The following is a 57671-nucleotide window of genomic DNA, read 5'->3' on the forward strand; positions in this document are numbered from 1 at the left end:
GCGCTATACGGTGCAACAAGTGGAACTGCATTTATAAATGGACGTGCTGGAGAGCGCTTTGCAGTTCGAAATAGTGGAGTAGATGTTGTCGTAGAAGGCATTGGGGATCATGGCTGTGAATATATGACAGGTGGTCGTGCTGTCATATTAGGGGATGTTGGGAAAAATTTCGGCGCAGGAATGTCTGGCGGCATTGCGTATGTACTTGTTGATGACTTGGATGGATTAAAACAAAAATGTAACACAGAAATGATTGGATTTGAACGAATTGAATTATCAGAAGAAAAACATGCGATTCGCCAATTAATTATGAATCATTATTATTACACGAAAAGCACGAAAGCTATGAACATACTAGATAAATGGGAGGAAAATGTTCAAAGATTTGTAAAGGTCGTGCCAAATGATTATAAGAAAATGCTCGAAAAAATCGCTGACTTTAAAAGGGATGGTTTAACGGATGATGCAGCTGCAATGCAAGCATTTTTAGCAACTTCCGTGAACCCAGAAATAAAGCCACTCGCGCTTGTGAAAAAATAAGGGAGGGGGAATAGTAAATGGGTAAACCTACTGGATTTATGGATTATAAACGAGAAAAAGGAAAGGAAGAAGCCCCTCTCAGACGTATTAAAAACTGGGGAGAGTATGCCTCGAAGTTAACAGATGAAGCACTTAAAACACAAGGTGCAAGATGTATGGATTGTGGGACTCCTTTTTGCCATATGGGGATTGAAATACAAGGTGCGACTGCCGGTTGTCCTATTAATAACTTAATCCCTGAGTGGAATGATTTAGTGTATAAAGGAAAGTGGCAGGAAGCACTAGAAAGATTATCGATGACAAATAATTTTCCAGAATTTACTGGTCGTGTTTGTCCAGCTCCTTGCGAAGGATCTTGTACACTTGCCATTTCAGATCCAGCAGTATCGATTAAAAATATTGAGCGTACTATTATCGATAAAGGATTTGAAAATGGCTGGATAGTACCTAGAATTCCAGTAGAGCGCACAGGGAAAAAAATTGCTATAGTCGGCTCTGGACCTGCTGGACTTGCAAGCGCAGATGAGTTAAATCAAGCGGGTCATTCTGTAACTGTATTTGAACGTGCGGACCGTGTTGGTGGACTACTCATGTATGGCATTCCAAATATGAAACTAGAAAAAGATGTAGTTGAACGTCGAATTCAGTTACTCCAGCAAGAAGGAATCGATTTTGTGTTAAATACGGAAATTGGTAAAGATATTTCAGCAGATCAATTAAAAGATGAATTCGATGCGATTATTTTATGTATCGGCGCACAGAAACAACGTGAACTTCGCATGGAAGGTAGCGATTCAAATGGGGTTCATCTTGCAATGGATTACTTAACTTTTACTACCAAAAGTTTGCTGGATTCTAATTTTGCTGACGGGCAATTTATCAATACAAAAGGGAAAGATGTCATCATAATTGGTGGAGGAGATACGGGGGCAGACTGTGTGGCAACTGCAATTCGTCAAAACTGTAAATCAGTTGTCCAGTTCGGAAAACATCCACAGCTACCAAATACAAGAGCGGAAGACAATTTGTGGCCAACCGATTCGAATATTTACAAATTGGAATATGCTTATGAGGAAGCGGAAGCTAAATATGGCAAAGATCCTCGTGAATACTTAATCCAAACAACGAGAATGGTCGCAGATGAGAAAGGGAATTTAAAAGAGCTCCATACAATTCATATGGAAAAAATACTAGGGGAAGATGGGGTTCATTTCTTTAAAGCAATACCTGGTACAGAAAAAATTTGGCCTGTACAATTTGTGTTTGTTGCAATTGGATTTGAAGGAGCAGAGCTTTCATTACCAAATCAATTGGGCGTGAACATTGTAAACAAAAAAATTGCCGCAACAACAAAAGATTATGCAACAAATGTAGATGGCGTATTTACTGCAGGAGATGCGAGAAAAGGTCAAAGTCTTATCGTTTGGGCCATTAAAGAAGGGCAAGATGTAGCGAAAAAAGTCAATGAGTATGTAAGTAAGCAGTCAGTCATTTGCTAATACGGCAGCGTTGGAGGAAGCTGAACAGATGTATGCAGGCATCACTCTGGAACCGGCTAGATCGCTTTTCGAGAAGCTGGATATCAAAGTGTTCCTATAGGGAGTTAACTTCAAGAGGGATTCTAGAAGTGAGATTTCGTTCATCTTATTGCAACACAAAAGGAATAGTTACATCAGTTGTCGACAAAAACGAAATTGATGTGTACTGCGTTTATTGTCCACAAACCGATGAAATGCTATTACTTTGAGCCTAAACGATTTGATAAGTCATTTAGCTTGAGAGTAGATGCACCGAAGAATAATCAGTTACACAACGTAAAATTTGCAAAAGATTATCGTGAGGTTCCTGGCGTCTAGCTAAGCCGTCGGTCGGGGGCTCGAATCCCTCCTTGGACAAAAAATATATGAATGATATCAAACTAGTTTTTTTAGTAAGTAGAGTAAAAGAACAGTCATCATCAGAATGCGACACTTACTGATGCTGGTAAAGACTACTTAAAACAGAAAATGAGTGCCAAAAGAAAGTTAGGTTAGTCAAAGTAAAATAGGGGACGTTTCTTTTAAAAGTCGAATTACCCAAAACGGGGTAGTCGGCTTTTTTGATATCACAAATAGTAAGGAGAATTCACTATGATCTTTTCCTTTTCAAGATTAAGTCTCTACACAATGCGAAGATGCGGCAAGGTTCATCAATTCCTTTTAATGTTCAATAAATATGCAACTAAAGTAGGTCAATTTCTTAACGATAAGTTTCTAGATAAACCAAGAAAGCGCGTGATTTTAGTGATTTGTTGACTTGGATTGTATTTTGAAACTATGCAATTGGATCGTCAGATATACCTTTTTTAGGGTTTTTTTTTAGAAATACGCATTACGAAAAAATCAGTTGCTAATTTAAAAACTCTCTTGTATGATAAATAAACAAGTAAATCGTAAACATTACTGTTTGGGATTAGTGAAGTAGAAATAGTGCCGGCTAAAGTTGTTACAGAGCATAATAATTTTAACTGTCTTGGTCGTTGATGAGATAAGGATAGATATAAACCTAATTTGAGAGGAGAGATTTTTATTAACTCAAGTAAGAAGATTCCAGTATATGTACTAAGCGGTTTTCTAGGGAGTGGTAAAACCACCGTGTTATTAAATATGCTAGAACATTGTAAGAAAAAGGGGCTACAGCCGGGAATTATTTTAAATGAAATAGGCCAAACAAACGTAGAAGGTCATTTATTTGAAAATCAAAAGGTATTTGAACTGTTAGACGGTTGTATTTGTTGTACGATCCAAGAAGACTTAAAAGAAACAATGAACGAGTTGATAACGGAAATGGAACACAGTCCACTCGATGTTTTATTTATTGAAGGAACCGGAGTAGCCAATCCGATGGAAATACAAGAAGTTCTTCTGAGTCATCCATATACTGATCAATTTGACTTAATGTCTATTATTACAGTTTTGGATGCTAGTAATTATTTGGAGTATCAAAGCATATTTTCAAGCTCAACTGAAGTCCGGAATTTAATACATGAACAAATGATTTGTGGAAGTCTACTGGTGTTAAATAAGACGGATTTAGTTCCTTTAAATCAACTTGAAAGTATTAAACAAAAAATCACAAAGAAATCGAAACAAGAAAAAACTATTATGGAAAGTGTCTACGGTAAAATTGATGCTGAATTGCTTTTTGAAAAGCGTATCCACTCTGTTACGATTGGAAAATCGCCTTTGGATGTTGAACATCACCATCACTCGACATTGCAAGCGCTTAAGTTGGAGGATTGCCCTGTAGTTCGAAAGAAAGAATTCGAAAAATGGCTCAAACACCTTCCAGCCAATGTACTACGAGGAAAAGGGTTCGTTGAAATCGAAAGCTCACACCAACTTTACAGTTTCCAATATGCTTCAAGGAAGGTAGCATTTACTCCAGTCCCCGCCGCTTTAAATAGAAAACCAGTTATTATTTTAATTGGCTTGGGGCTTGACACAGAGCAGATAAACGATCATTGGAAGCAACTCGTAAAGCAATGAAAATCGTATTTTTTTGCGTAGCACTTTACAGAAATTAAGGATATTAGAGAGATAGGAGTACGATTCATGACAAGCAAACGAAGTTTAGGGGTGAGCTTACTTTTCATAGGAGTGCTCCTCTATTTCTTTTTATCAATAGGATTCACAGAAATACAAGCGGCAATTCCAAAAAGCATGTTGCATGTAAATACCATTTTTCTGAGCATCGTATTAGAAGCATTACCCTTTGTGTTTCTTGGGGTGTTTACATCAGCTCTAATCCAAACGTTTGTGTCTGAAGAGGCTGTACAACGGTTTATTCCTAAAAATCCTATTATAGCAATCGTGCCAGCTGTACTAGTAAGTGCAATTTTTCCCGTTTGTGAATGTGCAATTATTCCAGTGGTGCGAAGATTGATGAAAAAGGGAATGCCGTTGCATATAGGTATTATTTTTATTGTTGGGGCACCTGTATTAAATCCCATCGTCTTTGCATCTACCTATTATGCCTTCCAATCTACCCCAGCAATTGCGTATGCCCGGATGGGATTGGCGTTCGTATTGGCCATTGTAATTGGTAGTCTCATATATGCTTTCTATCGGAATCGTAATCAATTAAAGTGGACAACAGAGGAACTGTTGGATAGACCTATACAGTCGGGTGGCAGGGAAGTCCCTAAAATAAAAGCTGTATTTTATCATGCAAGTGATGAGTTTTTCGATATGGGGAAATTTTTGATCATGGGCGCAATGATCGCCAGTTTATTTCAGACGTTCTTTGATAGGAATCTATTGGTAAGTATTGCTGCCAATGACATGACTTCACCTCTTGTTATGATGGGATTTGCGTTTATCTTATCACTTTGCTCCGAAGCGGATGCATTTGTAGCATCCTCGTTTGCACACACATTCTCCGCAGGATCACTCCTTGCTTTTTTAGTCTATGGGCCGATGCTAGATTTGAAAGGTACGATTATGCTATTTGCTTATTTCCGTGCTAAATTCGTTATAGGCTTAATGGCTATTATTACTGTGTCTGTATATGTGATGATTTTGATATACCAATACTTATTTATGTGAGGTGCGTTATGCAGGAAGAACGGGATTACAGTTCTCATGCTTTGTTTAGAGGAATTATATTACTAGGTTTTTTTCTACTCTTATTTAGATTGCTAGTATCAGGGGATATTACTTATTATATTGCTCCTAAAATGATTCCCTTTTCTTATTTTGCACTTGTGATTTTATTGGTATTGGGGCTTATGCAACTATGGAGAAGTGGATCGAAGAATCTGGAGGAATTATACTGTAATTGTGGCTTTAGCCATACTCAAACTGGAACACCCTTACAAACATTTTTTATATACACTTTGTTTGTCTTACCTGTTCTGACTGGATTGTGGTTTCCAATGACCGTTTTAGATAGTTCAATTGTCGCCAAAAGAGGGGTTATATATGGAACAGGTTTGAATACCACACTGCCAGCCGTTAGAAATGATGAAACTGATACCTCCTATGACTTGCCAGGAACAGATCCTGACATTGTAGAAGAATCCATTGATGGAACGAAGATTGTTGAAGACATGAACTATGAAAATGATGAATACCCTACTCGTATGGAAAGTCTGAGAGATGAACTATTAGAAAACGATAAAATCATTGTAAGTGAAGCAAGATATCTGGATATTACCGATAATATTTATGCTTATCTCGATTGGTTTCTTGGTAAGGAAATAGAAATTGTTGGGTTTGTATACAAGCAACCTGACTTGGAAGAAGATCAGTTTGTAGTTGCACGATTCGGAATTACTTGTTGTGTTGCAGATGCTTCTGTCTTTGGCATTTTGTCGACTTCTGGTGAAATGTTTGAAGTAGAGGAAGATGAATGGGTTAGGGCAACGGGCTATTTATCGAAAATAACCCTAGAAGATTGGGATTATCCTTACCTGCAGATAACTGACATAGAGAAGGTAGAAGAGCCCGAAAATCCATATATAAATTAAACATAGCCCTTGTCAACCGGACAGGGGCTATGTTTTTTAGGTGTGATAATGTGCGGAAACCTGTTTATAGGTATCGTGAAATAAATGGACCTGATACAACGAAAGGAATAATACTCAATAAATGCCACCGCCATTGCCTGAACTAATGTGGTAACGGTCATCTCTACTTTTTAGGTTGTAGACTTAACCAACGTGTGTTCAAACTTCTATACTAACTCCAATAATCTTGTGAAACAGTATTTAAAGAATTCATTAATCATAATTAAGGTTACCTTATCACTCGCAAAGTAAAAAGAGTTCATTCATGACCTGAAAGTACAGGTGTGCTTAGTTTAAAGGAATTACTTTTCACAATATGAAATAAAAACAGTTGCTAATTCAAAAATGCTCTTGTATGATAAATAAATACTTAAAACGTAATGATTACGATTTAGGGGGATGAAGGAGGAGTTTTTTGTGGTGAATAAAAAGTTTTTATCTATTTTTTCAATTATTACTCTACTATTGCTCGCAGCATGCGGCAACAAAGAGCATACGAATGAGAGGGTAGAAGCGGAAGGTAACGAAGACCTCATATCCGTTTATACTACTGTTTATCCGCTTCAATATTTCACAGAACGGATTGGCGGCGACGCGGTCGATGTACAATCTATTTATCCGCCGGGGGCAGATGAGCATACGTTTGACCCAACACAAAAGGATATGATGGCACTCGCTGATTCAGATTTATTCTTTTATATCGGACTTGGACTTGAAGGATTTGTGGAGAATTCCGAAAAGACAATGAAAGGCGAGCATGTCAAAATGATAGCGGTCGCTGACAATATTCCAGAAGAGTCGCTAGGTGAAGGACATGATCACGGAGAGGAGGGGCATGAGTCTGATGGGCACGATGAAGAAGAGCATGAGTCACACGAACAGGACCATGAAGAAAACGATTCACATGATCATGACGACCATGAGCACAGCGAATTCGACCCTCATGTTTGGATTTCTCCTTTATTAAGTATAGAACTCGCAACGGTAATTAAAGACTCACTCATCGAAGCATCTCCTGAAAAAAAGGATATGTTTAAAGAAAATTTTGAAGGGTTAAAAGAGGATTTACTCGCCCTCGATCTGAAATTTAAAGACATGGCTTCCAATGCTACTACAAAAACATTTTTCGTTTCACACGCAGCTTTTGGTTATATCGCTGATTCGTATGGACTTGAACAAGTCGCAGTTGCCGGATTAAATTCGCAAAGTGAACCTTCACAAAAGGAATTGGCTGCTCTTGTTAAATACGCGAAAGCACATGAAGTGAAATATGTTTTATTCGAACAAAACGTCTCCTCTAAACTAACTGATGTCATTCGAAAGGAAATTGGAGCGAATTCACTGATGTTGCATAATCTTGGTGTTCTAACAAGTGAGGATGTGGAAAACAAAGCAGACTATTTATCTTTGATGGAATACAACATTGCAACACTTGCGGAAGCATTGGGTAATAAGTAAAGCGTAAGGAGTGGGAGAATGAAAAAAAGGATACCCGTAACGTTGTTAAGCCGCTACTTAGGTTCGGGGAAGACGACCTTATTGAATCATACTTTACACAATCGACACGGGCTGAAAGTCGCCGTCATCGTTAATGATTGGCATTCGGATGAATCAACAGGAAATTACGGAAGGCTTAGATAAATGCTTGCTTACGGAAGAAGAATTAGTGCAAGATTGGACAATTTTTGTGGATCCATTGCCTAATTTTCAAATCGAAATTTGACCTATAGGAGGAACTAGTATGAGGGTAAATATCACATTAGCTTGTACAGAATCAGGAGACCGCAATTACACAACTACAAAAAACAAACGCACTAATCCCGAACGGATTGAATTAAATAAATACAGCCCGCGCTTGAGAAAAGTCACGATTCATAGAGAAACAAAGTAAAAAAATTTGCAAAGTTTTAAATCGTAATGATTACTAATTATGGAGTGGAAATAGAATGGCGAAGAAATCTAAGGTAGCGAAAGACAAGAGGCAACGGAAGTTGGTTGCTCACTATGCGGTACTTCGTAAAGAATTGAAAGAGAAAGGTGACTATGAATCGTTAAATAAGCTACCTAAGGATTCTTCCCCAACACGATTGAAAAATCGATGCGAACTGACGGGGAGACCAAGAGGATATATGCGGAAATTTAACATGTCACGGATTGCTTTTCGGGAACTTGCGCATAAAGGGCAACTACCAGGTGTTAAAAAAGCCAGTTGGTAAAAGATATTCAACCATTCGGTTACTATAGAATGGTTGAATTATTCCAATGTGAGGTGCGTGGGATAAATGAGCCTGTATCAGTTTAACACAGGAAACGGAAGGGAGATTTAAGTGTCTTGCCAATAAAACATCAACTGCTTAGCAGTTTGTTACTCATGTTACTTGTTGTAGGAGCTTGTAGTAATAAAACGGAGGAATCGTCTGCTGAGTCAAAGGAAGAGAAGAAGCTACTAGATAGCACGAGTACAGAAATTGTATTAGACAAGATACCCTCTGAAATTATTTGTTTAACAGAAATCTGTGTGGATACCCTGCATCTTTTAAAAATCGAGCCCAGTGCTGTATCAGCTGCTGGAATCACGCAGGAATCAGAATTTTTTGGAGAAGCGGGTGTCGCTATCCCATTGATAGGCGGAACTTTTTTTGAGCCAAACATTGAAGATATTTATCAAACGAATCCGCAACTGGTTATTGGTTTAGGTGGCGTTCATGATAGCTTGCGTGAAAGTTTAGGAGATATACCGCTTTATATAGTTAGTCCATTGTCATACAAAGATTCTATTGAATTCGTACGTGTAATGGGAAGCATAACAGGAAGGCAGGACTTGGCCGAGGCTGCAATTAAGAACTTTGAGGAAAAAATTGAATTATTTAAAGAACAAGCATCTATGGATATTACCACATTAGTGATGTACGGATCTGATGTGAATTTTGGTATTGATACAAAAGAAAGCGTTGTCGGCTCTTTATTAGCCGAAGGTGTCAGCTATCCATGGTCTACTGGTGGAGATGCTGAAAGTCATACTAGTGGGGGAGCTCAATTTTCCTTAGAGGAAGTCCTTAAGCAAAATCCAGATATCATCTTTGTCGAAACATTTTCCTTTGATAAGAAAGGACCGACATTGTCCGATCAACTCTCTGAAAGTCCAATTTGGAAAGAATTAAAAGCTGTTCGAAATGATGAGGTCTATGAAGTTAGGACCAATATCTGGGCAAATGGTAGAGGGATAGGTTCATTATCAATTGTTTTAGATGAAGTGACTGGGATTATTGAAAACGGTAAATAAGCCGAGAAGTGGGCAAAAAATACTATCCATTAGTTTATCCCTCGCACTTTTATGTTTGGTTCTATCGTTTGTTCTACTCATTTTAAGTTTAATGTTGGGCGAGCCTAGACTCTCTTTTGCTTCCTTGTTACAAGTGTTGGATGGGCAGGCCACGAAGTTAGAGGAAATTGTTGTTTTTGAGATACGATTACCAAGATGGGTTGTGGGATGGATTGCAGGGGCTGTTTTAGCACTTGCTGGTACAATGCTTCAAGACGTCCTTCAAAATGACTTAGCAGGACCGGAATTGACAGGAGTGTCAGCGGGTGCTGCGATGGTAATGGCATGTGTTACTATATTTAGCCTGCCATTATCTTTTTCACTTTATCCGTTAGCAGCACTGACTGGCGCTATGTTTAGCGGAATTATTGTGGTCACAGTAGCCTCCAGTAAATTGCGACGATCTTCTATCTTACTGGTCGGCGCTGCTATGACCGCAACAATAAATGCACTGGTGATTGTGGTGATAAGCATTGGAAGTCCAAATGACATCGGATTGTTGTTTTTCTATCTCACCGGCAGTTTAGCGAACCGAACGCAAGAGCATGTTTTGGCCCTTTTACCTTGGTTTATCATCGGCGTTCCTTTGGCATTACTTGCCGGAAAAGCTTTAAATGTTTTCCGTTTGGGAGATGAAGCGGCAAAGGCGCGGGGAGTTTCCGTAGATCGCATCAGACTTTTGGTATTTGGAATAAGCGCTACCTTAACTGCTGCTGTTGTCGCTTATTGTGGTCCAATTGGTTTTGTTTCGCTTATTATCCCTCATCTAATACGTCGGGTTGTTCAAAGTACAAACAGCTATGTTGTTATGCCATTAAGTATTCTTGCGGGTGGAACATTTTTGACAGGAATGGATTTAATTACACGAATTTATTTTTATCCGGTTGAAATTCCTGTAGGATTGCTCACTTCCATAATTGGTGGGAGCTGGCTCTTGTTTATGTTTATAAAAAGGAGAACCGGCTTATGAATATATATACTTTTAAAAGATTATGGTCTATTCTATGTATCTTACTTTTGCTGTTCTTTTCTCTTCATTTGATTTTAGGTGGTTTGAGTGTGGAAATTCAAACAGTTGTTAAAGAGCTCATGAATCCTAATCATGATTCTACAGTCCGGAATATTCTTCTAAACCTGCGTTTACCAAGAGCGATTATTGCTGTTCTTTGTGGGGGGATGCTTGGGTTAGCAGGTGCTTTATTGCAAAGTGTCATTTCAAATCCATTAGCTGAACCTGGTGTTATTGGTGTGACAGCTTTGAGTACGCTGTTTGCTGTTCTTTGGATTACCTACTCGCCATTTTCCATTCTTATGAGTTATAGCCTTCCTGTAGTGGCAGCTATCGGAGCAACGCTTTCTGTTGCGTTGCTTTATCGAATCTCGAAGTTTCCTCATATCGGGATGCAGAAATTGGCTTTGATTGGTGTACTTTTTTCAGTTATTATACAAGCTTTTATTTCTCTCATTCTATTGCAGCAACAACAAGCTATGGGGAGCATTTTACTATGGATGATTGGATCGCTAAACGGACGTACATGGTCGCAATTTTATATGGTGGTACCTTTTGCACTGATTTTGATACCGATAGCACTTTCTTTTGCAGGTATAGTGAACGGCTTGCGTCTAGGTGACGAGAAAGCTCAAACATTGGGCATCAATTTACAATCATCAAAAAAATACATACTGCTTGTTGCGGGATTACTAACTGCAGGTGCCGTTTCAACAGTTGGAGCAATTGCGTTTGTAGGACTCATTGGACCGCACATTGCCAGACACCTAGCTGGAGAAGATGCCCGACTATTCCTGCCTATAAGTTTCTTGACTTCCTCTTTACTTTTATTGGCTGCAGATATAATTGCTCAAGTTGCAGTTCCATTACTGCCGGATGCTTGGGTACCGTTTACTATCCAATTGCCGACGGGTGCTGTAACAGCTCTAATTGGCGGACCCTTCTTTATGTACTTAATTACTAAAAACATGAAAGGTGGTAAAGTCAGTTGAGTCAACAAGATATACAATTGCAGGATATCGGGATTTCTTTTGGCTCAAAGGACGTAGTGACAGCATTTACTGCAACAATTAAAGAAGGGAAAATCACAGTTCTTTTAGGCCCGAATGGCTGTGGGAAATCAACGCTATTAAAAGCTATTTCAAATATTGTAACGCCTCAAACAGGTAAAGTTTTGCTTGGAGATACACTAATTTCAAGCCTTTCTGCTAAAAACCTGGCAAAAAAAATGGCGTTGCTCCCGCAAGTTTACGATGCATCGATTCGGATAACGGTGGAAGAACTGGTCGAGCAGGGTAGATATCCCCATATGGGTGCAATTGGCATGCTCAGAAAACAAGATCATATTGCCATCGGAAAAGCTATGGAGATGACTTCAGTTAATCATTTGAAGAATAAATTATTGGACAACTTGTCTGGTGGAGAAAGACAGCGGGCATGGCTTGCTTTAGCGCTTGCTCAGGATACACCGATTATATTGTTGGATGAGCCGACAACGTTTTTAGATATCCAACACCAATTAGCAATGCTTGAATTGATAAAAGAGATTAATCAAAAAGAACAAAAAACAATTTTATTGGTATTACATGACTTAAACCAAGCACTTCAATATGCGGACGAAATTTTATTGATGAAAAACGGCTCGCTATATATTGATGGAAAACCGAAAAAGGTATTGAACGCTGAAACGATTAAAGATGTTTACAATGTGAAAGTCAGCTTAATAGAAGATGCACAGTCGAATAAATCATTTATTCTTCCATTCCACTGATTCTGTGTAAAATGTCACCTAACGGACGTTTAAAAAGCAAGTTAGTAAAGTCTATCCAACCATTCTTTAATTAAAGAATGGTTGGGTTTTTAAGTTGTAAATACGTGAGGTGAGGAAAATGCATGATCGATTAATGGAGTTTTTACTAAGAAGCGAGGTTAAAAAGCTTACGGAAGAAAAAAGGAGCCTGTATCAGTTTGTCATTGAGTTAGAGGATTCTTTGGCTGAAAGTGCTGAAACGGCTGATCATTTTCTTAGTCTTCTAGTGGAAAATTCTCCGTACGAACTCGCGGGCCGTCATTTTAAATTGCCCATAACAAAAGTGGTACATCTGATGACTGCTATTGAAGTAGAATTAACCGGAAAAATCGAAACAAGGTGTGGAAAGATGAAATGGGTTGACTATACTGATCACTTACTGCAAACGGCTGAAGAGGGACGGAGTAAAAAGCTATTTCTGTTTATCAATTAATAAAATTGATTGTAGCGTAAAGAGCAATTAACATGATTATCTTCAATGGATGTAGCTCTAGAGGATTACTAAAAAATTGTAAATATTGGTGTCCATCCTTTTTCCAAGTCGATTTAGAAAGTAGACAGATTATGAACTCAGACGATATACAGCGCCTGTAAGAGGATTGATGAGATGGAATGAATTCTTATAAGGAACGAAATTCCAGTGAACGTGTAAACACCAATCTAAAAGGTTATTTTCTACTAAATCAGATCTAACATTATACAGGAGAGAAAGCCAAAGTTCATTTCGTCGGAGTTCATATTGAGTGCAACACTAGTAACTTGCAGTTAATCAACTCATCCAGCTTCAACTATTCATAACAGCGTAATCGGAATTTTCATTCGTTTTTTAAAGAAATCATTTGGACTCTGTTTCTTTATGATTTTTTAAGAGTACGTAATATGAAATCGATTCAATTGACTTTTAAAAAAGGGAAGAGTAAGATACGGAAGTACTCTAATTAGAGTACTTTGTTGAAACCGAAAAACATATTTTATTGGAAAGAAGGAAGAAATACATGAAATTTATACATTTCTTAAAAACAAAAGGGGCTATTGCCGCTATTTTTATGGGGATTTTTTACGCAATCGCCATGCTCGGAATATTTATCCCCGGGTATTCAGCCATTCCGAATAATATTGATCAAATGCCGATCGCTATGGTGAATGACGATGCAGGCGAATATGGGATAATGATTGCAGAACAACTTGCAGAGAAACTACCATTTGAAGAAATTGAAACGGATTTGACAAACAAGCAAGCGTTAGCACAATTAGAAAAAAATGAATTGGCGTTAATCATCCATATTCCTGTAACGTTTTCTGAAGACATGCAAAATGGGGAAACAGCATCAAGCATTGACTTTACAACCAATGGAGCAAGTGCGACAGTTGTTTCTTCGACAATGACTTCCATCGTTAACGAAATCAATAATCAATTAAGCGCACAGTTTTCCACACAAACAGCACAAGGTGTATTGATGAATTTGAATATACCCGAAGAGCAAGCAACTGAAATGGCGGAAATGATCGAAACTGCATATGCTGGAAATTTGGTCACGATCAATGAGATTCCAGCGGGCATGAATAATACTATGCTACCAATGTTCTTAACAATGGCCGGATACACGGGTGCAATGATTGGCGCTATGCAATTAGTCGGAGCATTTAGAGCCAGTCGCGGAAAAGCAAGCAAAACGCGGCTATTCTTATATGTTCAATTAACAGCATTGTTAATCGCGGTTGTATCATCCCTTGTAGCTTTGGGTATAGCATATTTAGTCAGCAGCCATGGAGCTGACATATTTGTGAGCCTGACTGCACAGCAAATTTTGAACTATATGGTATGCTTCAATTTCACGGCGATTTTAATTTTCTTGATGGGTGAAGGCGGAATGGTTCTCAACTTGCCAATACTATTGGTCCAAACACTTGCCAACGGTGCTACAATCCCTCGGGAAATGATGTACTTGCCATATGAATGGATGAGCTATATTTCGCCGATGTACTATTCTGTCCAAGCGTACTTCGCGACATTATATGGCAGCGTCAGTGCAGCGCCTAATCAGTGGATGATGGTGGCTGTGGGAGCCGGGGCTATGTTAATTAATATATTAATTGTGGCTTTCCTTCACAAGCCGCAGCCTGTATCGGAACCTGAAACAGAGTCTGTAAGTATTGAGACGGCTGAAATCACTGCATGATTTTGTTACAATGAGGGAGTCACTTGCCGAAGGAGATTGATCATGACAATCCAAATATACATTTTGAGTAAATTAATCGAAGGCAATAATTATCCATATAAATTAAAAAGACAGCTGTCGGATCCGATTCCATTTGATAAACTTGCCGGATTGACAGAAAGTAAGTTGTATTATAATTTTAATACTTTAGCAAAACAAAGACTTATCGAGGCAGTGGAAATCATCAAAGAAGATCATCGGCCTGACAAGCAAGTATTTTCCATTACTGCAAAAGGCCGTGAAGAACTGCCGAAAAAAATATACAAGTTATTTGAAAAAGCCGACAAAATCAGTGAAATGCTTGTGGGCTTAGCCAGTATCGAGTACGTTGATCGCGACAAAGTGATTGCCATTCTTGAAAGGAAGTTAGCCGATCATAAAGACCGCTGGGAGTATTTGAAAAGTTTAAATGAGCACGTAGATGTTGGAAAAGAAAAAGAAAAGCTCATGGAATTTATGGGCGATTATTTCCCCAGCAAGGCCGAGCATACAGCGAGCTGGCTTGAAGTGTTGATAGACCTTATAAAACAAAGAAAAATATAATTGGATGAATGAATCTAACGCTATTGGAAGCTTGTACTTCCGTGTAATTAAAGGGTTTATTCTATATGAGTTATGTTGGTATCAGCTTTTATGATTATTGCTTACTGTATGGTTTTTATCAAACTAAAGAAGTCTTTTGGGTAAAGAAAATTACTTTATTAAATGAATCGTTACGTCCTTGCATAAGGAAATAACGGTTCATTTTTATTTTCATTCAAGTAATTGTTTGTCTGTCCTGTAGAATAGAGATACATTTTATTCAAATGAGTGTTTGCGTCCGTCAAATTTATCACTAGTTGAAATCGATCACTGATATGGTGGGCTTCAGGAGGGGCTTTCCAAATCTCAGTGGTAAGAGAGCCATCTCTTGAGACATAATTTATATTAGCAAAAAAAGAAAGCTAGATAACTGCATCTTCTATCTCTCTTGATTCTACGGGGTTAATGACCCGACCATCGGCTAGGTTCACCATGATGGTAGCGTAACTCTTTCTCTTTTTCATTGCGAAATCAGCGATACAAATGGCTTCAATGTCCTCTTTATTTATTACCAATATGCTTTTTTGAAAATTACAGATTGTGCTCTTTTCCACTTCATTATAAAACGATGTACAAACAATTCAACTAATTGTGGAAGTAACCTCTTTTTCATTTACTTTAAAGAGAATGAAGAGCCATCAATAATTTCAACGTCTTTCCTTGCTTTTACTTCATCCATTAATTTGAAAAGCGCCTCATCTTTTTTCTTAGCCTCAATCATGCAGTCAATTCGTGGAATACTGCCCTTTATTTCATGAAGGAATCTAAAAAACATATCGATGTCTACATAATCTGAATGATGGCGAAAAGCTTTATCACTCTTTGGACTTGATATATGCATTTTTATTGAGAGCGGAGAATGTCTCCATGTCTGAATAACTCTATTCCAGTTGGTTTCCCAATTTGTACCTAGGTGATGGGCCAGATGATGATGATAATCGAAAACTAGAGGTATATCTAGTTTTTCACATAAGTAAAGTGTATCTTCTAACGTAAAAGAAGTATCATCATTTTCAAGCATAATCATATTTTGAATCCTTTTCGGGACGTCCATCCAATTATCAACAAAACGTTCAAGTGAGAGTTCGGTTTCTTTATAATTACCACCAACATGCATGACACAGCGATGAGTCGGGTCAATCCCCATCGCCTTTAGTAATAAGTAATGTAGCTTTAAGGTACTAATTGAATTTTTTAAGATATGCTTCTCTTTAGAATTAATCAGAACAAAGTGATCTGGATGAAAATCAACTCTAATCTTATGTTTTTTTGCGAAATCTCCAATCTCACGAAGCGGTTCTATTAATGGCTTTATATAATTCCATTTAAGAAGCTCCTCGTGGTTTGCTAAAGGAATAAGGCGAGAGGTTAGCCGATAAAAATGAATATCAGACGCTACATTATGTTTTAACAGTCTTAGTGTATTATGTAAATTCGAAAGTGCAATACGTTCTAATTTACGGATGGCAGCTTCCCGATCATCAATTTTTTTGAATTGGGTAAATGTCATTGTTTGCGAAGGGGATGCATTATCAAGTTCCATACTCATTGCGACATAACCAAGACGTACAATCGTCATTTATTCCACCTCATCTGTATTATCATTATTCAGCAAATGTTTATGTACTGAAAGCGAAGCGTCAGCTACAGAAGACTCTCACCTCCATAGGTGGGAGATGAATGCGTTTTTTTTACCTGTTAAGCGGGTGTCCAAATGTCCGCTGACCAAAGAAAGAATGGCAATCTAAGTTCGCCGCGTCCTGCGGCAACGGTTGCATGACCTACATCCTGTAGGCCTCAAGCTCGATTCAAAATCTGGACTCAATAATTGAATAACTCTATTCTTCGCGGTTACCATTCCACAGATGACCCTGAAATACGTTTGACTCCTCGAATTGCAGCTATTTCATCTACAAGTTTCAGCATGGCAAGGTTTTTTTGTTTTGCTTCTATCATTATGTCAAAGTCCTTATTAAGCTCCTTTGCCATCTTTAAGAAGGGGAGGACAAAGTCTAAAGAAACAAAGTCGGCATGAGAACGATAGGCTTGATCTGATTTCGGTGAAGAAATGTGAACTTTTGGGACAATATTAAAGGTATTCCAAGTCTTAAATATGCGGTCTAAGTAAAGAGGGAGGTCACTCTCCACGTTATTCGCCATATAGTGATGATAATCGAGTACCATTGGAATGTTTTCCTTTTCACAAGTAATGAGTGTTTCCCGAACATCATACGTTTTATCATCATTTTCTAGCGTCATCTGCTTCTTAATTTCCTTTGGTAATTTTTTGAGATTTTGATGGAAACGGTTTAATGACGCAGTTTTATCCCCATAGGCTCCGCCAATATGAATATTAATTAATCCCGTATCAAGAATGTTCATAGCTTTGAGCATCCTAAAATGATATTCCATACTTCTTACTGCATTCGTTGTGACTTCTTCTCTTTGGCTTGTGAAAAGTGTAAATTGATTTGGGTGAAAGCTTACTCTAAGCTTGAAATTTCGGACTAAATTCCCGATTTCTTCCCATTCGTTTTTGAATGGAGTTAAGAAATCCCACATCACTTCCGGATGGGGTGCTAAAGGGACAAGTGAGCTTGAAAACCGGTATAATTCTATTTCATGCGCGATATTATAATACAAAATTCTTTTTGTGTGCTGTAAATTTTGTGCTGTTATCGATTTCAATTTTTCCATTCTCTCGTTTATAGGGAGCGTTGAATACCGTGTAAAAGTTAGAGTTTTTGATGGACTCGCATCCCATAAGCCTAGTGCATTACCTACATATCCGAACCGGATTTTCATCTACTTTTCCCCTTTATTCAATACTTTGAGGTTGAAATCTAATCTGACACATAATTTCTAAGAGCATTTTAAACAGTGAGGGGAAATTTATACATAAATATTATCTGCATAAATCCATTTATGTATACACAAAATGAGAATGGTTAACCCGCTTCGTTAATTGAGTAGGCTTTATATAAGCTAACGGTCCATGAGAGACAATTGGTTCAACCTTCCTTTTACTTGTTCATATAATGTATTGAGAGGAGGTTAAACTAAATGGATCGATTTATTCTTTTGATGTTGGCTAGTATTTTAGCTGGATTTGCATTATTAAAGGTTCCCTTATCAGATACTTTTTTAGCGGGTTTAGAGCCGATAACTAACTTAATAGGTATTTTGGCAATTGTGATTTTCTCCCTTGTCCTAATGTATAAAGGTTTAATGGCGCTACTGGGGAGAAAATGATAAGAAGTTTAGACTCAGAAGTTATTCTGAGTCTTTTTAAGTTACTACTCACAAATATATTGTTATCTAAAAGGTTGCAAACATACAATGGCATTGTAAAAAAATATGGTATTTCACTCTTATGGGTAACACTTATTCAACTAACGAGTACGTTACTGAAAGAGGGAATAGAAATATGAGAAATGAAGATAAGATATGCTATCTAGATTGTACAGGCTAGAATAGTTTGAGTTTTTTTGATACTTTCACTTGAATCCCCTATTATAGAAGGAACAAGTCTAGTCTGAAGTGGTGGCGATTTTGACGAAGATAATACCATACAAAACTAGGCAGCAATTATAAATAGAAAAGGCGGTTAAAGTATGCACGTGTGGAAGCCCGCTTGGGATGGGAAGAAGCAAATTGGCACAATGTAGTAGATAGAGAAACGAAGTATGAGGGGGGCAATTTATTGATAAAGTATGAGTGGCGAAAAAACGATAAAAAAATCTATTTACCAAAACAGATACCTACTATTTACAATGATACCGAAAAGTCGTATATCAAATTGCAAGGTGCAGGAGATCCAGATAGCGATTCATTCCGGGTAAATGTGGAAATTTTATATGCATTGTCTTATAGTATTCGAATGATGCCAAAGGGTGGCTACACACCAAAAGACTACTATGAATATACAGTATTTCCGCTTGAAGGAATTTGGGATTTAGATGAAGAGGGAAGAAAATTAGATTACCTGGATAAAAATCATTTTGTCTATCAACTAATGATCAGACAGCCTGACTTTGTGACGAGGGAACTTTTTCAAAGGGCTGTTGAAAGTGTACGAGCAAAAAAGAAACATTTACCAGTTGATACAGCAACACTCGAATCTTTATCTGATGGATTATGTGTTCAGATGATGCACCATGGTAGCTACGATAAAGAACCAGAAACGTTTTCTAAGATGGAAAAGTATTGTGAGGAACAAGGTTTGATACGAATTGAAAAAAGCCATAGAGAAATCTATATTACAGATGCAAGAAGAACAGCTCCAGAAAAATTAAAGACTGTGCTAAGATTTAAAGTTTCTAAATAAAAAATGTTCGTTTCGCGCTTTATTTATAACGAATCGTATTCTCGAATACCCCAAGCTGTATTTTGTATATTTCCATTCAATTAGTAATGCTATTCTATGCCAGACGAATGAATTCGAAAAAGAGTATTTGAAGTTGCAAAATACATAAGTGGTCAGTGTATATAGTTAAAGAGAATATTGGGTAGCGTTAACTCGGAAAAGTAAGTCTTTATAACAAATAACGTCATGAAAAGCCTTACACATATTATAGAGATTGAATAGAAGAAACCTAGGTATATCAGGAATTAAACGCTCTAAAAACGTCCTCGTGGGACATTATGTAACGAAAATTGATTCAATAAAAAACACCTAAAACATTGTTGATTTCAATGTTTTAGGTGTTTTTTTATGGTAAGAATTTGGTTGGAATTGATTGTTTATAAAAAGTGAAAAAAACGTCTCTTTCAAATTGAACAGCAGTGTGCTCAGTGATTAGGCTCTTTAATAAGGGGGAACGAAAAAAGCCCAATATCTTAATATTAATACTAAGGAATTAGGCTTTTTAATATTGGAATTTCTTAATGTTTTAAATCCGTGTTTTCCTGATGCTACACTAAATAATTTGATATCATTTTTCATCTTCGAATTCGCAACAATTATGATTGCATAAATTCATTGAAAAAAATGAGGAACTGTGGTAAATTTATATAGTTATACGCTATTTAAGTGGATTATGTATAGATTACCCTATTTTAATTATACATCATAAAGCCCTTTTTAGTCAATCATTTTTTGAAAAAAGAAGTGTTTGATGTGAATATGGAACTTCGCCAGGAGCAAGAACGAGTGGACAGCGTAATTGGTTGATCAGATGAACAACTTTTGTCATATGATTCGTCTTGGTATTGAGCGATAAATGGGAGGGAAAGAAATGAAACCATATGTACTAGAGTTACGGGAAATCGATAAAATGAGTCAAATGGTGGTTGGTGGCAAAGGGATGAATTTGGGTGAGTGTTCGAGGATTGAAGGAACACTTGTACCAGAAGGTTTTTGTGTTACCACTGAGGCATATAAAAGAGTCATTGGGGAAAATGAGGAGCTTCAACAATTACTAGATCAACTAGCAGTTCAAAAAGTGGACGAACGAAAAAGAATTAGTGAAATTAGCTGGAAGATTCGTGAGCTGATTGAGGGGATTGAAATCGAGAAGGGGATCGAACAAGATATCGATCGATGTCTCTTAACATTTGGCCTAGAGCATGCATATGCTGTTCGTTCAAGTGCAACAGCCGAGGATCTTCCATTTGCCTCCTTTGCTGGTCAACATGACACTTATTTAAATATCATCGGAAGAGATAAAGTATTGCGCCACATCAGTAAATGTTGGGCTTCCCTATTTACTGATCGCGCAGTAATTTACCGAATCCAAAATGGATTTGATCACAGCCAAGTTTTCCTATCCGTTATCATTCAACGCATGATTTTTCCACAGGCTTCAGGAATTTTATTTACTGCTGATCCGCTTACTTCTAATCGAAAGCTACTATCGATCGATGCTAGCTTTGGACTAGGGGAGGCCCTTGTTTCCGGCTTGGTATCGGCGGATTGCTATAAGGTGCAAGAAGATGAAATCGTCGATAAGATGATAGCAACCAAAAAACTGGCTACCTATGGGCTAAAAGAAGGCGGAACAGAGACGCAGCAGATCAATCCTGATCTGCAAAAGTCTCAAACACTTACTGACCAACAAATTTTACAACTAGCACGCAAAGGAAGACAGATTGAAGCTTATTTTGGTTGCCCACAAGATATCGAATGGTGTTTGGTTGAAGATACATTTTATATTGTCCAGAGTCGCCCAATCACTACTTTATTCCCTGTCCCTGAAGCGAATGATCAAGAAAATCACGTTTACGTTTCTGTCGGTCATCAACAAATGATGACCGACCCCATGAAACCATTAGGATTGGCTTTTTACCTGTTAACGACCCCTGCACCCATGCGTAAAGCTGGTGGAAGGCTGTTTGTTGATATCACACATAGTCTGGCTTCACCTGTTAGCAGAGAAATTTTAGTAGATACGCTGGGACAATCCGATCCGCTCATAAAAGACGCACTAATGACCATAATCGAGCGGGATTTCATTAAATTGTTACCAACTGATGACAAAGAGCTGAGTCCAAGTAGTAGTAATAAAAGTATGTCTTCTGCGGGTTTTCAAACACAATTCAAAAACGATCCTACAATCGTTTCTGAATTGATAAATAGTAGTGAAACATCGATAAACGAGTTAAAACAAACCATCCAAACGAAATCAGGATCAGATTTATTTGATTTTATACTAGAAGATCTGCAACAATTAAAGAAGATTCTATTTGACCCACAAAGTTTGGGTGTGATTATGACTGCTATGGATGCTTCATCATGGATCAATGAAAAAATGAATATGTGGTTAGGTGAAAAGAACGTAGCAGATACGCTTTCCCAATCTGTACCAAACAATATTACTTCGGAAATGGGTCTGGCGCTATTGGATGTCGCAGATGTGATTCGTCCATATCCAGAAGTAATTCATTATTTACAGCATGTAAAAGATGATAACTTTTTGGAGGGAATCGTTACGTTTGAAGGTGGACAGGAAAGCCAAGATGCAATAATAGCTTATCTCAACAAATACGGAATGCGATGTGCTGGAGAAATCGATATAACTAAAACTCGTTGGAGTGAAAAACCAACTACACTTGTCCCTATGCTTCTCAGCAACATCAAAGAACTTGAGCCTAATTCGGGCAAACGGAAATTTGAGCAAGGGCGGCAGGCAGCTTTGAAAAAAGAACAAGAGTTAGTAGATCGATTGATGCAATTACCGGATGGCAAACGAAAAGCCGAAGAGACAAAACGAGTGATTAGCCTAATCCGGAATTTCATCGGTTATCGTGAATATCCAAAATACGGCATGATTAGTCGCTACTTCGTTTATAAGCAGGCGTTACTGAAAGAAGCCGAACAACTCGTACAAGCCAACGTTATTCATAAAAAAGAAGATATATACTATCTCACATTTGAAGAACTTCGTGAAGTCGTACGAACAAAAAAACTGGATTTCGAGATTATCAGCAAACGTAAGAACGACTACAAATTTTATGGAAAACTAACGCCCCCACGTGTACTCACGTCTGATGGTGAAATCATTGCAGGTAACTACAAACGAGAAAATCTCCCAGCCGAAGCGATTGTAGGACTACCTGTTTCTTCTGGAGTTATTGAGGGACGAGCACGTGTCATCTTAAACATGGAAGAAGCTGTTTTAAAAGAAGGAGATATATTAGTCACCTCCTTTACTGATCCCGGCTGGACACCATTATTTGTCTCCATAAAAGGTCTTGTTACCGAAGTTGGTGGACTGATGACCCATGGAGCAGTTATCGCACGTGAATACGGCTTACCAGCAGTTGTCGGAGTGGAGAATGCTACCAAGCTGATAAAAGATGGACAACGTATTCGAGTAAATGGAACAGAAGGGTATATAGAAATAATATAATTCATTACATTTAAATCATAAAAGAAGAGCATACGAATTAGAAGAATCATTGACATCATGGTGCTTTGGGGTCTATGTTTAGAACCCTGTGACTAGGACGTATGAGCAGTCATTTTCTAATTAGGGAAATCCGGATTTTTTTATAAATAATTATGAAACCCAGCAATCTTCTTATTTGAAGGTAGCTGGGTTTTTAAAGTTGGATGTGCAAAATAACAATTTAAATAAGCGCAAATTATTGGGGAAAGTGAAAATCATGATGGTTCGGGCTAAGGTTACTTCTTGAGTTTATGAAGTGAACTTTGGTAGTTGGAAAAAGGATTGTATGCATCCGGTTCGATTGACAAGCAACTACACGGTTGCTTATACTTAATGTATGAAGGACAAAGACGCTATATTCAAAGCACTTGGCGACTCGACTCGGCGGCTGATATTAGACGAACTATCCGAACGCAACGAGCTAACGTTGTATGAACTTACGGTACGTCTCATTACGAAGCACAACCTTACCATTTCGCGACAAGGGATAGCTAAACATCTTACTGTATTGGAAGATGCAGGGCTTGTAAAATCAAAACGAAAGGGAAAATATCGAGTACTTATGTTCAACACCGAACCACTTAAAAACTTGCTGAATGGATGGATAAAGTGATTTTGTGGAAAAACAAGAAAAAATATTCCGCAGACGTAAGTAAGGGGATAAAAAGCGGATGAAGTCACTGAGTGTATTTTGAATGGTTTATTAAAAAAGGATATTATAGAAATAGGGTTTCGAACGAACTTGTGTTTTTCACTTGCAACCAGATTGTTAGCACAGCACTATACATCGCAAATATCAAAGGAGGCAAAAAACAGTATGAAAATTATTGTTACTAGTATATTCGTAGAAGATCAAGACAAGGCACTAGAGTTTTATTCAGAAACGTTGGGCTTTGTAAAAAAGCATGACGTTCCTACCGGAGAATTTAGATGGATTGCACTTGTTTCTCCCGAGGAGCAAGAAGGTACTGAGATTTTGCTCGAACCAAATAATCATCCAGCAGCCAAGGAGTATCAAAAGAAACTATTTGAAGAAGGCATACCTGTAACAATGTTTGGTGTTGAAGATGTTCGCAAAGAGTACGATAGGTTATTGAAACACGGCGTGAACTTTTCTATAGAGCCAACAGAAATGGGCGAAGTTACAATAGCTGTCTTCGACGATACATGTGGAAACCATATTCAGATAATCCAGCAGTAACTTTATGCGGATAACAGAATAGAGTTAAGCTAAGCAACCTATTAACGCGTGGCACCAAAGCGTTTGGTATAGGAAAGAACTGAGTATCTGCGTATGTAGGGAGTTTTTATTTAAACTAGCTAGTGATTCACTGAGCGGTTAATCAGCATTGCTTCAGAATTAAGGTTATTCCATCAAAGGGCACTTTTCCGGAGTAACGAAAAAAGTCCAATTTCTCAATTATAATACTGAGAAATTGGACTTTTTTATATTTACTTATAGTGTTATGCAACTTAAAGAATAAAAAAGCTTGTTGCCTTTCAAAATCCTCTACTGTATTGGTGTCGAATCAAAGCAGTGGAGGTCGAAAGGAATACTGGCAATGCTGAAGTGAATGTGCACATAAGCATAAGGGCAATGATGAATGCTTAAATAAAATCGTGTAGTTTGATTCACTGTTTGGGTCATTTAAGGAGTACATTCATTATTAACATGATAACGTCCTTTTGGTATGGCAAAAGGAGAGCCTGAAACAGGGTCTTTTATCACCATACAATCGAGGCCGAATATGTCTTTAACTAATGTGCTTGTAATAACCTTTGATGGCTCACCCTCAACTATAAGCTTTCCTTTACGAAGTGCAAAAATATAGTCTGCATAGCGAGCGGACAAGTTTATATCATGAAGAACCATTACAATCGTAGTTCCGTGCTTTCGGTTAAGGTCTGTGAGTAGGTCAAGAATTTCGACTTGATATGTGATATCTAAAAAGGTTGTCGGTTCATCAAGAAATAAAATATCTGTTTGTTGAGCCAGAGCCATTGCGATCCAGACGCGCTGTCTTTGACCGCCAGAAAGCTCGTCAATATCATTATTTGCAAGCTCAGTTATATCCATAATACTCATAGCTTCGGCGACTGCATCATAATCCTTTTTTGTCCAACCGCTGAGCAATGATTGGTGCGGAAATCTTCCGCGTCCAACCAAATCAGCGACAGAAATTCCTTCTGGAACAATGGGGGATTGCGGTAGCAGTCCTAAAACACGAGCTAATTGTTTTGATGGGATTTTGCTGATGGGTCTTCCGTCAAGGGTGATTTTTCCAGACGTAGGCTTTATAAGCCTTGATAGTGTTTTAAGAAGCGTAGACTTTCCGCAGGCATTTGCTCCAATAATAACGCTTATTTTATTACTTGGGATAATAAGGCTGACTCCATGGATGATCGTTTTATTATCATAGCCCGCTACTATCTCTTCGGCTTGAAAAACATGTGTCGGTTTCATTATAATTCTCCCCTTCGATTCATTCGGATTAGCAGGAAGATCAGATACGGCGCTCCGAGTATTCCAGTAATGACGCCCACGGGGTATCTGGCCACAAAAGCAAATTGTCCGATTAGATCTGCCGCCAAAACTAAATTAACGCCAACAAGACCTGCGGGAATTGCGCTTGAGAAGCCAACTCCGACTAGTCTTTTTGCAATCGGTCCGGAGAGGAAGGAGACAAATGCTATTGGGCCCGTGGTAGCAGTAGCAAGAGAAATCATGCAGACGGAACTAAAAATAAGCACAATTCTTGTCTTGTCCGTGTTCACTCCGAGAGAAGTGGCCGACTGTTCTCCAAGTTCCAATATACTTAGGTGTTTTCCTAGGACTATAATAATAGGCGTAAAGATGAAAACTGATAGTATCAAAGGCGGAAGTTCGTGCATTTGTGAGCCATTGAGGCTACCGCTGAGCCATCTGAACGCTGCGGGGAGATCTTGTTCTGCACCGATCAGCAAAAGATAGGATATCAAAGCGCCAAGCATGGCTTGTATGCCTATTCCGATAAGAATTAATCTCCCGATTGAAAATGACTTTCCCCTAGATAATATGTAAATTAGTATTACAGTAGCAAGGCCAGCAATCACGGAAGCAATGGAAACAACAGCTCCGCTAGTATGAAGTATGACTATACAAAAAACAGCCGCTGCGCTCGAGCCGCTAGTAATACCGATTACATTCGGGTTAGCTAGGGGATTGCGCAACATAGTCTGAAAGGTGTTTCCGGCAATGCCGAAAGCGAATCCAGCGAAAAGACCTGCCAGCATTCTTGGTAGACGTATGGTATTAATGGCAAAAGAAGCACCTTGGAGTTCTTCTCCAGAAAGTACTCGGATTACATCTATTACGGGATAGATGGTGTTCCCCAGTAAAAGCATCGCACAGCAAAGAATGAATGCAAGTGCTGCCAGGGAGCCGGTAACAAGTATCCATCGACGGTGTCTTTGACGTCTGCCCGCCATAATAAACTTAACAGATTCATTTTTCATAATGACCGCACTTTCGATTTCATAGCTAATAGTATTAGTATCGGTGCTCCTATAAATGCTGTAACTACACCGACTTCAAGCTCTCCAGGGCTACCGATGAGCCTGCCGCTTACATCTGATACAGTCAAAATGATGGCTCCTGAAATAGCAGACATCGGTATAACAAAACGCAGGTCAGGGCCAAGAATAAGGCGCATGACGTGGGTTGATAAAAGCCCAACAAAGCCAATTGGACCTGCCAGGGCAGTAGCTGAGCCGCACAAAAGAACGGCCCCAAGAGCTGCAACAAGCCTCAGTATTCCTGTTTTAACGCCGAGTCCGGTTGCAACATCGTCTCCCAGGGCAAGTGCATTTAGTGCTGGTGCAGAAATAATAGCTATCAGTATTCCAATTATCAAAAAAGGGGTAAAAGTCGTAATAGCGCTCCAGTTTGCTGAGCCAACACTTCCTACCTGCCAAAACCTGAATTGATCCATGACATGAGAACGTGGGATCATTATTGCGATGACTAGGGAAGAAAGGGCGGCACTTGTAGCGGCTCCCGCCAAAACAAGCTTAATGGGCGTAGCTCCACTACGCCCCATAGAGCCAATACCAAATACGAAAATCGCAGTAAGCGCAGCACCAGCTAAAGCTAGCCATATATATTGATTGGCGCTGCTTATGTTAAAGAATGCAATTCCGCAAACGACAAACAATGATGCACCTGTATTAACTCCCAGTATACTCGGGTCTGCAATCGGGTTGCGAGTGACCGCTTGCATAAGCGCTCCTGAAACTCCGAGTGCTGCACCGCAAAGTAAACTGAAAACTGTTCGTGAAATCCTTTTGCGAACCACATTTGCTTCGTAGGAGTTTACGTCAGGGTGAAATAAACCGTCCATCACTTCATTTAATCCCACCATACGAGAACCTAAAGCCAGGGATGCAAACATGCACAAGCCGAGCAGGACAAAACAGATCACCAGAACTGTTATAAAATTCTTCGGAATATGTAAGCTTGACTTTTTTATTTTGGAAACCGATATACTATTCATTTAATTTCTTAATGGCTCCTCCTATTAATTCAAGGTATTCATCAATCGTATAAGATATCGCAAGTGGATTTGGATTTCCAGAAGCGGCCATAGGAGTATCGTTACCAATGAACACAACAGAACCTCTTTGAATCGCTGGAATTTTGCCTAACAGGGGATCAGCTTTAACTGCTTCATAAAGGCTTTCATCACCATATCCAATTATGATATCAACGTCGTTAAGAATGTCAGCATTCTCAGCGCTTAATGACAATGAGTAGCTAGTAGGATCAGTAATCTGATTCGTGATACTTTCAGGATATTCCATACCTAGCTCAATTAGAAAAGCACCTCGAGGATCTTTAGGTGTATAAAGATGGAGTTTAGACATATCTTTAGCCGAGAAGTTGACCCAGGCAACTTTTTTGCCTTCCATCTCAGGATATTTACTTGATTCCTCCTCAATTAGTTTCTCAGTGTCCTTAATAAGTTGTTCGCCTTCTGCTTTCATTCCCATACCTGTTGAATTTAATATAACTTGGTCACGCCATTCGGTTGCCCAAGGAGCGTCCTGATAGGCTACGACTGGAGCGATTTTACTAAGAACATCATAGTCTTCCTGTGTTATACCCGAGTAAGCTGCAAGAATTACATCAGGATTTGCATCTGAAATAGCCTCAAAATCAAGACCATCGGTATCCTGGAAGATATTAGGTTCATCTGCGCCGAGTTCCTCGAGTTTTTTAGCTGTCCAAGGCAAAAGTCCGCTGTCATCCTGAACCCCGTAATTAGCGGCTGAGAAGCCTACAGGTATAACTCCAAGAGCGAGAACAACATCATGATTAGCCCATTGAACTGTAACAACTCGTTCAGGCTTGCTAGCAATTTCAGTTTCGCCAAATGCATGCTTTATTACGATCGGAAATTCAGTATTTTCATCTTGAGAAGCAGGTTTTTCTGTTTTAGATGTTTCGGTACTTTCCGATGATGAATCAGGTGTTGAACTTGATTTCTCACCTGAACAACCAACTAGTAGTATCATAGCCATTGCCGAAATTAGTAATGCTTTTAATGAGATTTTTAGTTTCGTATTCATTTTCATAACCTTCCTTATCGTAAAATGTATTTTTAGTGATTGGTGACTAACTTTACGGAATAAACTTACATTATTTATTTTGTAAAGTTTTTTGAAAGATGTTTTAACTTTACCTTCCGAAGATGATCAAAGAATCAGTAAGGGGATAAAATTTTTCTTTAATTGTCTCCTTTTTATAATTGATAATGATAATCATTCTCTATTAATGTATATTTACTTTGATAGGTTGTCAATGAAAATTTATTAGAGCTACTTGCGATGTACGGTTGGGAGGGAATAGGTATCCAAATCTTCTTTGATTTCCACGATTCATTGGTACTCAATAGTGTAATCTAGCCGCTTTAATATCCCTTCTGGAATTGGGAAATGAATTTTCGTCACTTTACTCTTACAAAATCAAAAAACTCTCAGTGATAATAATGCATAACAAAAAACTCAGAATTTTTTTTAAAAAAAGGATGAACCTGGAGTTCTTTGCGCTATTTGGAATCAAGAAAACAGACGGCGGAAACTAAAAACATTCACCTATCTGTTTCTGATGCCTTGATTAATGCAGAAATGTTTAAAAATCAGTATAAGTTGATAGAACTAATTTGGATTAAACCCTCCAAACATTGATGTATAAGTAAGACTTGGAAGCTATGTATTTAGATATAATTACTTAGATCAGGCAATCGTGCATATTTCATGTGACGATGCATATAATAAAGTTGACCATTGGCCATGACTAAGATTTTTTCAAAGGAAAGGTTAATGGGCATCGGGGTGTCTTTTGTGGAATCCTGAGGTTAAAAATCTGGTGATGATTAGGCACCGTGAAAACTTGATACACTTACCGGACTTCGGGTACCGGAGGTTGGCAAGCAACATTATAACCTAATCATTATATTCGAGAGGAAGGGAGGGAGTAGTCATACTTACCTCTCTTCTTTTTGATTGGAAATAGGTGACTCATTATGATGAATAATGACAGGACAATAGCTTTCGAATGAAAAGGCGATTTGTAGTAGAAAAAAATTACTGTTTAACTCTTGTTAGAACAAATTATCAATTATAAACACCTAAATTATTATATGAATTTGGGACCATCAAAAGGGAAAGCCTGTACATTGTATATTGAATTATTCACGGATATTTCAATATTGGCTACGCATGCCGTTTTACAACGATTGGCGGAGGAATACTGTTTCTGCACCTTGACTTCTGACGGCTTAAAATCCTTTTTCTTTTGTTAAATAACGAGCAAACAATATAACCATTATACAGCCATACATAATGTGCCCTACAATCCAGTATGAAAATGAGGGAATACTAGTAAATGCAGGCGTTCTGTCGGAAAATGTGGTCGTAGGGAATATTGCTACACCAATGATGAAAGAGACGAAGGTACATAAAACAATGATTTTCCTACTAGATGAAATCTTTCCATTAATAATCATCAAATACAAACAAATCGATAAAGCTATCGAGACAATTAGATGAAAACCTACTTCAACAAGTTCTGGAAAGACAAACGTTTTGATGTAAGGAATATAATCGACGTTTAATAATAGCGTGTAAACTTTAAAACGAGTAATGTGCTCAATAATTTTTAATAATGCAGCTAAGAATAAACCTGAAATCAGTCCATATAAAAAAGCTCTTTGCAGGCCCCGTCTTGTTAAAAGCATATTTTCACCCCTTGCACTTATTTATTTCCATTTCAGTAAATGATGTTTAGTTCACTTCTTAGCGAGGTAAACTCCAATAGGGCTAAAAAAGGGAGTAGATAATGATGGATGAAAAAAAACAAGCACTGAAAATATTGAAAGAAAGCTTCGTGGGTACGATGGCTACAGTTCAACAAAACAAGCCACACACTCGTTATATGACTTTTTTCAGTGATGAATTTACGCTTTACACCGCAACATCAAAACAAACGCAGAAAGTGGATGAACTTGAAGTGAATCCACATACCCATATCTTAATTGGTTATGAAGGAGAAGGTGTGGGTGACGAATATCTTGAAATAGAAGGAACTGTCAGTATTTCCGACGATGAAAGTGTAAAAGAAAAAGTATGGAATGAGCATCTGAAACCATGGTTCAGTGGTCCTGAGGATTCCGATCTTGTTATCTTGAAAATTTCACCAGATTCAATTCGGCTGATGAATAAAAAAGGTGACGAACCAAAAGAGATTACACTATGATCAAAGAGGTACCAGCATTAGGAGCTGGTACCTTTTTTTGGTTTATTGGCGTAAGGCTTCTTCAAGTGAACTGGTGACGTGGATTGCCTGAAGTGTTTTGTTTGTTGCGTAGTCGAGTGCACCCATGCCACCTAGGTAAAAATCAATATGTTTATTATTAGCTGCAAACTGATCTAAACTCTCCAGTAAATCCGGATCATTTATAAAAGGGGCTGTTGTTGTTGCTGATAGCAGTACTTTTGCAGGCTTCAATTTTTCTACCAGAGACTCTATAGCGCCAGGAGCAGGAGAAGTACCAACCAATACTGTTTTCCAGCCTTTCATCATAAATTGCAATAATAGTATGTGCAAAGGGATTTCATGACGTTCATAAGGCAGGCATGCTCCTAAGACTAAAGGTGCATCGTCACTGCTTTGATAGTTACGACGAATTTGCACTAGGAAGTCTCGTACGACCAAGCTTGAGACAGATTCCTGATACTCGCTCCATTCCTTCATGTGCCATTTATTACCGACCTCATTTAAAAATGGAACAATCACTGATGTTAAAAAATCGTTTAATCCGAAAGAATGATAAGCCTGCTGCAACACTAGATATAATTCCAATTCATCACAATAGGATCCTTTTTCTAGAAGTTGAAAGACATAATCATTTAGCAATTTTTGATGTTGAATCGCATGGATTGGATCTGGAACAGTATCTAACAACTTACGTCTATCCTTTGTAAGTTCGACAGCACGCTTAATGGAATGTCCTTGCCCAGAAAGAGTCTTCACATTTAATAGGGAGTTGATATCTGCCTCACTATATATACGATAGCCATTTTCTAATCGATTGGGTTGTACAAGATTATAACGTTCTTCCCACTTGCGGATTACTTGTTTCGATAATCCTGTCATGTCTGAAACTTGTTGTATAAAATATAAACCATTAGAATCTGCTGGAGTGATTATGTTCATTACATCCTTTCGACAAACTAGAAGTCTTAGTGTAAGTATAGGGAATTTGGATGTTTTGTACAATGTTGTAGTTTTAACGTTATACAATGGGGAATTCGATCCCAACACAGCCTATCATTTGGCTAGGTCTGTTGGGATAGGTGTTGGCTTTCCAAACAAATAGCCTTGGAATAATTCGTATCCGACCTCTTTCAACCATTCAAAGTCTTCTCGCTCTTCAATCCCTTCAGCAAGCGGAATTGCACCAACTTGTAAGGCACTCGATAAAAACTTTTTAGCAGCTGCCTGTTTTGTTAAATCACCAGATACCCCCTGTACAAATTTCATGTCTAACTTCATATAATTGGGCATTAATTGTTCAAGGACTTCAATTGTGCTAAAGCCTACACCCACATCATCCAGCGCGTAGTGTAAACCCCTTTCTCTGTAAAAAGTTAATATTTTTTTCAAATGCTCAATATCATCCACACTTTCTGTCTCAACTACTTCAAAGACTAATTGAGAAAAAGGGATCCCCAACTGAATTGCAAGTTGAACGGTAGTTCTGAGACAATGTTCGGGAGAGTAGATTGAAGTCGGGATAAAGTTAATGAACACTTTCTTATGAATAGCGGCGGCGTTCCTAACGGCAGCAATTCTGCAAACGCGATCTAGCGCATAAGTACGGTTTCTTTTTTTTGCTGCTGTAAATACTTTACTTGGAGCCACAGAATTTCCGTTATCATCTTGGAAACGGGCCAGCATTTCATAAGCAAAGACTTCTTGGCTTTTCGTAACGATTGGCTGTATGTGAAATGTGACGTTGTTTTTAAGTATGACCTGGTCAATCCATTTGAATTCTAGCAATTCAATTATTTCATTAATCGGTTTCCAGTCACTGTCGTCCACTTTAAAATAAATAGACTTTACTTCCATTACATCACTGAAATAATCGTATAGCCCCGCAACCGCAGCCTCTCTTACAACAATGATATTATCACGGGAGTTGACCAATAAGTCGTTACTTTTAAGGTAAGACATAAGTTGGGGAAGGTGAGTTAAATTTCTTTCTCCAGAAATACGGATTTTGTAAAACAGCTCCGTTGGATTGCATGAAGTACAAATGTGCATATAGTCTCCTCCTAATCTTTGGCTAGAATCCTCTCCATCTAGTATATAACAACCCTTATCATTTGTATAACGTTTTATAGTTTGGAGTGTACAAAGGTTTGACAAACTTTTATTACTCTGTTTTAATTGAGTTCAGAAATAGAAATGAATTGAGAAGTTAGGAAAGGGGTAACAGTTTTGAATCGATTAAATTAATGGATAGATAGCTGCTAAATAATCTCGAAAATGTAAACTACTTAAACCAAAATTACATAAGGATGTGAAGAAATGTTTTTAGCTTTAAATGAAATTAAGAAAAACAAATTACGCTTTACGTTGATCATTGGTGTTCTAATGCTCGTATCATACTTAGTGTTCTTTCTATCGGGACTTGCTACAGGCTTAGAAAATCTGAATCGTGAATCAGTTGATAAATGGAAAGCAACAGAAATCATTTTGACAGAGGAATCGGATAAGAGCATGTACCAATCTTCATTAACAATTCAAGATGCAAATGAAATCGATGCTGAAGAAATTGCCGTAATCGGTCAAATAAATGCAGTTGCCGGCAATGGTGATAATAAGACGAACGTATCTATTTTTGGGATAAACAAAGATGAATTCATTATGCCGAATGTGACGGAAGGCAAAGAATTTGCAGAAGGCAATGAAGTTATCGCCAGTGATGCATTAAAAGAAGATGGATTTAAAGTAGATGATGAACTGCAATTATCATCATCTGACGAAATATTAACTATTGTAGGTTTCACAGACAATGCAAGATTTAATGCAGCTCCAGTGCTATATGGAGATTTGTCTACTTTCCAATCAGTGAAATTCGGTGAAGCAGCAGAAGCAAATAAGGAAAGTATAAGTGGAATTGTTGTTCGCGGGGATGAACCAATTGCTGACATGAAAAATGATTCATTGGAATCCATTGAAATTGAAACATTTATACGGAGTTTACCAGGGTACACGGAACAGAGTTTAACATTAAACTTCATGATTTATTTCTTGTTTGGTATTTCAGCGGTCATTGTTGCAATTTTCCTTTACGTATTGACCGTCCAAAAAATCAGTATGTTTGGCGTCATGAAAGCTCAAGGTATTTCTAATAACTATCTGTCACGTTCAGTCATTGCACAAACATTTATATTAGCTGCGATTGGTGTGGCAGTAGGTTTCGGATTGACGTTAATCACCGGTTCATTTCTACCAAGTGCGGTACCAGTAGCATTCGATCTTGTAACAATGGTCATCTACGGACTCGTACTAATAGGAGTTGCGATATTGGGTGCGGTGTTCTCAGTTCTTACAATTGTTCGAATCGATCCATTGAAAGCAATAGGAGGGTAAATGATGGTAGTTTTAGAATTAAAACAAGTGAAAAAGACATTCGGCAGTGGCCATAAAGAAATAGAAGCAATGAAGGAAACAAATTTTACTGCAGACAGGGGTGAGCTGATAGCTATTATCGGTCCGTCTGGTTCCGGTAAAAGCACATTTCTAACAATTGTCGGCGGGCTTCTTACACCCACTTCAGGGTCTGTGATCATAAATGATAAGAATCTAGCGGATTTAAATGAGAAAGAGCGTTCAAAGATTCGGTTGAAGGAAATTGGGTTCATTCTACAAGCATCGAATCTAGTTCCATTTTTAACAGTCGCCAATCAGTTAAAACTATTGGACCAAGTTAAGAAAGAAAATATGACGAAAAAACAATTAGAAGAGTTATATGATGACTTGGGTATTGGGGATTTACGAACTAAATACCCTGCAGACTTGTCTGGCGGAGAACGTCAGCGTGTGGCAATTGCCAAAGCGTTATACAGTAACCCTTCCATTATTTTAGCTGATGAACCAACAGCATCTCTTGACTCAGATCGTGCCTATGAAGTAATGGAACTACTGAAAAACGAAACAAAGAACAAAAACACAACGACCATTGTCGTCACACATGATATACGTCTCGTAGACTATTGCGACAAGGTATTCAAAATGACAGACGGTGTACTTGTGCAAGAAAAATAAAGAAGTCTGGTGCCTTACTAATGGTTAAGGCACCTTTCTCCATACATAGAAAATGAATTATGTAGAGGGAATCTTGAAAAGGTGGTGAAATCAAATGAACAGTAAACACTTGGACAGTGAGAAGCTATATTATGCTTTTGTCTCAGGCGCAAATAGGGTTATTAAACATAAGAATGAACTTAATAGAATAAATGTGTTTCCAGTAGCTGACGGTGATACCGGAACAAACTTAACATTTACGATGCAAAATATTATTGAAGAAACACAAATGAAAGGCTCTGCAAAAGAAACAATAGGATCGATTGCAGATGCGGCATTAACAGGTGCGAGAGGGAATTCTGGTATTATTTTTGCGCAGTTTCTGAATGGACTTCATCTAGGATTGGACGATGAAAAGGAGATAACGTTATCTGGTTTTTCTGAAGCAGTAGAAAGTGCGGTACTCTATGCATACAAATCAATCTCCAATCCAGTAGAAGGAACAATTATTTCGGTTATGAAAGATTGGAGTAACTCTCTTCGTTTACTAAAAGATCGTGTAACCGACTTTTCTCAACTATTTACCATCTCGCTGGAAGCCGCCACCCAATCACTACAATCCACGCGTAAGCAGCTTAAAGTATTAAGAGATGCTTCAGTGGTAGACGCCGGTGGAAAAGGATTTGTTTGTTTTCTTGAAGGTATAACTAATTACTTTTTGAAAGTAGAGGTTGAAGAAACAGACTACGTATCTGCTGACGTGGAATTCAAGGATAGTGGACTTCATTCGAATGAGAATACAAAACCAAGTCACAGATATTGTACGGAGGCGCTTATAAAAGGCGAGCAGATAGATTTGGAAATGTTGAGAAATAATCTATTAGATCTAGGAGAGTCGCTGATTGTCGCAGGAAGTCCGGAGAAGGTCAAGATTCATATCCATACAAACCATCCTGAGATACTGTTTGATAGACTAAGAGAATTTGGAATGATTATTCAGCAAAAAGCAGATGATATGCTTAGACAATTTGAAACTGTTCATAGTAGGAAACATAAAATTGCGCTAGTTACAGATTCAATTGCTGACTTACCAAAAGATTTAATGGACAAGCACCAAATCCATATGATTCCTTTGAATCTACTTATAGGTGATAATAGTTATTTAGACAAATTGACAATTAGTCCTTCTTATTTGTATGAATCAATGGATGATGCCAAAAAATATCCGACATCTTCACAACCTACTGTAAAAGCAGTAGAAAGTTATTTGAATTCTATAGTGCCTTACTATGAATCAATCATTGTGATTACCGTCTCTAATAAAATGAGCGGAACATACGATACGATTGTCAATGCAGCGAAGAAAATTAAAAGCACCGGTGCAAAAATTGCGGTAATAGATTCGATGTTAAACTCAGGTGGACAAGGTCTAGTTGTTTTAAAGGCTGCTGAAGCGATTGAGAAAGACGTAGAATTTACGAATGTAATTGAAATAATTAACGATACAATCAAGAAAACAAAAATCTTTGTGAGCGTTGATACGTTGAAGTACATGGTTCGTTCAGGACGCATTAAAAAATATACAGGTCTTGCTGCTAAAATGCTGAATTTAAAACCTCTTGTATCCATTAATAACACTGGAGATGGCATAGTTATTGGTAAAGCAATTAGTGTGAAAGCTAATACTAAAAAAATGCAAGCTTTGGTAAGGGAAATTACTCGTACGAAAAAGATTGTCAGTTATTCAATCGTTCATGCAAATGCGATTGATCGGGCGAATGAATATGAACAAATTTTCTCGCCTCTTATAGGAAGAACACCTGAATACATCACTGAAATATCTTCAATTGTAGCTATGAATGCGGGTGTGGGATGTGTTGCAATTGCATTGACAACAGAATAAAGGAGGTTTTATGATGTCAGCTATTTATTTGGGTACGTTCATTACCTTGTTACTATTTTTCTTCATTTTTTTTCTGGTTGCTCAGAAAAAGAAAAACAACGGTCTAGTCGATATTGCATGGGGACTTGGATTTGTCATAGCGGCGATTTTTAGTTACTTTGCTGGAGGGTTCCAAACTGATCGCGCAACTCTCATAACAATTTTAACTATTATTTGGGGAGTACGGTTAGCGTATTACTTATTCAAAAGAAATTGGAATAAGCCTGAGGATTACCGCTATGTTAATATGAGGAAAAGATGGGGAACTAATTTTGTCTATTTAAAAATATTTCTAAATGTATATGTACTCCAGTTAGTATTGCTATTTATCATTGCGCAACCTATTTTACTGACAAATGTATCTTCTACAAAAGGTCTTGGAACGCTGGATTATATTGGATTGATAGTTTGGATAATCGGATTTTTCTTTGAAGTCGTAGGAGATAATCAGTTGAAATCTTTCATGAAAAAACCTGAGAATAAAGGGAAGTTGATGAAGTATGGTTTATGGAAGTATACGCGTCATCCTAATTATTTTGGAGAAGCAACCATGTGGTGGGGAATTTTTCTAATCGCCTTCTCTTCACCTAATGGATGGATAGGAATAATTAGTCCAATCATCATTACTTTGCTTCTATTATTTGTATCAGGAGTACCTTTGCTCGAAAAGAAATATAAGAATCATCCTGAATTCGCTGACTATGCAATGCGAACGAGTAAATTTGTACCAATGCCTCCAAAAAATAGTAAGCAAATTGGACATACTACGGATAACTGATTTGAAGGATGAGATGTAGTTGAAAAAAATAATTGTCTGGTTTAGAAAAGATTTACGAGTACATGACAACCCCGCTTTGTGGGAAGCAGCCCAGCAAGGAATGATTATTCCTGTTTTTATCTGGTCGGAAGAAGAAGAGCATGAAAACACATCAAACTTAGTAGGGCAATGGTGGCTTCATCATTCATTGATAGCTTTGAAAAAAAAGCTAGAATCAATTGGTTTATCCCTCATTTTTAGACGAGGTAGCAGTTTAAAAGAGCTTTCTTTACTTTGTAAACAAACAAAAGCAGATGCTGTTTTTTTTGGTGAAAGATATGAGCCATCTATTATTAGAAGAGATAACGCGATTACTCAAAACCTCTTTTCTAATGGGATGGAAGTTCGTTCATTTCCTTCAAATCTACTCTTCATACCTGGTGATTTACTGAATCAAAAGAATGAACCTTATAAAGTGTTTACAGCTTTTTGGAAAAGGACGATGGGGGAGTCTGTTAATCGTCCGCTTCCTATTCCAGTTGACATTAATCCATTCAATCAAGTTCTTCCGTCTCTACAAGTGGAAGAACTTGATTTGTTGCCAGTGAATCGCTGGAATGAAAAGTTCCATCCGCACTGGGAGCCAGGTGAAAAGGGCGCTATTACGAGATGGGAAAAATTTACCCATGATGGCCTCAGCCGATACGTTGAGGGGCGTGATATCCCCTCTTCAGATTCGGTTTCATTATTGTCGCCCCATTTAGCCTGGGGAGAAATAAGTGTTAGAGCAATTTGGTATTCAGCTAAGCGGCTGAACGAAACGGAAACAGGAGAGTACATGCAATCATCCATCGATGCCTTTTTGAGGCAGTTAGTATGGCGTGAGTTCGCATATCACCAGCTCATTCATTTTCCAGAAATGCTACAAGTCCCTTTACGTGAAAAATTCACAGCATTTCCTTGGCAGGGTTCTAATGAAGAATTTGCTAAATGGCAAAAAGGTTTGACGGGTTATCCTCTAGTCGATGCGGGAATGCGAGAATTATGGCAGACGGGTGTAATCCATAATCGGGTTCGAATGGTTGTCGCCTCATTTTTAGTTAAACATTTACTCATATCCTGGGTAGAAGGATCTAGCTGGTTCAAGGACACGCTAATTGATTTTGATGCGGCTAACAATGCAATGGGTTGGCAGTGGGTCGCTGGGTCAGGGATCGATGCGGCGCCGTACTTCCGGATATTCAATCCAGTTCTTCAAAGTCAGAAGTTTGATCCGGAAGGACTATATATCCGAAAATGGGTTCCTGAACTTGCTGTAATTTCTTCAAAGTATATCCATGAACCCTGGAAAGCACCCACAAATTTACTACATGAATCCGGTATCGTACTCGGAAAAACGTATCCGCTCCCAATCATCGATCATTCACTTGCCAGAATCCGTGCGTTAGAAGCCTATGCGCAAGTTAAAAATAAATCATAACACGTCCGTTGATTAACCATTTATTTGCAAAAATACTGGTGAGTCGGGCTTGATGAATTTCATTTTCACTGCACTATTTTCGGCCCGCTTTCGACTAACTATTCAGGATAGATTTACTGTGGGGACCGAGTGTGGCGAGAGGTAATACTGTTTAGCAAAAAGTATGCTCCTAATCATGTGATACCTTATAGAAAGTGACACTTCTTTACTAAAAAAGGGGAAAACCATATAGAAAGCTTCAGCCGCCAAAATTGCATCTTTGGCGGTTTTTCTCTAGCTTAGATGTCAGCTATTCTTTAGTCAAAAAAATTTTCTGCACTACGAATACTTATGCATTTGGAGCAGGGCGGATGAAGGGCCACCAGACGATTACCGAAAAAACTGTGTAGAGATGCGATAAAGTCGCATCTCTACACAGACAGACATCCCGGTAATTGTTTAGAAGCCATTCAACCAACGCAATCGGAAAATGCAACTATACAAGTAGCGCCCAGTAGGTGATTATGTTATTCACGGGAAAGGATAATGGATATTAGGATGACTCTCTGGTATCCGAATATAAAAAAACACCATTCAAATCTGAGTGGTGTTTTTTCTATTTTCAATTCACTTGTAATGAAACATCAAGCAACAGTGTGGCCGATGCCGCTAGAAAAGGGCTTGTAAGTACTTTAAACCGTGGGCCAGTTGAATTGCGGTCCATTTTAAACAAAATCCTATTTATGAACTGCACCCCTGCTGAATAATTGAAGCTGCAGTTATTAATGCGGACGGTCCTTTATTCTCTATATCTTATAGCTAATCCTTTTAAGAAATTCCTTGCGTATCTGTCAAGGCACTCTTTATAATTCTTGTGTCCTTCTTTTCTTAATACAGCACCTAATTCACCTTTTGTAATAACGACTCCTGCTTCTGCTAATATTTCGAGCATATCATCACTTGTTAATGCTAGTGCTATTTTCACTTTTTTTAGAAGGATATTATTAACACTTTCATAATTTTTTATAGACAGTGCTGGTTTTTCTGCTTGTCCCGTTTTTGGATCTTGTTGCCCTCTTTTAAAAATAATAAAGCCATTTAAAAATGAATCTAACATACTATTACTACACTTTATGGATCCTTCATTTTCAGCTTCATCATGATAATTGTCATTTGACTTAATGAGCATCATTGACACTTCTTCTTGTGTTACTTCAACGCCGCCAAGTTTAAATATCTCTACCATAACCGAGTCTTTTATATCGAGAGCATATCGTAGTCTAATTAATATATCATTATTATTCATGTATAAACCTCCAGTGAAATTGTACTATTTACGTAATTGAATCATCATTTTTAAAGTGGAAAAAGGCAATCAAAGTTAACTTAATAATAGCACATAAAATTAGTTTAACCTTTTTTTTGTTATATCAGACTTTAAAATAGACGAATTCCTATCCGCATTAAAAATTCAGGGTAAGGTGAGTGTGAAATCATAGCTTTCCTCATCAATGAAATCCCTATATAATATAGTAGAAACGGAATATGGGTCCCGGTTGTGGACAGTTTTAAATTTTGAAGAATTATTCTTAGTGAAGGAACAGGTGTAAAACATATGAGTTTATTGACTGTAGCAAATTTAAGTCACGGCTTCGGTGATCGTGCGATTTTCGAAGACGTCTCTTTTCGGTTATTGCAAGGAGAGCATATCGGCTTAATCGGTGCCAATGGCGAAGGTAAGTCGACGTTCATGAACATTATTACGCGTAAGCTAGAGCCAGATGCGGGAACGGTAAGTTGGGCGAAGCGGGTGCGGGTCGGGTATTTGGATCAACACGTCGCGTTAAAACAAGGGATGAGCATTCGTGATGTGCTGCGGACCGCTTTTCAATATCTTTATGACCAGGAGACAGAAATGAATGCGCTCTTTGCCAAGATGGCTGAGGTCGATGCAGATGAACTGGAGTCCCTTCTTGAGGAGACGGGTCAGATGCAGGAAGAATTGACGAACAATGATTTTTATATCGTCGATTCCAAAGTCGATGAAGTAGCGAACGGACTAGGATTAAATGAATTTGGTCTAGATCGGGACGTTCATGATTTGAGTGGAGGGCAGCGGACAAAAGTGTTGCTTGGTAAGTTATTATTGGAAAAACCGGACATTCTTCTTCTTGATGAGCCGACGAACTATTTGGATGTTGAGCATATTGACTGGCTACGCAATTATTTGCAGAACTATGCGAATGCTTTCATATTGATTTCCCATGATATACCCTTCTTGAATAGTGTTATTCAGCTTATCTACCATATGGAAAATCAGCAGATCACTCGATATTCTGGGGATTATGATGAATTTTTACGTGTGCATGAAATGAAGAAGCAACAGGTGGAAGCCGCCTACAAAAAGCAACAGAAGGAAATTTCAAACCTTAAAGACTTCGTGGCACGTAACAAAGCGAATGCAGCGACGAGTAAAATGGCCATGTCTCGCCAGAAGAAGCTGGACAAGATGGATGTCATCGAATTAGATGCTGAAAAGCCGAAGCCACAATTCTCCTTTAAACAGGCACGGACCCCGGGGAAATATCTGTTCGAAACAAAGGAACTTGTGATTGGCTATGATGAACCGTTGTCAAATGCCTTGGATCTTACGATGGAACGTGGGCAGAAAATCGCTTTGTCTGGTGCGAATGGTATTGGGAAAACAACTCTCTTAAAGAGCATTCTAGGAGAAATCCCTGCACTTGCCGGTTCTGTTACTCGTGGTGACCATCTGGAAATCGGGTACTTCGAACAGGAAGCCAAGTCGGAAAACAACAATACTTGTCTTGAAGAAGTATGGGAAGCTTTCCCGCATTTCACACAATACGAAGTACGTGCAGCCCTTGCACGATGTGGATTAACGACCAAACATATTGAGAGTAAGGTGAAGGTGCTAAGTGGTGGAGAAAAGGCGAAAGTACGTCTTTGTAAACTGCTTAACCGCGAAACAAATTTGCTCGTCCTTGACGAACCGACAAATCACCTTGATAGAGACGCGAAAGAGGAATTGAAACGTGCCTTAAAGGAATACAAAGGCAGCGTGCTACTTATTTCTCATGAACCTGATTTTTATGAAGGCCTTGTAACTGATGTTTGGAACGGCGAAAATTGGACGACCAAGATGTTTTGAGTGGCTTGAACTTAGGTAGTTGAAATTAATTCGAATAGAATAATGAACCAAACAAAAGTCTCTCACAATTTGCGAATTGGTGGGAGATTTTTGTTTGGTTATTTTTGATAGCCCTCCATTTGCACATATAAAATAGTACTGGTCGAATGCTAATCTCATTTTGCATAAACGATTTTATTCCGCCCCTTTTACTAGCTGAAAAACTCCTCTTTCATCGAAAAGCTAAAAAAGTATAGTAAATGTTGAAAAAATGCTATTGATAGCGCTTTCATATTGAATTTTCAGAGTTTATGATTAAGTAGTAAATACTTTTTATTCGAAAAGAGAGGGGTAAAAAAATGATTAAGAAATTTAAGGGGTTAACATTTTTGGCAATCTTGATGGTGTTCGCACTCGTCGCAGCTGGATGTAACAATGACGGAGGTAGTTCGGTTGACGTAGGTATCGTATTACCGACGAAGGATGAACCTCGATGGGTACAGGATGAGCAACGTTTCAAGGATGCATTAGCAGATTCAGATTATTCAACGGAAATTCTATTTAGTCAAGGATCTTCAGCGAAAGAGAAAGAAAATGTAGAGGCATTATTAAATAAAGGCATCAAGGTATTAATTATCACTCCTCATGATGGTGCGGCAGCTGCATCTGCAGTAGAAGCAGCGAAAAAAGAGGGTGTAACTGTTATTGCGTATGACCGTTTAATTACAGATACGGATGCAGTAGATTATTATGTAACATTCGATAGTTTAGCAGTAGGTGCTGCACAAGCACAGTATTTAGTGGACAATGCACAGGGGTCTGACGTTCCTCTTTACCTTTATGCAGGTGCGGCTTCAGATAACAACGCATTTTTATTCTTCGAAGGGGCCTGGAAAGTGCTTCAACCGAAAATTGCAGATGGTACCTTTAAAATTGCTAACTCAAGTGAAGCAGAGGGGTTAAAAGATTCAGCCGAACTTTCGCGCGACCAACTGGGAAAAATTATTGGTCAAGTTACAACGAACTGGGATGCAAATGATGCGAAAAACAAAGCGCAAACACACTTAACAGCTGCGGGTGACGACTTAAAAGGTGATGTTGCAGTTCTAGCTCCGAATGATGGAACAGCTCGGTCAATCGCAGACGTATTTGCTTCTGATAGTGTAATTTCAAGTTACTTTGTGACTGGGCAAGATGCAGAGAAAGCATCTATCCAATATATAATCGACGGAAAACAGTCGATGACGGTATTCAAAGACGTTCGTGCACTGGTGAAAGATGCGATGGGTATGGCAGTTGAAATCTTAGATGGCAATACACCAGAAACAACAGGTTCTTATGATAATGGTTCAGTTGAAGTTAAAGCGAAACAAACGGACGTAATCGTGGTGAATGAAGATAACGTGAAATCTGAGCTAATCGATTCTGAATACTACGAGGCAAGCGAATTCACAGGTTTAGAGTAAAAGTATCACATTGGAAAATGGAAAATAGTGATAGTGTAATCTATCACTATTTCTCCATTTCTATTTTGTTTGGGTTAGGGAGGCGATAGAATGAGCGAATATATTTTAGAGATGAATGACATATCTAAAGAGTTCCCGGGAGTCAAGGCCCTATCGAACGTGAATTTCAAAGTGAGAAAAGGAGAAATTCATTGTTTGGTTGGTGAGAATGGTGCAGGAAAATCGACGCTGATGAAAGTGTTGAGTGGAGTTTATCCATATGGCACATACGACGGAGATATCGTATTTGAAGATCAAGTTCAACAGTTCAATGAGATTAGCGATAGTGTGAAGGCTGGTATTGGCATCATTTATCAAGAGTTGGCACTTTTTCCGGATTTGTCCGTCTATGAAAATATATTTGCTGGCAATGAAGTGAAAAAGGGTCCGTTCGTTGATTGGAATCAAACAATCGTTCAAGCTACGCAGATACTGAAAAAAGTAAAGCTGAAGGTGACGCCGGAAACACTGATTAGGGAATTAAGTGTAGGAAAACAACAGCTCGTAGAAATTGCCAAAGCATTAAGTAAAGATGTAAATCTGCTGATTTTAGATGAGCCGACGGCAGCACTGAATGAAGATGACAGTGAAAATCTGTTAAAACTCCTAAAGGAATTAAAAAGCCAAGGAATTAGCTGCATTATGATTTCTCATAAGCTGAAGGAAGTTATCGAGATAGCGGATAAAGTAACGATTTTGCGGGACGGCAAGACGATTTGTACGCTAGATGCAAGTAAAGGGGAAGTAGCGGAAAATGTCATTATCAAAAATATGGTAGGACGTGAAATCGAAGACATTTACCCGAAACATCCTGATAAGAAAATCGGAGATACTGTCCTCAAATTGGATAACTGGTCAGCGTATGACACGCAACTAGGAAGAAATGTTGTGAAAAACATCAATCTTCACGTAAAAAAAGGCGAGATTATTGGGATCGCTGGTCTGATGGGGTCCGGTCGTACAGAACTTGCTCTTAGCATTTTTGGGAATCCGAAAAACTATAAGTTACAAGGGGATTTGGAAATTCAAGGGGCGCCAAAAGTACTGAAGCATACAAGTGATGCGATTAAGGCTGGTATTGCGTATGTGACGGAGGATCGAAAAGGAGACGGACTGTTTTTATTACAGGATATTAAGAGTAATGTCTCGGCGGCACATCTGAAAGGTATTTCGACGAAGGGGATTCTCAACTTAAATGAAGAAGTGAAGGTTGGTAAAGAGTACAAAGACTCGTTGTATATTAAAGCGAGTTCACTAGAGCAAATAGTTGGCAAATTGAGTGGTGGAAACCAACAAAAAGTATCGCTTGGGAAATGGTTGTTTACTGGACCTAAGATCTTGATCTTAGATGAACCGACAAGGGGAATCGATGTTGGGGCGAAATTCGAAATTTATACGATTATGAATCAGTTGATTGACGAAGGTATGAGTATTATTATGATCTCCTCTGAACTTGGTGAGGTGCTAGGGATGAGTGATCGTATCTATGTTATGGCAAATGGCTCGATCAAAGGAGAACTGGCCAAGAAGGAAGCGACACAAGAGGCGATTATGGAACTTGCGACGCAATAGGAGGGATAACGATGGGATTTTATAAAGAAACTAAAGCGCTCGTCAAAGCCAATATTCGAGATTACGGGATGTATATTGCGTTAATCGTTATTTTGTTAACATTTACGATTATGACGAACGGCTTGTTTATGTCTTCTCGAAACATAAGTAACTTACTGGATTCCGCTGGTTATATTGCGGTTTTGGCGGTTGGGATGACCCTTGTTATCGTCATTCGTCATATTGATTTATCGGTGGGCTTTTTAGCAGGATTTCTAGGTGCGATTACAGCCATTTTCTTGACGCAAATGGGCTTGTCAGTATGGATTACTATTCCGCTGATTTTAATTTTAGGTGCTATCATTGGATTATTTAACGGGGTATTAGTTGCTAAAATTGGAATTCCATCATTCGTTGCTACGCTGGCGGGGATGTTGATTTTCCGTGGTGCACTCCTTCAGGTTACAGAAAAAACGGGAACGATTATTGTTAGGGATGAACAATTCAATGCGATTGGAAATGGATTTATTCCATCGATTATGCAAATTAATGGCTTGCATCTACTGACGTTATTAGTAGGGTTTGTCGGAGTACTTTTATATATATACAATGAAATCGCCAATCGTCGTAACAAATTGACGTATGGCTTTGATGTAATGTCTAAGGGGATATTTAGTGTAAAGCTTGTTTTGATATCAGCGATTATTGCTTACATTACTTGGATTTTAGCTGGCTATAACGGTTTTTCTTGGACGGTTGTCATTATAATAATCGTTGTCATAGTTTATCACTTCTTAACGACTAAAACAGTACTCGGTCGTCACATTTATGCAGTCGGTAGTAATCCTGAGGCCGCGCATTTGAGTGGGATCAATGTACAAAAGATTACATATATCGTCTTCGGTTCCATGGGGATGCTCGCGGCGTTATCAGGAATTCTATTTACATCTCGGCTTCAATCGGCAACGACCACAGCTGGAACTCTCTTTGAGCTTGACGCGATTGCAGCGGCATATGTTGGTGGAGTATCTTCTGCAGGTGGTGTCGGTAAAGTAACAGGTGCTATTATCGGAGCCATCGTGATGGCCTCGTTATCGAGTGGGATGAACTTACTAGGTGTAGGAATTTCCTATCAATATATGATTCGCGGTGGTGTTTTAGCTGGAGCGGTAATCTTTGACGTCATGACACGGAAGCAACGGGGTTAAAAGAGAATAGTAGAATAACTGGGCACCCTATTTGTAGGGTGCCTGATGTCGTTTTGTAAGACATTGTTAATTCCTAGACAGGTTGATAAGATGAAAGAAACAAGCTTTAGGAAAGGGGAAGGGATATGCGGAAAAAAGTTGTTTTAATACTTGTCGCACTCATTATGATTTTTAGCTATTTGACTATTGTATCCGCAACTAAAGCGTATCGTTTAACTAGTGATAGGCCAGCTAACCTCCCCATTTCCCCGGAATCTATTCGTCTCGTGCTCATTACCCAAGAGCTTGATACTCCATTTTGGAATAAGGTTGGCCAAGGGGCATTGAAGCAGGCACAAGAAGAAAATGTTCAGCTTGAAGTGTGGGGAAGCTATGGAAATAACCAAGATGATTTTTTGAAGACAATGGAGATTGCGATTCATTCTAAGGTGAATGGTATTATCGTTCAGGGGCTAGATAATGAAGAATTTAAAGAACTGACAAAGGTTAAGGCGGCTTTTTATGGGATTCCTATCATTACCATCGCTAATGATGTACCAGTGGAAGAGAGCTTGCGAAAAACATATGTTGGTTCAGATCAATTTGGGGCAGGACAAATGGTTGCTCGTCAATTGATAAAAGAAATGGGCACCACAGGAGAAGTGATTATACTTGGTGATCAAGAGCAAGCATATTATCAAAAAGAACGTTTAGCCGGTATCCAGAATGTATTGGGTGGCTATCCAGACATCGAAATGATTGTTAAAGGAACGGCAGATGCAAAGGAACAAGTAATGACAACGACGCAACAGCTGATGAATGAAGTACCGCGAGTCACTGCATTTATAGCCATCAATGCAAATTATACAGGTCCAATGATTCAAGAGATCGGAAGACGTACTCAAGTAGAGCCGTATTATATTTATACCTTCGATGACGGCGTTGGATTAACTGCCCTCTTAGAGCAAGGCAAGATCGATGGAATTTTGGAGCAAAAGCCAGAAGCGATGGGCAGCGAGAGTGTTAAGCGGTTGATGGAGTGGATTTCTGGCGAGACCGTCCCGCTCGATTCAAATGGTTACCTCACTGAAACGCGCATGGTTGACGCGGAAGGTGAAGAACTATGATGACGATTCAAAAAAAGATTTGGATACTCGTTTCCGTTGTGTTGCTGATAATGGGAATTATTTGGTTGACGCTTACATCTTATAATCAGAAAACTCAGGAAAAATCCAATGATATTTTACAACGCTATTTGCGGATGAATGAAGTAACAACAGCAAGTCAGCAAATAATTACCAACTTAAATAACTATTTACTTGACCCAACAGCTAATCATAAGCAACAGATAGAGAAAAGCGTAGCCGTTATTGAGGAGGTACAACAGGATGTAGCGGAGTTGCGGAATGTGGAAAATGCATTTTCAATAACCAACTATATTCATTTAATCGATAGTCTTATTGAGACGACGAATCGCTCCATTATGTTTTCAGAGGAGCAAGAAATGGAAGGGTCGACGAACGAATTTAATGAAGCAAACCGTATTTCTATGTACATATCTGAAATGACCTTAACGATTTTAGACCGAGAGCTGAAGACCTCTAACCGGTTTTATCGAGGTATTATCAAGCAATCGGAGGAGTTGAAAAAGCTAGGAATCTGGCTGTTGCTATTGATTACTGCTGTGTTACTTTTGGCTATCTACTGGTTTTCACTTAGTATTACGCGGCCGATTCATCAGCTCACGAAGGCCGCTAACGCATTGTCTCAAGGTAGTTTTAATCAACAGATTGAAGTGAAGTCTAATGATGAGATAGCCTTTTTAGCAAAGACCTTTGATGAGATGCGTGTAAACATTAATGATTTAATAGTAGAAATTCAACAAAAGGCACAGCTCGAGCATGAGCTTCAGCAAAGTAAGTTGTTATTGAAGGAGAGTCAATTTAGAAGCTTGCAGAACCAGATAAATCCACATTTTTTATTCAACACATTAAACACATTGTCGAAAAAGGCGTATTTAGATGGTGCGGAGGAGACGAGCGATCTTATAGTCAGTGTAGCCGGCTTGCTACGTTATAATTTGAAGCGGATTGACCGCTCTGTGACGGTGTATGAAGAAGTAGTCGTTTTGAATCAGTATATGGAAATCCAAAAGGCTCGTTTTACGGATCGCTTACAATTTAAATCTGACATCAACGAATCGTGCTTAGATGTAAAAATTCCGGGACTAACCCTTCAACCCATCATTGAAAATGCGGTAATTCATGCTATTGAGCCGGAGCAGGATGGAGGCGTTATTTGGTTTAGGATTAAGAATGACGGTCCATGGGTCATCATTGAAATCGAGGATAGTGGACAAGGGATGTCCCCAAAGAAAGTGGAACAGTTGCTGAAGGGGCACATTATACCAATCGAAGGACATTCTACAGGAATAGGCTTTCAAAATGTGGTGAAAAGATTGCATTTATTCTATGGAATAGAGGATTTGGTCACGATTGAAAGTAGAGAAGGTCGGGGGACAAAGGTGGTCATACAAATTCCAAGGGCCAGGGAAGAGGGAAATGATGATGAAGCTTCTAATCGTTGATGATGAACCGATTGAGCGAGAAGGGATGCAGGCAATCTTACAAAAAGCGTTCCCTGAACTTTCCATTTACCAAGCAAGAAATGGGGAAGTAGCAATAGAATTAGCAGATACAATTCAACCAGATTTGGTCTTAATGGATATTAAGATGCCTGGTATGACAGGACTTGAAGCCTTAGAAAAGATTCAAGATAAGCATTCTACTATCAAATTTGTTATGGTGACGGCCTTTGATATGTTCGATTATGCGAGACAAGCGCTCAAGCTCGGTGTGAAGGATTACTTACTGAAACCCAGTAGAGCAAGTGAGATTGTTGCAACGGTAGGGAGAGTATTAGAGGAATGCAGGCTAGAACGTATTGCAGAGGCTACGAGCCAAATGCAGCATGAAAAGTGGCAAAAGGCGTTGACATTAGTGGAAACAGATATCGTGACACAGCTATTATTTGATCATGTTCATGAAGTTCATATTGATATGCTTGTCGAGATGCTAGATATTCGCTCTACTCATGAAAAGTTTGTAGTAGTAGTGTTGTTGCCAGAGGGAGCAGAACACTATTATGTGAGGATTAAGGAAAAGGTGCGTGAAGCGGGAAATGCTTGGGTAGGTGCGTTATATGGACGGCAGCTACCCATCATTGTGTTTCGTGATCCAGAGAAATCCTTTCGTTCGCAAGCAATGACATTAGCCAAAGCGATTTTATCGTTGGCTAAGGAACAAATGAGCTTAGACTGGTTTATTGGGATTGGTCAGGTTTGCGAACCATTAGACGAGATTCGTCAGTCGTATCAAGAAGCGCTTATTGCGACTATGGATACAACGCTAGCGGTCAAGAGTCGGTTTTATGCTGACGCTCCAGTGCTCAGTTTAGAGACAGATAATCAGGTTATCAAGCAGCAGCAGAAAGACTTTTTTGACCAAATTCGTTTAGGGGACTGGGTATCCATTCGCTCTGGGATATTGGATTTGATACAACAACATGAGAATGAGGGGAATTCACTAATTTACACGCAACAACGAATGCTTGAGTTGCTTTGGATTGCGAACAGAGTGATGGATGAAATGGGAATGGAAGCGAATGCCCCATTTTTTTCGTTTCAAGCACAGGACTATCGACAATTGCGTACGGAGACGCTACTGCTACTCGAACGGATGAATGCTGCCTATGAGGCACATTACGAACGAGTGGAGGCTGATAAGATACATCAAATTAAACAATTTATCAGTGAGCATTCACATAAAGATATTTCACTGAACATTCTCGCGCAAAAAGTCGATTTAAGCCCGATTTATATTAGTAAAATGTTCAAAGAGAAGTTGGGCATTAACTACATCGATTTTCTGACGGAGTGCCGAATTGAAAAAGCAAAGAAGCTATTGAATGATTCAGAGCGAAGCCTAAAAGAAATTACGTTTGAGGTCGGTTATCATGAGCCGAATTATTTCAGTAAGGTGTTCAAGAAAATGTGTGGAGTGTCCCCGAAGGAGTACCGAAAAACGTTAATGAGTAAAAAAGTCGAAGTCTGATAGGGGGCAAGTAGATGAAACGAAAGGCTATAATCGTATGGCTATTGGGAATGATTTTGATACTAGTTACTTGTATAGCTATACCAAAGCAGACATTGGAGACCGTTGAGTTAGAAGAAACGATACCTTTTAGTGCAATCGACAGTCCAATCCGTATTGGATTTTCGATGGACACACTACTTGAAGAACGATGGCTGAGAGACCGTGATTTGTTTAAAGAAGCCGTTGAAGCATTAGGAGCCGAAATCGAGATTGTCGCTGCGAATGGAGATGATGCGCTTCAAATTTCACAGGCAGAGGCGCTCATTCAAAGCGGGATCGACCTTTTGGTAATTGTCCCACATAATGCTGAGGCAACAGCCGCGATTGTTCACAAGGCGCATCTTGCAGATATCCAAGTAATTGCCTATGATAGACTCGTCAAAAATGCGGATCTCGATCTATATGTTTCTTTTGATAATGAACAAGTGGGCGAAATGCAGGCGAAAGCCATCACTGCTCTCGTACCGAAGGGGAATTACGTCTTTATTGGTGGTGCGATTACCGATAACAATGCACATTTATTGAAAAAAGGTGTGTTCAATGTGCTGCGTCCCTATATTGAACGAGGTGATATTAAGATTGTCTATGATCAGTGGACGAAGGATTGGACTCCAGTGAATGCACAAGCCAATATGGAAGAAGCTCTTCGGACAACGAACAAGCAGATTGATGCGGTAATTGCTGCGAATGATGCCACGGCAGGTGGTGTTATTCAAGCACTTTCGGCTGTTGGACTAGCAGGTCAAGTACCAGTTGCCGGACAGGATGCGGATTTGGCAGGAGTGCAGCGAATTGTTACTGGAACACAAACGATGACAGTCTATAAACCAATCAAGATGCTTACACAGGAAATGGCGAAATTAGCGGTTGCGATGGCAAAAGGTGAGAAAGTATCTGCTGAACAGAAAGTTAATAATGGGAAGATCGAAGTTCCTTCCGTGCTGCTAACACCAATCGCTGTAAATGAACACAACCTAGATAGTACGGTGATTTTCGATGGATTTCATTCATTTAAAGATGTGTATCAAGTAACATCGAAGTAAATCGGGTGTCCAACACTTAGCGAGAGACCATTTTTGGTAACTCTTGCTAAGTGTTTATTTTTCATTGCAATACGAACGTGTATTCTATATGATGACTAAAAGAGGAGGGAACGAGTGTGCGTGTTGAGTTGATTAAGTCAATGGAATGGAATCACGTCTCAGATATGATATCCGCGGTGAAAGACGATGCGATAGGCAAGCGAAGCATTAAAATACTACAAGTAGGTGATGTCTTATTTAGGGCCAATCGCTATTCACCAAAATCCGATTGTACATTTAAAATCGACACTATCCTTGCACTCGTTCCCGTTACTTCAAGAGAGCGGATTGTTGTATGATTGACTACGGTAAATTTCCAAATCGGCACATCGCCTGTATTGATATGGTGAGTTTTTATGCTAGTTGTATGGCTTCGTTGTATAGCTTAGATGTACAAAAGGTGCCGATTGCGGTCGTTGGGAATCTTGAAAGAAAAGGGTCTGTTGTGCTCGCGGCATCGCCTCCAATGAAAAAAAGATTTCGCGTTAAAACAGGTTCTCGTTTGTACGAAATTCCACAACACCCTGACATTAGGCTATTCAATCCAAAAATGAGTTATTTTCTAGAAATGTCGATGGCTATTACATGCCTACTTCATAAATACGTTCCGGCTGAAGCGATTCATGTCTACAGTGTAGATGAAAGCTTTATTGATCTAACTGGAACCGAAAAGTTGTGGGGCGACCCAGTGCAAACTGTTAAAGTTATTCAACAGGAAATAGTTGCGACGCTAGGCTTACCTTCAACGGTCGGCATGGGACCAAACATGTTAATGGCAAAGCTTGCACTAGATCTAGAGGCAAAGGATACAGGCTTTGCAAAATGGACCTTTGAGGATGTAGCGGGGAAATTATGGCCAATTTCTCCATTAAGTGAAATGTGGGGGATTGGTCGTCAAACGGAAAAAAATTTAAACAATATGGGGATATTTTCAGTTGGTGATTTGGCCAATGCCGATTTACAAAGGCTTGAAAAAAAGTTTGGAGTAATGGGCAATCAGTTATTCCATCATGCGTGGGGAATAGACCTCTCCAAGATGGGTGCACCAATTCTTGAAGGCCAGGTTAGCTATGGGAAGAGTCAAATACTTATGCGAGATTATAATTTGCGGGAAGAAGTAAACGTGGTCTTGTTAGAGATGTGCGAGGATATCGCCAGAAGAGTAAGGGAAGAATACAAGGCCGGACGCACTATATCGCTCGGTATCGGATATAGTAAAAATGCTTTTGGAGGTGGATTTCGTCGTTCTCGTACTATTGTGGAAGCCACAAACGACACAATGAAAATTTATAACGTTTGCAAAGAATTGTTGAATGAAAATCATGGCAATCAAGCCGTGCGGCAAGTCACCGTTTCGATTACGAAGTTAGAAGATGAGCGTTCAATGCAATTAAGTTTATTTGATACGAAAAAATGGCAAGTACGGAAGCTAGGTACAACAATGGATACTATTCGTACTCGTTATGGGGATAACGCTATATTAAGGGCGGTATCACTCACAAATGCAGGGACATCTATTAAGAGATCTACATTAGTTGGCGGTCATCAGGGATAGGAGTTGTACTATGATTAGGGACCGAGGAAATATTAAATGGACAGCGATGATGCTGTCGGAGCATGTAAGGGAGTTACGAAAATGGATGGATCAGGATAATTACACTGAAAGACCGGAACTAAACGAGTGGGATCTTCAATCGATTCAAGAAGAGCTTGAATTAGCGTATAAGAGGCAATGTGAAACGCTAATTAAAACCTGGGATAGTGGACGAATTATTCAACATCATGGGATAGTTGAAGACATCGATTTGAGGGAGCTGTGCATTGAATTAAAGAATCCGCTCGGTACAGAAATAATACGGGTAGCTGCTATTACAAATGTGCAAAGCATGGAGTAGAGAGACAATAACGCCAATTTAAAACTGATAATAGTATCCCTATGTTAAGGGATACTATTTATTTTGGAGGTTAATTAATGGGGTATAATGGTTTTTTGAGAGTTGAAATGGTTAACTTTATCGACCAATAAACAGTAAGAGGCATTCCGGACTAATTCAAACAAGAAAGTCCGTCCTTTTCAGTGGTCGGTATCGTGTCGTATCTGGATGGTGTTAATCGCAGGAAAAGAAAATAGCGGACATTAATCGTGAAAACATGTTAAGAGTATGTAAAGCTTCTTGATTACATCTTGAATGTATTATTTGAAATGGTATATTTGTCTTGTTGCAAAACAATATCGATATTAAGGGAATAGTGGCATAGAAGATAAAGTATTAAGAGGAGTCAATATGAAAAAAGCTAAATCAAATAGGGGATTAAAATCACTTTTGGAACTATTTTTAGTTTCAACACGACTTGGATTGACCTCCTTTGGTGGGCCAACAGCTCATTTGGGGTATTTTCATGAAGAATATGTACGAAGAAGAAAATGGATGGATGAAAAAAGCTATGCAGATTTAGTTGCTTTAGCTCAGTTCTTACCTGGCCCAGCTAGTAGTCAAGTAGGTATTGGTATAGGTGTTATGCGGGCGGGCGTTTTGGGTGGAATTATATCCTTCATTGGGTTCACAATGCCTTCAGTTATTGCACTTATTTTATTTGCCTTGTTGCTCACAGGGGGTGACGTCGGAAATGCTGGATGGATACATGGCTTGAAAATTGTAGCAGTGGCGGTAGTTGCGCATGCTATTATCGGAATGGCTAAAAATTTGACACCGGATTTAACAAGGAAATCCATTGCTCTATTCGCACTAATAGGTACTCTTTTTTTGCAAACAGCTTTTGCTCAAGTAGGCGTCATTGTAATCGCTGCATTTTTGGGGTTCATTCTGTTCAAGCAACACAAAGAAAATGATGAAGTGAGTTCGCAATTTCCAATCGCTAAGAGTGTTTCTGTGATCTGTTTACTGCTATTTTTCGGGTTACTCTTTTTGTTACCCGTAATCAGGGAAGTAACTGGATCCTACTGGGTAGCTATGTTCGATAGTTTTTATCGGTCAGGTGCTTTAGTTTTTGGTGGCGGTCATGTCGTCTTACCTTTACTAGAACAGGAATTTGTACCAACTGGATGGATAAGCGAAGAATCATTCTTAGCTGGTTATGGTGCTACACAAGCAGTACCAGGCCCTTTATTTACATTTGCAGCTTATTTAGGAACGGTAATGAAGGGCTGGCAAGGTGGTTTAGTAGCTACGTTTGCAGTATTCCTACCTGCATTCCTGCTTATTCTCGGTGCACTCCCTTTTTGGGATAGTTTACGAAGCAATCCTAAAATTAAAGGAGCCATCATGGGCGTAAATGCAGCAGTTATAGGGATATTAATAGCCGCTTTTTATTTTCCTATTTGGACGAGTTCCATTTTAGCGCCTATTGATTTTGCTTTAGCTGCCCTATTGTTTAGTATGCTTGCCTTTTGGAAGCTTCCACCTTGGATTATTGTAGTTACAGGAGCTATCGGTGGTTCATTACTGACACTATTATGAAATAAATAACGTCACGCATGGGGTTTTTCCTCAGGTGTGACGTTTATTTTATTTCTACTATTATTGTCATTTTATCATTTCAATCTAACTCGATAGACATTCATCACACAGATGGTGTACAATAAAACCAAGAAAACTAAAATGGGTTTTTTAGTTTTCTTGATAGTTGAAGTTGAAAACAAGAAATTTAAATGCATTTAAAGAAGGAATCGAGCATATTAAAAATTAGGGAAGAAGATTTATCTCCTACATTTGCATCAGTTATGAATTTAGAGTGTGAAAAAGGTTGGTATATATGTTGAACACATGAATACCTAAATAAACTGAATGAAGGCGCCACCTCGAGTTCAATGGAATTTTTATTTCGACGAAAGCTATATTGCTAAGATAATGAATGTGAGCATTAGAAGAGATCGAATCGTTAATAATGCTGTGACAGGCAATACAGAATACTATATACGTTGAATTAAAGAATCCCATTGAATCTACTATGGCGCTCAATAAGGAGAGTTGTAATTCGGGGGGCACTGAAAAAGTACGATATCCTTCAATCCCGTTGATTTCCGTTCCGAGCGGACGCTTTCCGCGGGCACGGCTTCAGCCTCCTCGTCACTGCGTTCCTGCGGGGTCTTCAGCTCGCGCTGTTCCCGCTGGAGTCGCCGCTCTTCACTACAATCAACTAGTTCTTACTATATAAAAGAACTTTTTCAGTTTCCTCTTAATTCGGGGTGTGGATAGTAGAACGCTTGGCGCTTTGGGGATGCCTTTGCCACGCCTGCGCTAGGTTGTTCATTATCGAGAGAAATGTGATTTTGAGATGTATATGCCGAGATTGTAAGGTGATTATTTTTGCTACTAATTCTATTCAAGAAAGACACACTTCAGGTTGCAGATTTCATCGCAGATAATGAAATGCTCTTTCTCACATAGACCATCCAGCGAAGGCGCGACTTCGTGGTAGCCGGAGCGATAAGACTGAAAGCGGTCTTCTTTCTGGCTTATCGCGGGAGGCATCCACAAAGCGTCCAAGCGGTATTGGGGGGATTCTAATTAGTTCTAAGTATTGGGACTTTTTCAGTGGCCTTCCAAATGCCCATGTAAAGCGTATACGCCGTATTCATTTGTTCAACATATATAGATGTTAAAGTGTTAGACGGCCATTATTAGTTGTATATTCTTATATAAATCTAGTCTTTAAATATGAAAGGAAAAATGATGACAGTAATTATAAATGAAGTTACAAAAGACAATATAAACGATATTCTAAAACTGCGTATTAATGAAAAACAACAGTCTTTTATTGAAACGCCGCAACAATGTTTAGATGAGGCAAAGGTATGCAGCAACTTTCAACCAGTAGGGCTTTATTGGGAAAAGAATTTAGTTGGTTTTGCTATGTATGGATTTTTTCCTGATGAAGGAATAAATGGACGAGTGTGGCTGGATCGGTTTTTAATCGATTCTAAATATCAAGGTCTTGGATTAGGAAGCATTATGTTAAGCGCATTAATTCAACGGTTAGAACAAGAATATAGTTGCAATGAAATCTATTTAAGCATCATTGCCGATAATCAAGGAGCACTTCACTTGTATCAGAAATTTGGCTTTAAGTTCAATGGTGAAGTGGATAGTAATAATGAAAAGCTAATGGTGAAAAGTTTATAATGTTTTTTGGTTTATCGTTTAGAACTTGACCTACTTAACTCTGTAGACATTCATCTCACAGAGGTTGTATAATGAAACTGGTAAAACTACAAACGGATTATTAGTTTCTGGGGAGGTCGAAAATTGAAAACAAGAATCAGAAATGCATTTATTGAAGAAACGCGAAATAATGGCATTAAGTTCACGATGGATGATTTGGCAAAGCGTCTTGGAATTAGCAAGCGGACGTTATATGAAAATTTTTCATCTAAGGTAGATATCCTTGACTCAATTATAGATATGACGCTCGTTGAGTTCGATGAACAAACACGGCGTATAATTGACAATCCAGAACTTACGCTGTTAGAAAAAATCCGTAAGGCGATTGTCGTCATGCCAAAATACAATGAGTTTTACGATCTCCGGATTCTGAACCAATTAAAACGGACTTACCCTGTACAGTGGGAACGGGTGAACCGTGAGTTGCATCAGTGGGATGATTTAAAGGGTCTTCTTGAAGAAGGGATCCGAACAGGTATTATTGTGGATCGAAATATCGATCTGCTGATGAAATTGATTATTGAAGCTTCGAATGCAACGCTCGACCGACAATTTTTTTTAGAACATAGTATTTCAGTTACGGAAGCGTACGGGGCGATTGTGGATGTGTTATTGACAGGTATGGTGAAGGAAAAATAAGGTGAGCTTACTGGCATTTTAACTGCCAGTCTATTTTTTTGACTGACGAAACTATAAAAACTAAAATCGTTTCCGTGTTTTATGGAACGACAAAAGATAAGGAATTGAATTGGTAATGAAAAAGGAACAAGTAGTAAATCGCTTAGATACGGAATCTGTTGGGAAATCTTTTTTGAGGTATTTAATCCCGTCGATGGTTGGGATGCTACTGATGGCTGTCAATATTGTGATCGACGGAATTATGGTAGGCAATCGCTTAGGCCCAGTCGCTCTTGCCGGGGTAGGGAT

Annotated in this window: 52 protein-coding genes and 2 pseudogenes (2 of these 54 running past the window's edge); 43 read left to right on the plus strand and 11 right to left on the minus strand. The window is 38.8% G+C overall.

Annotated elements, in window-relative coordinates; translation table 11 throughout:
- The 17 genes and pseudogenes from gltB to ACP8HG_RS03155 all read left to right on the plus strand — a co-directional run.
- Window positions 1-540, plus strand: the 3' end of a protein-coding gene (gene gltB, locus ACP8HG_RS03075; protein ID WP_438298167.1) for a glutamate synthase large subunit. It extends 3993 nt beyond the left edge of the window; only the last 540 of its 4533 coding nucleotides appear in the window; the start codon falls outside the window, past its left edge; it ends in the stop codon at window positions 538-540.
- A 17-nt stretch (window positions 541-557) separates the two neighbouring features.
- Window positions 558-2039, plus strand: coding sequence for a glutamate synthase small subunit (gltD, locus tag ACP8HG_RS03080; RefSeq protein WP_187047405.1), 1482 nt, complete (start codon window positions 558-560; stop codon window positions 2037-2039).
- A 95-nt stretch (window positions 2040-2134) separates the two neighbouring features.
- Window positions 2135-2396: pseudogene (locus tag ACP8HG_RS03085) on the plus strand (group I intron-associated PD-(D/E)XK endonuclease); the annotation flags it as partial.
- A 693-nt stretch (window positions 2397-3089) separates the two neighbouring features.
- Window positions 3090-4067, plus strand: coding sequence for a CobW family GTP-binding protein (locus ACP8HG_RS03090; RefSeq protein WP_438298168.1), 978 nt, complete (start codon window positions 3090-3092; stop codon window positions 4065-4067).
- Window positions 4068-4133: 66 nt separating this feature from the next.
- Window positions 4134-5126 carry a permease gene (locus tag ACP8HG_RS03095; RefSeq protein WP_438298169.1) on the plus strand — a complete coding sequence of 331 codons (993 nt, stop codon included), beginning with the start codon at window positions 4134-4136 and terminating at the stop codon, window positions 5124-5126.
- 8 nt (window positions 5127-5134) lie between these two features.
- Window positions 5135-6049, plus strand: a complete 915-nt coding sequence (locus tag ACP8HG_RS03100) for a TIGR03943 family putative permease subunit (protein WP_438298170.1) — start codon at window positions 5135-5137, stop codon at window positions 6047-6049.
- Between the two features lie 459 nt (window positions 6050-6508).
- Window positions 6509-7546 (plus strand): metal ABC transporter solute-binding protein, Zn/Mn family, encoded by a 1038-nt coding sequence (locus ACP8HG_RS03105; protein ID WP_438298621.1) that lies wholly within the window; start codon window positions 6509-6511, stop codon window positions 7544-7546.
- 18 nt (window positions 7547-7564) lie between these two features.
- A pseudogene (locus ACP8HG_RS03110) lies at window positions 7565-7684 on the plus strand (GTP-binding protein); the annotation flags it as partial.
- Between the two features lie 145 nt (window positions 7685-7829).
- Window positions 7830-7979, plus strand: a complete 150-nt coding sequence (gene rpmG / locus ACP8HG_RS03115; protein ID WP_340741872.1) for a 50S ribosomal protein L33 — start codon at window positions 7830-7832, stop codon at window positions 7977-7979.
- A 55-nt stretch (window positions 7980-8034) separates the two neighbouring features.
- On the plus strand, window positions 8035-8304 hold the full coding sequence (gene rpsN / locus ACP8HG_RS03120; protein WP_338652844.1) for a 30S ribosomal protein S14: 270 nt from the start codon (window positions 8035-8037) through the stop codon (window positions 8302-8304).
- 155 nt (window positions 8305-8459) lie between these two features.
- Window positions 8460-9371: an ABC transporter substrate-binding protein gene (locus ACP8HG_RS03125; RefSeq protein ID WP_338652843.1), complete on the plus strand. Its 912-nt coding sequence runs from the start codon at window positions 8460-8462 to the stop codon at window positions 9369-9371.
- Between the two features lie 55 nt (window positions 9372-9426).
- Window positions 9427-10380 (plus strand): FecCD family ABC transporter permease, encoded by a 954-nt coding sequence (locus ACP8HG_RS03130; protein ID WP_438298622.1) that lies wholly within the window; start codon window positions 9427-9429, stop codon window positions 10378-10380.
- Window positions 10377-11411, plus strand: a complete 1035-nt coding sequence (locus ACP8HG_RS03135; protein ID WP_438298171.1) for a FecCD family ABC transporter permease — start codon at window positions 10377-10379, stop codon at window positions 11409-11411. The genes ACP8HG_RS03130 and ACP8HG_RS03135 overlap by 4 nt, the downstream gene beginning before the upstream one ends.
- A complete protein-coding gene (locus ACP8HG_RS03140) occupies window positions 11408-12190 on the plus strand; it encodes an ABC transporter ATP-binding protein (RefSeq protein ID WP_187047415.1) in 783 nt (260 codons plus the stop codon). Before ACP8HG_RS03135 ends, ACP8HG_RS03140 begins: the two co-directional genes overlap by 4 nt.
- A 118-nt stretch (window positions 12191-12308) precedes the next feature.
- Window positions 12309-12662: a hypothetical protein gene (locus ACP8HG_RS03145; RefSeq protein ID WP_187047416.1), complete on the plus strand. Its 354-nt coding sequence runs from the start codon at window positions 12309-12311 to the stop codon at window positions 12660-12662.
- A gap of 562 nt (window positions 12663-13224) precedes the next feature.
- Entirely contained in the window at window positions 13225-14409 is a 1185-nt protein-coding gene (locus tag ACP8HG_RS03150) for a YhgE/Pip domain-containing protein (RefSeq protein ID WP_187047417.1), read from the plus strand.
- Window positions 14410-14451: 42 nt separating this feature from the next.
- Window positions 14452-14991 (plus strand): PadR family transcriptional regulator, encoded by a 540-nt coding sequence (locus ACP8HG_RS03155; RefSeq protein ID WP_187047418.1) that lies wholly within the window; start codon window positions 14452-14454, stop codon window positions 14989-14991.
- Window positions 14992-15392: 401 nt separating this feature from the next.
- Here ACP8HG_RS03155 and ACP8HG_RS03160 read toward each other — a convergent pair whose 3' ends face one another.
- The 3 genes from ACP8HG_RS03160 to uvsE (ACP8HG_RS03170) form a co-directional block, all read right to left on the minus strand.
- On the minus strand, window positions 15393-15545 hold the full coding sequence (locus ACP8HG_RS03160; protein WP_438298172.1) for a hypothetical protein: 153 nt from the start codon (window positions 15543-15545) through the stop codon (window positions 15393-15395).
- Window positions 15546-15643: 98 nt separating this feature from the next.
- A complete protein-coding gene (uvsE, locus tag ACP8HG_RS03165) occupies window positions 15644-16609 on the minus strand; it encodes a UV DNA damage repair endonuclease UvsE (RefSeq protein WP_338652834.1) in 966 nt (321 codons plus the stop codon).
- Window positions 16610-16881: 272 nt separating this feature from the next.
- The gene (uvsE, locus tag ACP8HG_RS03170) at window positions 16882-17835 is read right to left on the minus strand and encodes a UV DNA damage repair endonuclease UvsE (RefSeq protein WP_342537988.1); all 954 of its coding nucleotides are present in this window, start codon (window positions 17833-17835) and stop codon (window positions 16882-16884) included.
- 258 nt (window positions 17836-18093) lie between these two features.
- Between uvsE (ACP8HG_RS03170) and ACP8HG_RS03175 the strand changes: the two genes are divergently transcribed.
- The 5 genes from ACP8HG_RS03175 to ACP8HG_RS03195 all read left to right on the plus strand — a co-directional run bounded on the left by ACP8HG_RS03175 (window position 18094) and on the right by ACP8HG_RS03195 (window position 24120).
- On the plus strand, window positions 18094-18282 hold the full coding sequence (locus tag ACP8HG_RS03175) for a hypothetical protein (RefSeq protein WP_067207961.1): 189 nt from the start codon (window positions 18094-18096) through the stop codon (window positions 18280-18282).
- 451 nt (window positions 18283-18733) lie between these two features.
- The gene (locus ACP8HG_RS03180) at window positions 18734-19357 is read left to right on the plus strand and encodes a GyrI-like domain-containing protein (protein WP_342537990.1); all 624 of its coding nucleotides are present in this window, start codon (window positions 18734-18736) and stop codon (window positions 19355-19357) included.
- A gap of 910 nt (window positions 19358-20267) precedes the next feature.
- Window positions 20268-22880, plus strand: a complete 2613-nt coding sequence (gene ppsA / locus ACP8HG_RS03185; RefSeq protein ID WP_342537991.1) for a phosphoenolpyruvate synthase — start codon at window positions 20268-20270, stop codon at window positions 22878-22880.
- A 376-nt stretch (window positions 22881-23256) separates the two neighbouring features.
- Window positions 23257-23532, plus strand: coding sequence for an ArsR/SmtB family transcription factor (locus ACP8HG_RS03190; RefSeq protein ID WP_067207967.1), 276 nt, complete (start codon window positions 23257-23259; stop codon window positions 23530-23532).
- Between the two features lie 204 nt (window positions 23533-23736).
- Entirely contained in the window at window positions 23737-24120 is a 384-nt protein-coding gene (locus ACP8HG_RS03195; protein WP_067207969.1) for a VOC family protein, read from the plus strand.
- Window positions 24121-24567: 447 nt separating this feature from the next.
- Here ACP8HG_RS03195 and ACP8HG_RS03200 read toward each other — a convergent pair whose 3' ends face one another.
- The 5 genes from ACP8HG_RS03200 to ACP8HG_RS03220 all read right to left on the minus strand — a co-directional run bounded on the left by ACP8HG_RS03200 (window position 24568) and on the right by ACP8HG_RS03220 (window position 30196).
- A complete protein-coding gene (locus ACP8HG_RS03200; RefSeq protein WP_067207972.1) occupies window positions 24568-25383 on the minus strand; it encodes an ABC transporter ATP-binding protein in 816 nt (271 codons plus the stop codon).
- Window positions 25383-26414: a FecCD family ABC transporter permease gene (locus ACP8HG_RS03205; RefSeq protein ID WP_067207974.1), complete on the minus strand. Its 1032-nt coding sequence runs from the start codon at window positions 26412-26414 to the stop codon at window positions 25383-25385. The genes ACP8HG_RS03200 and ACP8HG_RS03205 overlap by 1 nt, the downstream gene beginning before the upstream one ends.
- Complete coding sequence (locus tag ACP8HG_RS03210; RefSeq protein ID WP_338652824.1) at window positions 26411-27451, minus strand: FecCD family ABC transporter permease; 1041 nt, start codon at window positions 27449-27451, stop codon at window positions 26411-26413. Before ACP8HG_RS03210 ends, ACP8HG_RS03205 begins: the two co-directional genes overlap by 4 nt.
- Window positions 27444-28526 (minus strand): iron-siderophore ABC transporter substrate-binding protein, encoded by a 1083-nt coding sequence (locus ACP8HG_RS03215; protein ID WP_067213905.1) that lies wholly within the window; start codon window positions 28524-28526, stop codon window positions 27444-27446. Before ACP8HG_RS03215 ends, ACP8HG_RS03210 begins: the two co-directional genes overlap by 8 nt.
- A 1211-nt stretch (window positions 28527-29737) precedes the next feature.
- Window positions 29738-30196, minus strand: coding sequence for a hypothetical protein (locus tag ACP8HG_RS03220; protein WP_438298173.1), 459 nt, complete (start codon window positions 30194-30196; stop codon window positions 29738-29740).
- Window positions 30197-30300: 104 nt separating this feature from the next.
- Between ACP8HG_RS03220 and ACP8HG_RS03225 the strand changes: the two genes are divergently transcribed.
- Window positions 30301-30714, plus strand: coding sequence for a pyridoxamine 5'-phosphate oxidase family protein (locus ACP8HG_RS03225; RefSeq protein WP_187047846.1), 414 nt, complete (start codon window positions 30301-30303; stop codon window positions 30712-30714).
- 42 nt (window positions 30715-30756) lie between these two features.
- On the opposite strand, the gene ACP8HG_RS03230 is transcribed toward ACP8HG_RS03225, so the two are convergent.
- Both ACP8HG_RS03230 and ACP8HG_RS03235 read right to left on the minus strand, forming a co-directional pair.
- Window positions 30757-31674 carry a MerR family transcriptional regulator gene (locus tag ACP8HG_RS03230; protein WP_187047427.1) on the minus strand — a complete coding sequence of 306 codons (918 nt, stop codon included), beginning with the start codon at window positions 31672-31674 and terminating at the stop codon, window positions 30757-30759.
- A gap of 114 nt (window positions 31675-31788) precedes the next feature.
- Entirely contained in the window at window positions 31789-32694 is a 906-nt protein-coding gene (locus ACP8HG_RS03235) for an EAL domain-containing protein (protein WP_438298174.1), read from the minus strand.
- A 357-nt stretch (window positions 32695-33051) separates the two neighbouring features.
- On the opposite strand from ACP8HG_RS03235, the gene ACP8HG_RS03240 reads away from it, so the two are divergent.
- The 5 genes from ACP8HG_RS03240 (at window position 33052) to ACP8HG_RS03260 (ending at window position 38952) form a co-directional block, all read left to right on the plus strand.
- The gene (locus ACP8HG_RS03240; protein WP_340741884.1) at window positions 33052-34119 is read left to right on the plus strand and encodes an ABC transporter permease; all 1068 of its coding nucleotides are present in this window, start codon (window positions 33052-33054) and stop codon (window positions 34117-34119) included.
- Window positions 34120-34122: 3 nt separating this feature from the next.
- Entirely contained in the window at window positions 34123-34794 is a 672-nt protein-coding gene (locus tag ACP8HG_RS03245; protein ID WP_399633115.1) for an ABC transporter ATP-binding protein, read from the plus strand.
- Window positions 34795-34888: 94 nt separating this feature from the next.
- Complete coding sequence (locus ACP8HG_RS03250) at window positions 34889-36676, plus strand: DAK2 domain-containing protein (protein WP_399631764.1); 1788 nt, start codon at window positions 34889-34891, stop codon at window positions 36674-36676.
- Between the two features lie 13 nt (window positions 36677-36689).
- On the plus strand, window positions 36690-37493 hold the full coding sequence (locus ACP8HG_RS03255; protein ID WP_438298175.1) for a DUF1295 domain-containing protein: 804 nt from the start codon (window positions 36690-36692) through the stop codon (window positions 37491-37493).
- A 19-nt stretch (window positions 37494-37512) separates the two neighbouring features.
- Entirely contained in the window at window positions 37513-38952 is a 1440-nt protein-coding gene (locus ACP8HG_RS03260) for a cryptochrome/photolyase family protein (protein ID WP_399631768.1), read from the plus strand.
- Window positions 38953-39730: 778 nt separating this feature from the next.
- On the opposite strand, the gene ACP8HG_RS03265 is transcribed toward ACP8HG_RS03260, so the two are convergent.
- A complete protein-coding gene (locus ACP8HG_RS03265) occupies window positions 39731-40237 on the minus strand; it encodes a DUF1456 family protein (RefSeq protein WP_342537995.1) in 507 nt (168 codons plus the stop codon).
- 309 nt (window positions 40238-40546) lie between these two features.
- On the opposite strand from ACP8HG_RS03265, the gene ACP8HG_RS03270 reads away from it, so the two are divergent.
- The 15 genes from ACP8HG_RS03270 to ACP8HG_RS03340 all read left to right on the plus strand — a co-directional run.
- Window positions 40547-42103 (plus strand): ABC-F family ATP-binding cassette domain-containing protein, encoded by a 1557-nt coding sequence (locus tag ACP8HG_RS03270; RefSeq protein ID WP_342537996.1) that lies wholly within the window; start codon window positions 40547-40549, stop codon window positions 42101-42103.
- Between the two features lie 338 nt (window positions 42104-42441).
- Entirely contained in the window at window positions 42442-43548 is a 1107-nt protein-coding gene (locus ACP8HG_RS03275) for a sugar ABC transporter substrate-binding protein (RefSeq protein ID WP_067208002.1), read from the plus strand.
- Between the two features lie 90 nt (window positions 43549-43638).
- Window positions 43639-45159 carry a sugar ABC transporter ATP-binding protein gene (locus tag ACP8HG_RS03280; protein WP_342537997.1) on the plus strand — a complete coding sequence of 507 codons (1521 nt, stop codon included), beginning with the start codon at window positions 43639-43641 and terminating at the stop codon, window positions 45157-45159.
- A gap of 11 nt (window positions 45160-45170) precedes the next feature.
- On the plus strand, window positions 45171-46346 hold the full coding sequence (locus tag ACP8HG_RS03285) for a sugar ABC transporter permease (RefSeq protein ID WP_067208008.1): 1176 nt from the start codon (window positions 45171-45173) through the stop codon (window positions 46344-46346).
- A 125-nt stretch (window positions 46347-46471) separates the two neighbouring features.
- Window positions 46472-47452: a substrate-binding domain-containing protein gene (locus ACP8HG_RS03290; protein WP_340741890.1), complete on the plus strand. Its 981-nt coding sequence runs from the start codon at window positions 46472-46474 to the stop codon at window positions 47450-47452.
- Window positions 47449-48912 (plus strand): sensor histidine kinase, encoded by a 1464-nt coding sequence (locus tag ACP8HG_RS03295; protein ID WP_340741891.1) that lies wholly within the window; start codon window positions 47449-47451, stop codon window positions 48910-48912. Before ACP8HG_RS03290 ends, ACP8HG_RS03295 begins: the two co-directional genes overlap by 4 nt.
- Window positions 48890-50437 carry a response regulator gene (locus ACP8HG_RS03300; RefSeq protein ID WP_438298176.1) on the plus strand — a complete coding sequence of 516 codons (1548 nt, stop codon included), beginning with the start codon at window positions 48890-48892 and terminating at the stop codon, window positions 50435-50437. The genes ACP8HG_RS03295 and ACP8HG_RS03300 overlap by 23 nt, the downstream gene beginning before the upstream one ends.
- A 14-nt stretch (window positions 50438-50451) precedes the next feature.
- Entirely contained in the window at window positions 50452-51522 is a 1071-nt protein-coding gene (xylF, locus tag ACP8HG_RS03305) for a D-xylose ABC transporter substrate-binding protein (protein ID WP_067208018.1), read from the plus strand.
- 116 nt (window positions 51523-51638) lie between these two features.
- Window positions 51639-51860 carry a transcriptional regulator gene (locus tag ACP8HG_RS03310; protein WP_338652806.1) on the plus strand — a complete coding sequence of 74 codons (222 nt, stop codon included), beginning with the start codon at window positions 51639-51641 and terminating at the stop codon, window positions 51858-51860.
- Complete coding sequence (locus tag ACP8HG_RS03315) at window positions 51857-53116, plus strand: DinB/UmuC family translesion DNA polymerase (protein WP_187047440.1); 1260 nt, start codon at window positions 51857-51859, stop codon at window positions 53114-53116. Before ACP8HG_RS03310 ends, ACP8HG_RS03315 begins: the two co-directional genes overlap by 4 nt.
- A gap of 10 nt (window positions 53117-53126) precedes the next feature.
- On the plus strand, window positions 53127-53456 hold the full coding sequence (locus tag ACP8HG_RS03320; protein ID WP_067208026.1) for a YolD-like family protein: 330 nt from the start codon (window positions 53127-53129) through the stop codon (window positions 53454-53456).
- 390 nt (window positions 53457-53846) lie between these two features.
- A complete protein-coding gene (gene chrA / locus ACP8HG_RS03325) occupies window positions 53847-55040 on the plus strand; it encodes a chromate efflux transporter (RefSeq protein ID WP_067208029.1) in 1194 nt (397 codons plus the stop codon).
- Between the two features lie 1215 nt (window positions 55041-56255).
- Window positions 56256-56705, plus strand: coding sequence for a GNAT family N-acetyltransferase (locus tag ACP8HG_RS03330; RefSeq protein WP_338656882.1), 450 nt, complete (start codon window positions 56256-56258; stop codon window positions 56703-56705).
- Between the two features lie 123 nt (window positions 56706-56828).
- Entirely contained in the window at window positions 56829-57383 is a 555-nt protein-coding gene (locus ACP8HG_RS03335; RefSeq protein ID WP_067208035.1) for a TetR/AcrR family transcriptional regulator, read from the plus strand.
- Window positions 57384-57498: 115 nt separating this feature from the next.
- Window positions 57499-57671 carry the start of an MATE family efflux transporter gene (locus ACP8HG_RS03340; RefSeq protein ID WP_187047443.1) on the plus strand. It continues 1156 nt past the right edge of the window, so 173 of the gene's 1329 nt are visible here — the first part of the coding sequence; it begins with the start codon at window positions 57499-57501; its stop codon lies off the right edge, out of view.

The organism is Sporosarcina sp. FA15 (assembly GCF_051550195.1).
GTDB classification, from domain to species: Bacteria; Bacillota; Bacilli; order Bacillales_A; family Planococcaceae; genus Sporosarcina; species Sporosarcina psychrophila.

Bases quoted from the DNA above. Each gene is read 5' to 3' on its own strand.
- gltD (WP_187047405.1), top strand. From the start codon at position 558: ATGGGTAAACCTACTGGATTTATGGATTATAAACGAGAAAAAGGAAAG.
- ACP8HG_RS03245 (WP_399633115.1), top strand. From the start codon at position 34,123: ATGGTAGTTTTAGAATTAAAACAAGTGAAAAAGACATTCGGCAGTGGC.
- chrA (WP_067208029.1), top strand. From the start codon at position 53,847: ATGAAAAAAGCTAAATCAAATAGGGGATTAAAATCACTTTTGGAACTA.
- ACP8HG_RS03290 (WP_340741890.1), top strand. From the start codon at position 46,472: ATGCGGAAAAAAGTTGTTTTAATACTTGTCGCACTCATTATGATTTTT.
- ACP8HG_RS03215 (WP_067213905.1), bottom strand. From the start codon at position 28,526: ATGAATACGAAACTAAAAATCTCATTAAAAGCATTACTAATTTCGGCA.
- ACP8HG_RS03270 (WP_342537996.1), top strand. From the start codon at position 40,547: ATGAGTTTATTGACTGTAGCAAATTTAAGTCACGGCTTCGGTGATCGT.
- ACP8HG_RS03150 (WP_187047417.1), top strand. From the start codon at position 13,225: ATGAAATTTATACATTTCTTAAAAACAAAAGGGGCTATTGCCGCTATT.
- ACP8HG_RS03255 (WP_438298175.1), top strand. From the start codon at position 36,690: ATGTCAGCTATTTATTTGGGTACGTTCATTACCTTGTTACTATTTTTC.
- ACP8HG_RS03125 (WP_338652843.1), top strand. From the start codon at position 8,460: ATGTTACTTGTTGTAGGAGCTTGTAGTAATAAAACGGAGGAATCGTCT.
- ACP8HG_RS03200 (WP_067207972.1), bottom strand. From the start codon at position 25,383: ATGAAACCGACACATGTTTTTCAAGCCGAAGAGATAGTAGCGGGCTAT.
- ACP8HG_RS03155 (WP_187047418.1), top strand. From the start codon at position 14,452: ATGACAATCCAAATATACATTTTGAGTAAATTAATCGAAGGCAATAAT.
- ACP8HG_RS03240 (WP_340741884.1), top strand. From the start codon at position 33,052: ATGTTTTTAGCTTTAAATGAAATTAAGAAAAACAAATTACGCTTTACG.
- rpmG (WP_340741872.1), top strand. From the start codon at position 7,830: ATGAGGGTAAATATCACATTAGCTTGTACAGAATCAGGAGACCGCAAT.
- ACP8HG_RS03275 (WP_067208002.1), top strand. From the start codon at position 42,442: ATGATTAAGAAATTTAAGGGGTTAACATTTTTGGCAATCTTGATGGTG.
- ACP8HG_RS03145 (WP_187047416.1), top strand. From the start codon at position 12,309: ATGCATGATCGATTAATGGAGTTTTTACTAAGAAGCGAGGTTAAAAAG.
- ACP8HG_RS03095 (WP_438298169.1), top strand. From the start codon at position 4,134: ATGACAAGCAAACGAAGTTTAGGGGTGAGCTTACTTTTCATAGGAGTG.
- ACP8HG_RS03250 (WP_399631764.1), top strand. From the start codon at position 34,889: ATGAACAGTAAACACTTGGACAGTGAGAAGCTATATTATGCTTTTGTC.
- ACP8HG_RS03265 (WP_342537995.1), bottom strand. From the start codon at position 40,237: ATGAATAATAATGATATATTAATTAGACTACGATATGCTCTCGATATA.
- ACP8HG_RS03190 (WP_067207967.1), top strand. From the start codon at position 23,257: ATGAAGGACAAAGACGCTATATTCAAAGCACTTGGCGACTCGACTCGG.
- ACP8HG_RS03320 (WP_067208026.1), top strand. From the start codon at position 53,127: ATGATTAGGGACCGAGGAAATATTAAATGGACAGCGATGATGCTGTCG.
- ACP8HG_RS03280 (WP_342537997.1), top strand. From the start codon at position 43,639: ATGAGCGAATATATTTTAGAGATGAATGACATATCTAAAGAGTTCCCG.
- ACP8HG_RS03300 (WP_438298176.1), top strand. From the start codon at position 48,890: ATGATGAAGCTTCTAATCGTTGATGATGAACCGATTGAGCGAGAAGGG.
- xylF (WP_067208018.1), top strand. From the start codon at position 50,452: ATGAAACGAAAGGCTATAATCGTATGGCTATTGGGAATGATTTTGATA.
- ppsA (WP_342537991.1), top strand. From the start codon at position 20,268: ATGAAACCATATGTACTAGAGTTACGGGAAATCGATAAAATGAGTCAA.
- uvsE (WP_342537988.1), bottom strand. From the start codon at position 17,835: ATGAAAATCCGGTTCGGATATGTAGGTAATGCACTAGGCTTATGGGAT.
- ACP8HG_RS03295 (WP_340741891.1), top strand. From the start codon at position 47,449: ATGATGACGATTCAAAAAAAGATTTGGATACTCGTTTCCGTTGTGTTG.
- ACP8HG_RS03175 (WP_067207961.1), top strand. From the start codon at position 18,094: ATGGATCGATTTATTCTTTTGATGTTGGCTAGTATTTTAGCTGGATTT.
- ACP8HG_RS03220 (WP_438298173.1), bottom strand. From the start codon at position 30,196: ATGCTTTTAACAAGACGGGGCCTGCAAAGAGCTTTTTTATATGGACTG.
- ACP8HG_RS03285 (WP_067208008.1), top strand. From the start codon at position 45,171: ATGGGATTTTATAAAGAAACTAAAGCGCTCGTCAAAGCCAATATTCGA.
- ACP8HG_RS03315 (WP_187047440.1), top strand. From the start codon at position 51,857: ATGATTGACTACGGTAAATTTCCAAATCGGCACATCGCCTGTATTGAT.
- uvsE (WP_338652834.1), bottom strand. From the start codon at position 16,609: ATGACGATTGTACGTCTTGGTTATGTCGCAATGAGTATGGAACTTGAT.
- ACP8HG_RS03210 (WP_338652824.1), bottom strand. From the start codon at position 27,451: ATGAATAGTATATCGGTTTCCAAAATAAAAAAGTCAAGCTTACATATT.
- ACP8HG_RS03330 (WP_338656882.1), top strand. From the start codon at position 56,256: ATGACAGTAATTATAAATGAAGTTACAAAAGACAATATAAACGATATT.
- rpsN (WP_338652844.1), top strand. From the start codon at position 8,035: ATGGCGAAGAAATCTAAGGTAGCGAAAGACAAGAGGCAACGGAAGTTG.
- ACP8HG_RS03135 (WP_438298171.1), top strand. From the start codon at position 10,377: ATGAATATATATACTTTTAAAAGATTATGGTCTATTCTATGTATCTTA.
- ACP8HG_RS03235 (WP_438298174.1), bottom strand. From the start codon at position 32,694: ATGTCTTACCTTAAAAGTAACGACTTATTGGTCAACTCCCGTGATAAT.
- ACP8HG_RS03230 (WP_187047427.1), bottom strand. From the start codon at position 31,674: ATGAACATAATCACTCCAGCAGATTCTAATGGTTTATATTTTATACAA.
- ACP8HG_RS03225 (WP_187047846.1), top strand. From the start codon at position 30,301: ATGGATGAAAAAAAACAAGCACTGAAAATATTGAAAGAAAGCTTCGTG.
- ACP8HG_RS03205 (WP_067207974.1), bottom strand. From the start codon at position 26,414: ATGAAAAATGAATCTGTTAAGTTTATTATGGCGGGCAGACGTCAAAGA.
- ACP8HG_RS03195 (WP_067207969.1), top strand. From the start codon at position 23,737: ATGAAAATTATTGTTACTAGTATATTCGTAGAAGATCAAGACAAGGCA.
- ACP8HG_RS03100 (WP_438298170.1), top strand. From the start codon at position 5,135: ATGCAGGAAGAACGGGATTACAGTTCTCATGCTTTGTTTAGAGGAATT.